This window comes from Georgenia sp. Z1344 (assembly GCF_057652375.1).
Map to the genome: position 1 here is coordinate 2392027 of NZ_CM172728.1, position 55371 is coordinate 2447397.

The window sequence follows — 55371 nt, forward strand, 5'->3', positions numbered from 1 at the left end:
CTTCGCGGCCTGGTTGACCGCGTTGTCGACCTCCTGGCGGTCGACCTTGGACACGATGTCGAACGAGGAGTCGGCCATGTGAGCCTCCGATGAGGAACGGGTCCCGTCGCGGACGGGACGGATGGGTGACGCAGGACTCGCCCTGACGGCTTCGGACCGGCGCCCGGATGTTGATATCGTGCCATCCGCACCCGCGAGGGTGCCGAGGCGAGTTGCCCGAGCGGCCAAAGGGAGCTGACTGTAAATCAGCCGCGCAAGCTTCGCAGGTTCGAATCCTGCACTCGCCACCGAGAGGCCGGACCCGCAGCGCGGGTCCGGCCCTCGTCGTTCCGGGGGTGGGCAGGGCCCTGTGAGCACACTCACCGCGGGAGGAGGCCTCTGTGGTTGGCCCGGCCCCGTCGCCGCGTTGTAGGCTCGTCCGCGCTGCCTCGGTGAGCTGACCGAGGCACGCCCCGATAGCTCAGTCGGCAGAGCGTCTCCATGGTAAGGAGAAGGTCAAGGGTTCGATTCCCTTTCGGGGCTCGGTTCACGAGCATCACCGCCTGCGCCCACGCGTGGACGCACTCGTGGACGCGTGGCGGGGTAGCTCAGCTGGTCAGAGCGCACGACTCATAATCGTGAGGTCGGGGGTTCGAGCCCCCCTCCCGCTACCGCGCCCGCACCGCACATCGGCGGTGATGGGCTCAGCGACAGGAACGAGGACATCATGGCCACCAAGTCGGCGGACATCCGCCCGAAGATCACCCTGGCCTGCGAGACGTGCAAGGGCCGGAACTACATCACCAAGAAGAACAAGCGGAACACCCCGGACCGCCTCGAGCTGCAGAAGTTCTGCCCCCGCTGCAACGCGAAGACCGGTCACCGCGAGACCCGCTGACCACTCGGAGCACGCCGTCGTCGCCCGCGGCTAGCCTGGGCCGATGACCGAGACTCCACCGCGCCCCGCCGGCGTCGACACGACGCTCGCGGGGCGCACCTATGCCCCCACCGAGACGTACGTCGTCTCCGCCGCGAAGATCGCCGAGATGGCGGTGGCCACCGGCGCGACCCACCCCCTCCACACCGACGCGGAGGCGGCACGGGCCGCCGGCTACCCCGGCGTGGTCGCCCCGCCCACCTTCGCCGTGATCCTCGCGCAGCGCGCCGAGCAGGCGTACGTCGCCTCGCCGGAGTCGGGCATCGACTTCTCCCGCGTCGTCCACGCCGACGAGCGGCTCTCGCACCACCGGCCCATCGTCGACGGCGACCGGCTGCGCACCACCGTCGTCGTCGAGCGGATCCTCGCCCGCGGCGCCCTCACGCTCGTCACCACCCGCGCGGACATCGCGGAGGAGGGCACGGGCGACCCGGTCGCCACCGTCACCTCCACGCTCGCCGTCAGGGGGGACGCATGACCGCCGCGCCGCGCCCCGTCCCCGAGGTGGGCGAGGAGCTCCTGCGCGAGACGGTGCCCGTCACGCGCACGTCCCTCGTCCGGTACGCCGGCGCGTCGGGCGACTTCAACCCCATCCACCACGACGACGCCGTCGCGGCGTCGGTCGACCTGCCCGGCGTCATCGCGCACGGCATGGCCACGCTCGGCATCGCCGCGGCCCTCGTCGAGACGTGGGCGGGCGGCCCGGCGGCCGTCCTCGACGTCCAGACCCGGTTCGCCCGCCCCGTCGTCGTCCCCGCCGGCGAGGGCACCAGCCTCGAGGTCGTCGGTGTGGCCGGCCAGGTCGAGGGGACCACGGTCCGGGTCGACGTCGACGTCCGGCACGAGGGCGTCGCCGTCCTCACCCGCGCCCGGGTGACGGTCGACCTCGCGAGGGCGCTGTGAGCGCCGTGGGAGCACGCACCGCGGCCCCCACGCTCGCCGACCTCACCACGCTGCGCGTCGGCGGGCCGGTCGGCGAGCTCGTCGAGGCCGACAGCGCGGACGAGATCGTCGACGCCGTCCGGGCCGCCGACGACGCCGGCACGCCCGTCCTCGTCCTCGGCGGCGGCTCCAACCTGCTCGCGGCCGACGAGGGGTTCGACGGCGTCGTCGTGCGGGACATGCGGCGCGAGCTCGAGGTCGACAGCGTCGAGGGCTGCGGCGGCGGGCAGTTCACCGCCCCGGCCGGCGCCGTGTGGGACGACGTGGTCGCCCGCGCCGTCGCCGAGGGGGCCTCCGGCTTCGAGGCCCTCTCCGGGATCCCCGGCTCGACGGGAGCGACCCCCGTGCAGAACGTCGGGGCCTACGGGCAGGAGGTCGCCGGCGTGCTCAGCCACGTCCGGGTGTGGGACCGCCTCGCGGGCCGCCCGCGCACGCTCGCGCTCACGGAGCTCGGCCTCGGCTACCGCACGTCGGTCCTCAAGCGCTCGCTGAGCGACGCCGACGCCGGCGGCGGCCGCACGTGGGGACCGACGGGGCGGTGGGTCGTCCTCGACGTCGCCTTCCAGACGCCCCCGACGATCATGTCCGCGCCGATCCGCTACCCGGAGCTCGCCCGGCGGCTCGACGTCGAGGTCGGTGCCCGCGTGCGCTCGAGCGAGGCCCGCGAGGCCGTCCTCGAGCTGCGCCGGGGCAAGGGCATGGTGCTCGACGACGCCGACCACGACACGTGGTCCGCCGGATCGTTCTTCACCAACCCGATCCTCCCGCCCGCGCAGGCGGCGAACCTGCCCGACGACGCCCCCCGGTTCGACGCGCCCGCGCCGGACGGGTCGGGCGAGACCTGGGTGAAGTCCTCGGCGGCCTGGCTCATCGACCAGTCCGGTTTCCACAAGGGGCACGCCATGCCCGGTCCCGCGGCGATCTCGACCAGGCACTCGCTCGCCCTGACGAACAGGGGTGGCGCGCGCGCCGTCGACCTCGTGGCGCTCGCCCGCGAGGTGCGGGACGGCGTGGCGGCGGCCTTCGGGGTCGAGCTCGTCCCGGAGCCGGTGCTCCTCGGCGTCGAGCTGTGACGGGCGTCCTGCGCTGATGGACCGCGACCTCCTCGACGTCGCCCTCACCGGGAGCGACGCGGACCGCCGCGAGGCGGAGCGGCTCGTGGCCGCGAGCCGGCAGGGCGACGCGACGCCGGGACGGGCACGGGCGCTCGTGGGTGCCGCGGAGGCGGCGGCACGGGCCGGCGGCGCGCTCGTCGGCGACCCGGCGGGCGGGTACGACCTCGTGGTGGGGGAGCGGACGTACCGAGCCGGCCGGTTCTCCACGCCGACGATCGGGGAGCTGCGGCGGCGTGCCGTCGACGCCGGCGAGTCCGGCGCGACCGCCCGGTCCGGCGAGCGCGGTTCGTCACCGGTGCTGTCCGTCCTCCACGGCGGCGGCACGACGGCCGACATCGGTGCGCTCCAGGCGTTCGCGGCGGGCGGGACCCTCTTCCAGGTCGCCTCCCAGTTCAACTGCCTCGAGTCGCCCGGCCCGTCCCTCGTACCGGTGGCGGACTACCTCTCCGACCCGACGCAGGGACCGCGGGCCTCGATCGGCGCCTTCCCCGGCACGCTTCTGCGGCACTACGCGGCGCCCGACGGCGCCGGCGGCACGTTCGAGCAGAGGGCGGGGCGGCAGGTCGACCTCCTGGCCGACGCGCTGCCCGCGCACCTCGGCGCCGTGCGGTCCGGGTACCTCAGCGCTCAGTACCTCGCCGACCTCCCCGCGGTCGCCGAGGCGCTCGCCGAGCGCTTCGAGGACATCCGGGTCGGCGTGCAGGACGACGTCGAGGTGGTGCTCGGCGCCGGGTGGCACGGGCGGGTCGACGGGCGCCCCCGCATCGCGCAGGTGCTCACCGCGGCGCTCGCGCACGGCGGCTACGGGGACGGGGCGACCACCGGCGCCCACCTCGACGTCATGCGGCAGCTGCTGCGCGCCGCCTACCTGGGGACGCTGCTCGGGGCGCTCGCCACCGGCCGGGAGCGGGTCGTCCTCACGCTCGTCGGCGGGGGCGTGTTCGGCAACCCGCACGCCCTGGTCGTCGAGTCGCTGCTGTGGGCGCTGGAGGAGCTGGCGCCGCTCGCGCGGGGGCCGCTCGAGGTCGTCGTCAACGCCTTCGACCTCGCCCCGGACGCGCGCCCGGCGCTCGCCCGGGCCGTCGAGCGGACCGGCGGCATCTGGCGCGACACCGCGTGACTGCCCCGAGCGCGGACGCGTGACAGCCTGGGGCGACGTCCCCGGCGTTGTCGAGCTCCCCGACGGGCGGCGCGTGCGCGGGACCGGGGTCCGTCGCCCGCGCGGCGGCGTCGAGCCGCCCGACCTGGCCGTCCATCTCCTCGGGCGCGCGCCGCGGGACGTCGGGTGGCCCCACCGCTGGGTGCGCTGGCGCGACTTCGGCCTGCCCGCCTCGACCGACGACGCGCTCGACGCGCTGCGCGAGGCGCACGCGCGGGCGGTGACCGAACGGGTCGAGGTCGCGTGCGGCGGCGGGACGGGGCGGACCGGCACGGCGCTCCCCGTCCTCGCGGTCCTCAGCGGCCTGCCGCCCGATCGGGCGGTCGACCGGGTGCGCGGGCACTACCGCCGGCGGGCGGTCGAGACGAGGCGCCAGCGGGAGTGGGTCATGGAGGTCGCGCGGCGGCTCGGGTGACTCAGGAGGCTCACCTGGTCCTACCTGTCCTGCCCGCCCTGAGCGTCCGCCGCGAGCAGGCGGACGTGCGCCACCACCAGGGCGTGCACCGCGGGTGAGCCGAGCGGGCGGAAGTGTCCGCGCTCGCGCAGCCGCACGTTGCGCGCGCCCGGCAGGAACGAGCCGCCCGGGATGTGCGGGTCCCACGCGGGCGCGAGCGAGACGATGCGGGAGTCCACGTCGGTCCGCCCCGCCAGCCGGACGAGGTCCGGCCCACGCGGGCTGAGGGCGCCCACCGCCGATCGCGGCGGGAAGGCTCGCGCCCACACCGAGCCGCGCCACGGCGTCGCGACCGCCACGAGGCCCGCCACCCGGTGCCCCTCGGGCCCGAGCATCGTCGCCTTGCCGACCAGCCCGCCCTTGGAGTGGGCGACGAGGACGACCCCGCGCAGGCCGAGCCGCGCGAGGTGGTCGGCGGTGCGCCGCGCCCCGTCGGCCACCGGACGCCCGTTGAGGCCGAGGTCGGGGACGACGCCGACCGGATGGCCCGCATCGACGATCGCCCGGCCGACGCGGGCGAGCATGTGCCACGACTCGTACACGCCGGGGAGCAGAAGGACCGGCGCGGCGGCGGTGTCGGTGCCGGCGGAGGTGCCGGGACGCCAGCGGTCCCGGCGCAGGAGTCCGCCGGCCGAGCGCGCCGCCGTCGCCGCGACCCACGCGTAGTCGAGCCCGTGGGCGAGGGGGCGGGTGAGGAGCTCGGCACCGCGGCGCGCGGCGCGCCGGGCGGAGGCGGCGGGACCCGCGGGGCCGGCAGGACCGGGGGAGGCCGTGCTCACGACTCGTCCGTCAGGCTCCGGCCGTCGTCGGACGCGGAACCCGGGGGGACCGCCGAGCCCGGTCCGCTCCGCTCGTCGACGGCGAGGTGCGCGAGCGCGGCGCGCACCACCGCGGGATGGTCCTCGACGACGACCGAGTGCGCGGCGCCGGGCACGAGCTCGACCTCGCACCGGGTCACCCGGCCCGCGAGGTCCGTCGCCCAGTCCGGCGGGACGAGCCGGTCGTGCTCGCCGTGGAGGATCGACACGGTCGCCTCCGCCGAGGCGAGCGCCAGGCGCTCCTCGATCCGGTAGCCCATCACCTCGGGCAGGATGTCGGCCACCCACCGGGTCGTCGCGGTGAGGTAGGAGCGGGTGGCGAGCAGCCGGAGGCGGTGCGTCTCGTGGACGGCCGACTGGAGGTAGCGCCACAGCTGGGTGAGGGGGTGGCGCTCGGCGGCGTTGACCGGCGGCGCGACGAGCACCGTGCGGTGGTAGGCCTCGGGACGGCGCGCCATCAGCTCGACCGCCACCTGGGCGCCCATCGAGTGCCCGACGAGCACCGGGTCGTGGACGCCGGCGGCCACGAGCACGTCGTCGACGACCTCCGCGAGCCCGTCGATGCCGAGCGTGCGGGCAGGCGGCGGGACGTCGCCGAACCCGGGCAGGTCGACGAGGAGGACCTCCCCGTGGACCGCGAGGTCCTCCGCGAGCGGCAGCAGGTAGACGGACGAGAGCCCGACCCCGTGGAGGAGCACGAACGTCACCCGGCCGTCCCCGGGGACGTCGGGGTTGTGCCGCTCCGCGCCGGCCCCTGGTGCGCCCACACGGTGGACGCGGACGAACGCGCCGTCGAGCAGGCGCATCGAGGTCACCGTGCGCGAGAGCCTGGCGACCGTGCGCCGGGACCCCGGCCGCAGGCGCACCTGCTGCCCGGCGGGCGGGGAGACGAGGTCCGCCGCGGCGACCGTGAGCCGTCGCCACCACCGCAGGCGTCCGCCGCTCATGCGTCGTCCGCGAGCCAGGCGTCCACCTCGGCCGCCCACCGGGCGACGTCCCGCCGGTCGGCCCGCGAGGCGGTGAGCGACCCCTTCGCAAGGGTCGCGATCTCGGCGTCGGACAGCCCGTGGACCTCGCGCGCGGCCGTGTACTGGTCGGCGAGGCGGGAGAGGAACAGCAGCGGGTCGTCGGCGCCGAGCGCGACGGTCGCTCCCGAGTCGATCAGCGTGCGCAGGGGGACGTCCGCGAGGGTGGGGTACACGCCGAGGGAGACGTTGGAGGCCGGGCACACCTCGAGGGCGATCCCGGCGTCGACCACCCGGGCGAGGAGGTCGGGGGCCTCGGCGAGGCGGACACCGTGCCCGAGCCGGTCGGGGCGCAGGTGGGTGACGACGTCGGCCACGTGGTCCGGGCCGAGGAGCTCCCCGCCGTGCGGCATCGCGGCGAGCCCGGCCTGACGGGCGATCCGGAAGGCCGCCGCCCAGTCCGACGTGGTCCCGCGGCGCTCGTCGTTGCTCAGCCCGAAGCCGACGACCTGGCCGGCCCCGTCCCCGGCGTGGCGTGCCGCCAGCCGGGCGAGGGTGCGCGCGTCGAGCGGGTGCCGGGTTCGGGACGCCGCCACGACGACGGCGACCTGGACGCCGGAGGCGCGGGACGCGGCGGCGGCCTCGTCGAGCACGATCTCGAGCGCCGGGGTGATCCCGCCGACGAACGGCGCGTAGCTCGTGGGGTCGACCTGGATCTCGAGCCGGCGGGAGCCCTCGGCGGCGTCGTCGGCGGCGGCCTCGGCGACGATCCGGCGCATGGCGGCCTCGGAGCGCACGACCGCGCGCGCGGCGTCGTAGGCCCGCTGGAACCGGAACCAGCCGCGCTTGTCGGCGGGGACCCGCAGGGCCACGTCGTCCGTGAGGTTCGCGGGCAGGCGGACCCCCTCGGCCTCGGCGAGCTCGAGCAGCGTGGACACGCGCATCGAGCCCGTGAAGTGGAGGTGGAGGTGCGCCTTGGGGAGCAGGCCCAGGTCGCGCATCGGGACATCATGCCAGGACGCGGGCCCGTCGACGCCGAGGGGAGGGCTCCGCGGGGCCCGATGGCGCGTCGGGCGCCGGCGTGTGATCTCATTTGCGTCATGAGCATCTCGGCGGCGGCGATGAGGGAGCCGGCCGACGTCGCCCTGCTGACGGGGCCCGACGCCGGCGACGTCCTCACGTCCGCCCTCGTCCCGGACGACGGCCGCCTCGTGGAGTGGGCCGTCCACACCGTCCACCACCGCCCGGGCGCGGGCGTCACGGTGGGGTACACCGCCACGGTCGAGCGCACCGCGTCCGACGGCTCGCGCAAGCGCACCGAGGAGTACCTGTGCGCCACCACGGCGCGGCTGACCCGGGCCGCCGGTCCGGGCCTCGTCCGGCTCGAGCCGCCGGACGGCCGGGGTCCGGTGGTCCATCTGTGGCGGCACCCGGCGGACCCCGAGCTGCCCGCCCTCGCGACCGCGTGCGACTCGACGAAGATGTCGCAGCGACTCGGCGAGCAGGTCACGCTCGAGCTCGTGGCGTACCGTCCCACGCGCCGCGCGGTCCTGCGCGCGACGGGTGCGTCCGGCCGCGTCCACTACGTCAAGGTCGTCCGCCCGGTCTCGCTCGGCGACCTCGTGGGCCGGCACCGCATGCTCACCTCCGCCGGCGTACCGGCGCCTGCCGTCGTCGCGGAGGAGCCCGCCGGGCTCGCGGTCCTCGCCGAGGGCCAGGGCGAGTCACTCGCCCGCGTGCTCCACCGGGGACCGGGGCACGAGACCGACGCCGTCCTCCATGCCCTCGTCCGCACGCTCGACCAGCTGCCGCCGGCGGCCCTGCAGCTCGCCCGCCGCTCGGCCTGGGCGGAGCGGGCGAGCCACTACGCGCACGCCGCCGCCACCGTGGTCCCCGAGGCGGAGGGGCGCACGAGGGCGCTCGCCGCCGGGATCGACCAGCTGCTGCACTCGGGGCCGCCCCAGCCCGTCGTCCCCGTGCACGGGGACTTCTACGAGGCGAACGTCCTCATGGACCCGCGCGAGGGGATCACCGCGGTCTCCAGCCTCCTCGACGTCGACTCGCTCGGCCCGGGGCACCGCAGCGACGACCTCGCCTGCCTCCTCGGGCACGTCTCGGTCCTCGTCCACCTCGCCCCGGACCGGTACCCGGCGGTGCCGCACGTCCTCGCCCGGTGGACGCAGCTGTGCGAGCAGATGGTCGACCCGGTCCAGGTGTGCACGCGCGCCGCCGGCGTCACGCTCTCGCTCGTGGCGGGGGCGAAGCGGGCGGACGGCCGGTGGCGGGCCGACGCCGAGGGGCGACTCGTCACCGCGGAGGCGTGGCTCGCCCGGGCCCGGGACTTCACCGCCGGGCGCGTGACCGGCCCGTTCGTCGTGCCGCCGCCGGTCGGCTGACCGGGGCTCCGGGGCTGCACGGATGAGAGTCCTCTCATCTCGCGCTGGTCGTGGACTCACGGCCTCCGACGACGATGGACCCGTCGGCGCGGCGCCGGCGTGAGGACGACCTGACCGGGAGGCGGCGGAGGATGCGTTCGAGGGGCTCGTGGATCGCGGTGGGCACGTTGTCGGCGATCGCCGTCGCCGGTGGCACGGTGCTCGCCAGCGCCGACCCCGACGACGAGACGGTGGACTCCGTGACCATCCCCCCGGCGCGTGTCTCGCCCTCGGGCGGGACCGACGAGGCCGAGTCGCCGACGACGGAGGAGCCGACCACCGAGGAGCCCACCACGGAGGAGCCCACGACCGACGAGGCGACGACCGTGCCGCCCGAGCGCAGCGCCGTCACCGCCGCCTCTCCCGAGCCCGCTCCGGCGCCTGCCCCCGCTCCCGCCCCGGCTCCGGCCCCCGCGCCGGCTCCGGCGCCCGTGCCGGCGCCCCGCCCGGCGCCGGTCGAGAGCCCCGACTCGCCGGCCTCCCCGGTGTCCGCCGAGAGCGCCGACTCCGGCGACTGACCCGCTCCGTCGACTGACCCGCTCCGGCGACTGACCCGCTCCGTCGACTCCCGTCCCGGTCGAGAGCGCGGGTGAGCGTGGCCCGTTCCCGTCGAGAGTGCGGGTGAGCGCGATCCCGGTCAGCCGGTGACGAGCCGGTAGCCCATGCGCGGGACCGTCTGGATCCGCTCGGCGCCGATCTTCTTGCGCAGGTAGCGCACGTACACGTCGACGACGTTGGAGCCGGGGTCGAAGTCGTAGCCCCACACGCGCGAGAGGATCTGCTCGCGAGAGAGCACCTGCCCGGGGTGCAGGATGAAGGTCTCCAGCAGGGAGAACTCGCGCGCCGAGAGATCGACGGTCCGCCCCGCCACGGTCGCCTGACGCGTGCGCACGTCGAGCGAGAGGTCGGCGACCTGGAGCTGGGTGGGGTCGGCGCCGGAGCTCGTCTGCTGGGCGGAGCGCAGCCTGAGCCGCACGCGGGCGAGCAGCTCCTCGAACCGGAACGGCTTGGGCATGTAGTCGTCGGCCCCGGAATCGAGCCCGGTCACCGTGTCGTCGACCGAGGACCGCGCCGTCAGCATGATGACCGGCAGCGTGTGCCCCTCGCCGCGCAGCGTCTGCAGGACCTGGAAGCCGTCGATGTCCGGCAGCCCGACGTCGAGGACCACGAGGTCGTACCCGCTCGTGCGGGCGTGGTCGAGGCCCTCCTTGCCCGTGGTGACGGCGGTGGACTGGTGTCCGGCCGCCGTCAGGCCCTTGGTGACGAACGAGGCGATGCCGACCTCGTCCTCGATGATGAGGATCTGTGCCACTACCTGCTCCTGATCTTCTCGTCGTCCGACGCGTCCGCCGGCAGCTCGCCGGGTCCGTCGCCGTCGGGTGCGTCCAGCGGGACGTCGTGGTCCAGCGCGAGCGACCGCGCCGGCAGGTCGAGGAGGAAGATCGAGCCGCGACCGGGCGTGGAGTCGACGTCGACCCGACCGCCGTGCGCCTCGGCGATCGCCGAGACGATCGCCAGGCCGAGGCCGCTGCCCTCCGTGCGCGCCTCGCCGGGCCGGTTCGTCCGCTCGAACCGCTCGAATATCCGCCGCTGGTCCTCCCGCGCGATGCCGCGGCCCTCGTCGCGGACCCACAGGTGCAGCCGTCCCGCCTCGGCGGCGCTCCCGAGCGCGACCGTCGAGCCGTCCTCCGAGAACTTCACGGCGTTCGCGGCGAGCTGGATGAGGGCCTGGGTCAGGCGCTGACCGTCGACGACGGCCTCCGCCTCGAGCCGGGCGTCGACGACGAACCGCCGGTCGCCGAGCTGGCGGACCTGGTCGAGCGCGTTGTCGAGGAGGGGCCCGAGGTCCGTCGGCCCCGGCTGGACGAACGCCGGACCGTCCGCCCTGGCCAGCATGACGAGGTCGTCCGCGAGCCGGTGCATCCGGTCGAGCTCGGAGATCGTCAGCTCGCGGGTCTGCCGTGCGTCGTCGGCGTCCGTGGGATCCATCAGCTCGAGGTGGCCGCGGACGATGGTGATGGGAGTCCGGAGCTCGTGACCGGCGTCGTCGAGGAGGCGGCGCTGGGAGTGGAACGACGCCTCGAGGCGGGCGAGCATCGCGTTGACCGTGCGGGCGAGGTCGGCCACGTCGTCCGAGCCGTGGACCTCGATGCGACCGGACAGGTCGGTCTCCGTGATCCGCTCGGCCGTGGATCGCAGCTCGCGCAGCGGGGCGAGGAGACGGCCCGAGACGACCCAGGCGACGAGGCCGACGACGAGCATCGAGACCACGGACACCACGAGGTAGGTGCGCGCGGACGCCCACACCGGTGCGAGCTCGGCGTCCATGTCGAACGCGATGACCACGGCGCCCGACGTCGGGGCGCCCGACGGGTCCGAGCCGTCGTCGACGGTCACCGGGAGCAGCGCGTAGCGGTAGGTCGACATCGACGTCGTCACCGAGCTGATCGTGCCCTCACCCCGCTCGACCGCCTCGGTGAGCTCCGCGATGAGCTCGGTGTCGGCACCCATGTCGAGCCCGCCGGGTTGCCACCAGCGCGCGTCCGTCCCGACGAAGCCCATCGCGCCCTCGTTGTCGGCGGGGACCTCCGAGGACATCGCGGTCCAGATCGCCCCGGAGATCCCGTCCTCGGCGTCGACGCTCTGTCCGTCGCTCAGCAGGCCGGCCATCTCCTGCGTGGTGCGCGTGAGGGTGGCGTCGACCGAGTCCAGGACGCGGCCACGCTCGAGCCAGACCGCGGTGCTCCCCACGAGCAGGAGCGTGAGCCCGGTGAGCATGAGCACCGTGCGGATGATCGTCGCGCGCACCGTGCTGCGGCGGTACCAGGGTCGGTGGGCCGGGGGAGGCGCGGACGATCCGTCCGGCGTCGTGGTCGTGGCGTCGTCGGGCGTGGGGGCGGAGGCGACCGCGGCACGCGAGGCGGCGTCACGGGCGACGGTGTCGCGCGACGCGGCGACGAACCGCGGGCGGGTGCCGCCCTCGCGTCCACTCACGTCGCGCCTCCTTCGGGGCCGCCCGGCGCGGCCCGCCCCACGGTAGTGTCCGCGACCCGCATGAGGCGGAGATGAGAGTCGGGAGGGGGCGCTCACATGACGGGCGGGCTCCGCGGCCGGCGGCACCGGCCGTCCGTGCGGCGGGCTCCGCGTGCGGGCCGGGACGACGACGGGCCCGGCGCTCGTGCGCCGGGCCCGTCGGGTGCTGCGGGGCGTGGGGTCAGCCGAGCAGCTCGGCCATGCGGCCCACGGCCTCGGTGAGGTTCTCGTCGGACGTGGCGTAGCTCAGGCGCAGGAAGCCCGAGGGACCGAACGCCTCGCCGGGCACGACCGCGACCTCGACCTCCTCGAGGACGAGCGCGGCGAGCTCGGCAGACGTCTGCGGCGTCCGACCGCGGAAGGTCCGGCCGAGAAGGCCCTCGACCGACGGGTAGGCGTAGAACGCGCCCTTCGGCTCGGGCACCTCGACCCCGTCGATCCCGCGCAGGAGGTCCACGACGAGCCGACGGCGACGGTCGAACGCGGTGCGCATGTCCGCGACCGCGGACAGGTCGCCCGAGACGGCGGCGAGCGCGGCGCGCTGGCTCACGTTCGCGACGTTGGAGGTGAGGTGCGACTGGAAGTTCGTCGCGGCCTTGACCACGTCGGTGGGGCCCACGAGCCAGCCCACCCGCCAGCCGGTCATCGCGTAGGTCTTGGCGACACCGTTGAGGACGATGGTGGTGTCGGCCAGCTCGGGGACCACGCGCAGGACGGGCGTGAACTCGGCGTCGCCGTAGACGAGGTGCTCGTAGATCTCGTCGGTGACCACCCAGATGCCGTGCTCGAGCGCCCAGCGGCCGATCCGCTCGGTCTCCTCCGGCGTGTAGACGGCACCCGTCGGGTTCGACGGCGAGCACAGGACGAGGACCTTCGTGCGGTTCGACCGCGCGGCCTCGAGGAGGTCGACGTCCACCTTGTAGCCGCGCTCGGCCCCGGCGAACACCGCGACCGGGACGCCCCCGGCGAGGGTGATGGCCTCGGGGTACGTGGTCCAGTACGGCGAGGGAAGGAGCACCTCGTCGCCCGGGTCGACGATCGACGCGAACGCCTGGAAGACGGCCTGCTTGCCGCCGTTCGTCACGAGGACACTGCCGGGCGAGATCTCGTAGCCGGAGTCGCGCAGCGTCTTGGCCGCGATCGCCTCCTTGAGGACGGGCAGGCCGCCGGCGGGGGAGTAGCGGTGGTTGACCGGGTCCTGGGCGGCGGCGACGGCCGCGTCGACGATGTAGCTCGGCGTCGGGAAGTCGGGTTCGCCGGCGCCCAGGCCGATGACGGGCCGGCCGGCGGCCTTGAGCGCCTTGGCCTTGGCGTCGACGGCGAGCGTCGCGGACTCGGCGATGCCGGCGAGTCGGGCGGAGATGCGGGGACGGGTCTCGGCTGTCTCGGTCACGACGACCATCGTGGCACGAGGCGTGCGCCGCGTCTCGTGCCGGCCCACGTCCCGGGACCGGTCCGGTCGTGCACGGTGTGACGCGTGACCTTCCGCACCTCGGTCGACCCCACCCCTCGCGGTGCGTACTATGGTCCATCGGCGGTGACGAACCGCAGACTCACCCGTGCCCGCACGGCTGCAGTCTCCGCCGAAGGGCAGTGGCGCAATTGGCAGCGCACCGGTCTCCAAAACCGGCGGTTGAGGGTTCGAGTCCCTCCTGCCCTGCACCTGACGGCGCAGGACGATCACAGCCGTCGGGCCCGACCCACCGATGGTGGGCGTGCCCGCACCCTGCCGGGAGCGGGCCACCGGCGACAGGCGAGGGACAGGTAGACGTGAGCGAGACGACGGCCGCCGAGGGCGGCTCCGGGCGCAAGTCGGAGGTCGAGCCCCGCAGGGGGCTGTTCGCCCGCATCGCGCGCTTCATCCGGCAGGTCTTCGCCGAGCTGCGCAAGGTGGTGCGCCCCACCCGTCGCGAGCTCATCACGTACTTCTTCGTCGTCGTGCTCTTCGTCCTCGTGATGATGGCGATCGTCGGCGTGCTGGACCTCGTGTTCGGCCAGCTCGCGCTGTGGACGTTCGGCTGAGCCGATCGCCGGGCCCCCGGGCCGTGAATCTCGCGTGACCGACCGGTCGCGCGACCGACACATCCAAGGAGGATGTTCCCTCGTGTCTGTGGACTTCCAGGGCGACGACAGCACGTCGACCGACGACCTCGGCGTCACCGCCGAGGCTGCCGGGTCGACCCCTGACGGCGCCGACCCGGGCGCCGAGGCGGACACCGCCGTCGACCAGGAGGCGACCCCCGCCGACGAGCGGGGCGAGCCCGACGACGCCGGGACGGACGCACCCGGGGCGGGCGCCCCGGACGCCGAGGCCGACGCCCCTGAGGCCGACGCCCCTGAGGCCGACCCCGAGGCCGCGTACCGCCTCGAGATGCGGATGCTCCCGGGCGACTGGTACGTCGTGCACACCTACGCGGGCTTCGAGAAGCGCGTGAAGGCCAACCTCGAGCACCGCATCACGACCCAGAACATGGAGGACCACATCTTCCAGGTCGAGGTGCCGACCGAGGACGTGGCCGAGATCAAGAACGGCCAGCGCAAGATGGTCAACCGCGTGCGGATCCCCGGCTACACGCTGGTCCGCATGGAGCTGACCGACGAGTCGTGGGGCGTCGTCCGTCACACGCCGGGCGTCACCGGTTTCGTGGGCAACGCGCACGACCCGATGCCGCTCACCCTCGACGAGGCGATCTCCATGCTCAACGTCTCCTTCGCGCAGCCCGCCGCGGGCGCCGTCGAGACCCCCGGCGAGACCGCCACGCCCCAGGGCGAGGCCGTCCCCGTCCTCGTCGACTACGAGATCGGCGAGACGGTCACCGTCACCGACGGTCCGTTCGAGACCCTGCCGGCCACCATCTCCGAGATCCACGTGGAGAGCCGGAAGCTGCAGGTGCTCGTCAGCATCTTCGGCCGGGAGACCCCGGTCGAGCTCTCGTTCTCCCAGGTCACCAAGGCCTAGGGGACGGCCCGCGGTCGCCGCCGCGGGCGTGGAACCACACACCGAAGGACCCGAATGCCTCCCAAGAAGAAGATCTCCGGCTACATCAAGCTCCAGATCCAGGCCGGAGCAGCCACCCCCGCGCCGCCGATCGGACCCGCCCTGGGTCAGCACGGCGTCAACATCATGGAGTTCTGCAAGGCGTACAACGCCGCGACCGAGTCGCAGCGCGGCAACGTCGTGCCCGTCGAGATCACCGTGTACGAGGACCGCTCGTTCACGTTCATCACGAAGACGCCGCCCGCCGCGGAGCTCATCAAGAAGGCCGCCGGCGTGCAGAAGGGGTCCTCGACCCCGCACACCGACAAGGTCGCGTCGATCTCCCGCGAGCAGGTCCAGGAGATCGCCCGCACCAAGGCGGAGGACCTCAACGCGAACGACATCGAGGCCGCCGAGAAGATCATCGCGGGCACGGCCCGCTCCATGGGGATCACCGTCGACGGCTGACCCCGCAGACGCCGCGACCGCGGCGTAGTGGCAGGGCCCGGCGTGGGCCCGACCGACCACGACTGCTCACGTACCAGCACAGGAGAAGCAGCATGACCACGCGCAGCAAGAACTACCGCAAGGCAGCCGAGAAGATCCACGACGGCGAGCTCTACGCCCCGCTCCAGGCCGTGCGCCTGGCCAAGGAGGGTGCGAGCACCGGCTTCGACCAGACCGTCGAGGTCGTCTTCCGCCTCGGTGTCGACCCCCGCAAGGCGGACCAGATGGTCCGCGGCACCGTCAACCTCCCGCACGGAACCGGCAAGACCGCCCGGGTCCTGGTCTTCGCCGTCGGCGACCGTGCGCAGCAGGCCATCGATGCCGGGGCCGACGAGGTCGGCGGCGACGAGCTCATCGAGAAGGTCGCCGGCGGGTACACCGACTTCGACTCGGCGATCGCCACCCCGGACCTCATGGGCAAGGTCGGCCGCCTCGGCCGCGTGCTCGGTCCCCGTGGCCTCATGCCGAACCCGAAGACCGGCACGGTCACGATGGACGTGGCCAAGGCCGTCAACGACATCAAGGGCGGTCGGATCGAGTTCCGCGTCGACAAGCACGCGAACCTGCACTTCGTCATCGGCAAGGCGTCCTTCGACGAGACCAAGCTGGTCGAGAACTACGCCGCCGCCCAGGAGGAGGTCCTCCGCCTCAAGCCGGGCAGCTCGAAGGGCCGCTACATCACCAAGGCCACGATGAGCACGACGATGGGCCCGGGCATCCCGCTCGACGCCACCAAGACGCGCAACCTCACCTCCGAGGACGCCTCCTGACGTCACGCTGACCGCTTCGCGGGCCCGGTCCCCCCGTGGGGGCCGGGCCCGCGGCGTCGTCAGGAGCACGCGGCGCAGCGTGCCCCGGGGCGGGCGGCACCGCACGACCGCAGGCCGCCCGCCCACCCGGCCGCCTGCGGGCCGGGAGGTGAGCAGGCCCACGCCGGGCGGGGGGTCCGCCGGCCCCCGCCTGCCGCTACCATGGACGACGCCACAGACCGTCGGTCATGCGGGGTACCTGCCCCGGATCGAAGTCCACCCAGGTGGAGCCGGCGCAGGCGAGCTACGAAGCCGAAGCATCCCGTGATGCCCCCGAGCCCCGTGCCGTCTGCGCGCGGGGCTCTTTCCATGTGCGGACACCCGACGGTCCCATATCGGAAGGAGGGCTCATGGCAAGGCCGGACAAGACCGAGGCCATCGCCGAGCTCGAGCAGGGCTTCCGCGAGGCTCAGGCGGTGCTGCTCACCGAGTACCGCGGCATGTCGGTCGCCCAGCTCAAGGAGCTGCGCCGCTCGCTCGCGGGCTCGGCACGCTACGTCGTCGCGAAGAACACCCTCGCGGCGATCGCCGCGAAGCAGGCCGGCGTCGAGATCGACCGTGAGTCCCTCACGGGCCCGACGGCGATCACGTTCGTCCACGGCGAGGTCTCGGAGACCGCGAAGGCGCTGCGCGACTTCGCCAAGGACAACGAGCAGCTCGTCATCAAGGGCGGTGTCCTCGACGGCAACCAGCTGTCCGCGGACGACGTCACCACGCTCGCGAGCCTCGAGTCCCGCGAGGTCCTCCTGGGCAAGGCGGCGGGTGCCTTCAAGGCCGCGCTGTTCCAGGCGGCCTACATGTTCACCGCGCCGGCCACCCAGGCCGCCCGCACCATCGACGCCCTGCGCGAGAAGCAGGCAGCAGCCGAGGCCTGAGAGCCCCGGCAGTACACCCCACCTCTGCTCGCGTAGCAGGACCGAAACGGAAGGAAAGCCACCATGGCCAAGCTCACCACCGACGAGCTCATCGAGGCGTTCAAGGAGCTCACGCTCATCGAGCTCTCGGAGTTCGTCAAGCAGTTCGAGGAGACCTTCGACGTCGTCGCGGCCGCGCCGGTCGCCGTCGCGGGTGCCGCCCCCGCCGCTGCCGGCGGCGACGCCGGCGCGGACGCCGCCGCCGAGCAGGACTCGTTCGACGTCGTCCTCGAGTCCGTCGGCGACAAGAAGGTTGCGGTCATCAAGGAGGTGCGCGCGCTCACGTCGCTGGGCCTCAAGGAGGCCAAGGACCTGGTCGACGCCGCCCCCAAGGCCATCCTCGAGGGTGTCGACAAGGAGGCCGCCGAGAAGGCCAAGGAGCAGGTCGAGTCGGCCGGCGCCACCGTCACCATCAAGTGATCGTCGCCCCCTGAGGGGGCGCCCCGATCCACCGGCCCGAGGCCGGGACCCGTACGGGTCCCGGCCTCGAGCCGTTCCTGCGTCGGGACACGCCGGGCGCTCGGGCCGCAGGTCTGGCGCGACGCGTGCACGCGTGCCCTACACTGGTCGCGGTCGCCCACGGGTGGCCGGTCCGGCCGGGCAAGGACGCCCGACGGGTCTCACGGGCTCACGTCGGTGAGTGCGGGATCACGGGCACCCTCGGGTGCGCGCGTCTGGACGGGACACGGAGCCGTGTGTAAGGTGGACACTTGCGTTAGCCGACGCCTGCCCTGCCTCCACCCATCCGAGCACCGATGTGCCCTGGTCACCCCGAGCCGCGCCACCAGGCGCGTCACTCCGGAGGCATGACACGGAAGTCGACGCGCGCCGCGTGCACACCTCTCCGCAGGGAAGGACCCCCTTTGGCTGCCTCGCGCACCTCTGCCGCCCCGTCCGCCGACCTCGTCGCGAAGCGCCTCGCGTCGCCCAGGCTGTCGTTCGCCAAGATCTACGAGCCGATGCAGGCGCCAGACCTGCTCGGCCTGCAGACCGAGAGCTTCGACTGGCTCCTGGGCAACGACGCCTGGAGCGCCCGGCTCGAGGCGAACCCCGACGGGTCGACCCACACCATCTCGGGCCTGGAGGAGATCTTCGAGGAGATCTCGCCCATCGAGGACTTCTCGGAGTCCATGTCGCTGTCGTTCCGCGACCACCGCTTCGAGCCCGCGAAGTACACCGCCGAGGAGTGCAAGGAGAAGGACCTCACCTACGCCGCTCCGCTCTTCGTCACGGCGGAGTTCATGAACAACACGACCGGCGAGATCAAGTCGCAGACGGTCTTCATGGGCGACTTCCCGCTCATGACCGACCGCGGCACGTTCATCATCAACGGCACCGAGCGCGTCGTCGTCAGCCAGCTCGTCCGCTCGCCGGGCGTCTACTTCGAGCGCACCCCCGACAAGACGTCGGACAAGGATATCTTCACGGCGAAGGTCATCCCCTCCCGCGGTGCCTGGCTCGAGTTCGAGATCGACAAGCGTGACGCCATCGGCGTGCGCATCGACCGCAAGCGCAAGCAGTCGGTCACGGTCTTCCTGCGCGCGCTCGGCCTCACCGAGTCCGAGATCCGCGGCCACTTCGAGGACTACCCGGTCCTGCTCGAGTCGCTCGAGAAGGACACGGTCAAGACCCAGGACGAGGCGCTCCTCGACATCTACCGCAAGATCCGTCCGGGCGAGCCGCCCACGGTCGAGGCCGGCCGCAACCTGCTCGACTCCTACTACTTCGCGCACAAGCGCTACGACCTCGCGAAGGTCGGTCGGTACAAGATCAACAAGAAGCTCGGCATGACGACCCCGCCGGGGGAGTCCCTCCTGCGCGTGCAGGACATCGTGTCGACGATCCGGTTCATCCTCGCCCTGCACAAGGGTGTCGAGACGCTGCCGGGCACCCGCGAGGGCGAGAAGGTCGACGTCCGCGTCGAGACGGACGACATCGACCACTTCGGCAACCGTCGCATCCGCGCCGTCGGCGAACTCATCCAGAACCAGGTCCGCACCGGCCTGTCGCGGATGGAGCGCGTCGTGCGCGAGCGGATGACCACGCAGGACGTCGAGGCCATCACGCCGCAGACGCTCATCAACATCCGGCCGGTCGTCGCCTCCATCAAGGAGTTCTTCGGCACCAGCCAGCTGTCGCAGTTCATGGACCAGAACAACCCCCTGTCGGGCCTCACCCACAAGCGCCGGCTCTCGGCGCTGGGCCCCGGAGGTCTGTCGCGCGACCGCGCCGGCATGGAGGTCCGTGACGTCCACCCCTCGCACTACGGCCGCATGTGCCCGATCGAGACCCCTGAGGGCCCGAACATCGGCCTCATCGGCTCGCTCGCGACCTTCGCGCGCATCAACCCCTTCGGCTTCGTCGAGACCCCGTACCGCCAGGTCAAGGACGGTCGCGTCACCGGCGAGATCGAGTACGTCACGGCGGACGACGAGGACCGGCACACGATCGCCCAGGCGTCGGCCCCGCTGAACGAGGACGGCACGTTCGTCGAGGAGCGCGTCCTGTGCCGCACCCCGGGCGGCGAGCCGGCGCTCGTCGAGCCCGCGGAGATCGCGTTCATGGACGTGTCCGCGCGCCAGATGGTCTCCGTCGGCACGGCGATGATCCCGTTCCTCGAGCACGACGACGCCAACCGCGCGCTCATGGGCGCCAACATGCAGCGTCAGGCGGTCCCGCTCATCCGCGCCGAGGCGCCGCTGGTGGGCACCGGCATGGAGCGTCGGGCCGCGGTCGACGCGGGCGACGTCGTCACCTCGCAGGTCGCGGGCGTCGTCACCGAGGTCTCCGCCGACTCGGTGGTCGTGCTTGCCGACGACGGCTCGAGCTTCACGCACCGGATCATGAAGTTCAACCGGTCGAACCAGGGCAACTCCTACAACCAGCGTGTGCTGGTGAACGAGGGGGAGCGGGTCGAGATCGGCTCCGTCCTCGCGGACGGCCCGTCGACCGACGACGGCGAGCTGGCTCTCGGGCGCAACCTCCTCGTCGCGTTCATGTCGTGGGAGGGCTACAACTACGAGGACGCGATCATCATGTCGCAGCGTGTCGTCACGGACGACATGCTCACCTCGATCCACATCGAGGAGCACGAGGTCGACGCCCGCGAGACGAAGCTCGGCGCGGAGGAGATCACCCGTGACCTCCCCAACGTCTCCGAGGAGATCCTCGCGGACCTCGACGAGCGCGGCATCATCCGCATCGGCGCCGAGGTCAGCGCCGGCGACGTCCTCGTCGGCAAGGTCACGCCCAAGGGTGAGACCGAGCTGACGTCGGAGGAACGCCTCCTCCGCGCGATCTTCGGCGAGAAGGCGCGCGAGGTGCGCGACACCTCGCTCAAGGTGCCCCACGGCGAGTCGGGCATCGTCATCGGCGTCCGCGAGTTCACGGAGGACGACGACGAGCTGCCCCCGGGCGTCAAGCAGCAGGTGCGCGTCTACATCGCGCAGCGCCGCAAGATCACGGACGGCGACAAGCTCGCCGGCCGCCACGGCAACAAGGGCGTCATCTCGAAGATCCTCCCCGTCGAGGACATGCCCTTCCTGCCGGACGGCACGCCGGTCGACGTCATCCTCAACCCGCTCGGTGTCCCCGGCCGCATGAACGTCGGCCAGGTCCTCGAGCTGCACCTGGGCTGGGCGGCCGCGAACGGCTGGGACATCTCCGAGGCGGTCAAGGCCGCGGAGGAGTGGACGAAGAGCCTGCCCGAGCACGTGCACCGTGCCGAGCCCGGCTCGACCGTGGCGACCCCGGTGTTCGACGGGCTCCAGCAGGAGGAGCTCCAGGGGCTGCTCGCACACACGCTGCCCAACCGGGACGGCGAGCGCGTCGTCGCCCCGAACGGGAAGGCGCGCCTGTTCGACGGGCGCTCCGGCGAGCCGTTCCCCGAGCCCATCTCGGTCGGCTACATGTACATCCTCAAGCTGCACCACCTGGTCGACGACAAGATCCACGCGCGCTCGACGGGCCCCTACTCGATGATCACGCAGCAGCCCCTGGGCGGTAAGGCCCAGTTCGGTGGCCAGCGGTTCGGCGAGATGGAGGTGTGGGCGCTCGAGGCGTACGGCGCCGCGCACGCCCTGCAGGAGCTGCTGACGATCAAGTCGGACGACGTCACAGGACGCGTCAAGGTCTACGAGGCCATCGTCAAGGGCGAGAACATCCCCGAGCCGGGCATCCCGGAGTCCTTCCGCGTGCTCATCCAGGAGATGCGCTCGCTGTGCCTGAACGTCGAGGCGCTGGACTCGTCCGGCTCGCTCATCGACCTCAAGGACTCCGACGACGAGGTGTACCGCGCGGCCGAGGAGCTCGGCATCGACCTCTCCCGCCGCCCCGACGCCTCGAGCGTCGACGAGCTCTGACCCGCCGCGCAGCGGCATCCGCACGAGCGCTACCTGAACTGAAGGAAGTAGGACACGTTGCTCGACGTCAATCTGTTTGACCAGCTCCACATCTCCCTGGCCACCGCCGGCGATGTGCGCGAGTGGTCGCACGGCGAGGTCAAGAAGCCGGAGACGATCAACTACCGCACGCTCAAGCCGGAGAAGGACGGCCTGTTCTGCGAGAAGATCTTCGGTCCCACCCGGGACTGGGAGTGCAACTGCGGCAAGTACAAGCGGGTGCGCTACAAGGGCATCATCTGCGAGCGCTGCGGCGTCGAGGTCACCCGCTCCAAGGTCCGCCGCGAGCGGATGGGCCACATCGAGCTGGCGGCCCCCGTCACGCACATCTGGTACTTCAAGGGCGTCCCGTCGCGCCTCGGCTACCTGCTCGACCTCGCCCCGAAGGACCTCGAGAAGGTCATCTACTTCGCGGCGTACATGATCACGGAGGTCGACGAGGACGGTCGTCACGAGGACCAGACGACCCTGCAGAACGAGGTCGACCTCGAGAAGTCCGAGCTGACCAAGGCTCGTGACCTCGCGGTCGAGCAGCGCCTGCAGAAGCTCGAGGCCGACCTCGCCGAGCTCGAGGCCGCGGGCACCGAGTCCTCCGCGCGGGACAAGGTCCGCAAGTCCGCCGAGCGCGAGGCGAACCAGATCCGGCGCAAGGGCGACGGCGAGATCGAGCGCCTGGAGAAGGTCTGGGACCGCTTCAAGTCGCTCAAGGTCGGTGACCTCGAGGGCGACGAGTCGCTCTACCGCGAGATGAACGCCCGCTTCGGCATCTACTTCAAGGGCTCGATGGGCGCCACGGCGATCCAGAAGCGCCTGGAGACGTTCGACCTCGAGGCCGAGGCCGAGTCGCTGCGCGAGACCATCGCCGGCGGCACCGGTCAGCGCAAGACCCGCGCCCTCAAGCGCCTCAAGGTCGTCAACGCGTTCCTCACGACCGGCAACTCGCCGCTCGGCATGGTCCTCGACTGCGTCCCGGTCATCCCGCCGGACCTGCGGCCGATGGTCCAGCTCGACGGTGGCCGGTTCGCGACCTCGGACCTCAACGACCTCTACCGCCGCGTCATCAACCGGAACAACCGCCTCAAGCGGCTGCTCGACCTCGGTGCGCCGGAGATCATCGTCAACAACGAGAAGCGCATGCTCCAGGAGTCGGTGGACGCGCTCTTCGACAACGGTCGTCGTGGCCGCCCGGTCACGGGCCCCGGCAACCGGGCGCTCAAGTCGATCTCGGACATGCTCAAGGGCAAGCAGGGCCGGTTCCGTCAGAACCTGCTCGGCAAGCGCGTGGACTACTCGGGCCGAAGCGTCATCGTCGTGGGCCCGACCCTCAAGCTCCACCAGTGCGGCCTGCCCAAGCAGATGGCGCTCGAGCTGTTCAAGCCGTTCGTCATGAAGCGTCTGGTCGAGCTCAACCACGCCCAGAACATCAAGGCCGCCAAGCGCATGGTCGAGCGCCAGCGCACGCAGGTGTGGGACGTCCTCGACGAGGTCATCCGCGAGCACCCCGTGCTGCTCAACCGCGCGCCCACGCTGCACCGGCTCGGCATCCAGGCGTTCGAGCCGCAGCTCGTCGAGGGCAAGGCCATCCAGCTGCACCCGCTCGTCTGCGGCGCGTTCAACGCCGACTTCGACGGTGACCAGATGGCGGTCCACCTGCCCCTGTCGGCGGAGTCGCAGGCCGAGGCCCGCATCCTCATGCTGTCGAGCAACAACATCCTCAAGCCGAGCGACGGCCGTCCGGTGACCATGCCCAGCCAGGACATGATCATCGGCCTGTTCCACCTGACGACCGAGCTCGACGAGGGCACGGGCGCCGGCCGGTACTTCTCCTCGGTGGCCGAGGCGATCCTCGCGATGGACAACGGTGAGCTCGAGCTCGGCGCCCAGGTGTCGATCCGCTTCACCGACCTCGTCCTGCCCGAGGGGCACGAGCAGGCCGCGGCCGCGGCGGCGGGCGAGCCCGTCGTGCTGCGCACCACGCTCGGCCGCACGCTCTTCAACGAGCTGCTGCCGGTGGACTACCCGTTCATCGACGAGGTCGTGGACAAGAAGCGGCTCGGCCGCCTCGTCAACGACCTGGCGGAGCGCTACCCCAAGGTCGACGTCGCGGCGAGCCTCGACGCGCTCAAGGAGGCCGGCTTCCGCTGGGCGTCCCGCTCGGGCGTGACCATCGCGATCTCCGACGTCGTAGCCCCCGAGGCCAAGGCGGGGATCCTCGAGGAGCACGAGGCGAAGGCCGAGGCGATCCAGGACCAGTACGACATGGGTCTGATCACCGACGACGAGCGCCGCCAGGAGCTCATCGACATCTGGGGCGACGCGACCGACGCGGTCGCGGACGCGATGCGCGCGAACTTCCCGAAGGACAACACCGTGTTCCGCATGGTGTCCTCCGGCGCGCGAGGCAACTGGATGCAGGTGCGCCAGATCGCCGGCATGCGTGGCCTCGTGGCCGACCCGAAGGGCGAGATCATCCCGCGCCCGATCAAGTCGAACTACCGCGAGGGCCTGTCGGTCCTCGAGTACTTCATCGCCACGCACGGCGCCCGCAAGGGTCTCGCGGACACCGCCCTGCGGACCGCGGACTCCGGCTACCTCACCCGTCGGCTCGTCGACGTGTCGCAGGACGTCATCGTCCGCGAGGCCGACTGCGGCACCCGCGGCGGCCTCCCCGTGACGATCGGCGTGCCGTCCGCCTCCGGCGAGGGCCTCGTCCTCGACGACACCGTCGAGACCTCGGCCTACGCGCGGTCGCTCGCCGCGGACGTCACCGCGGAGGACGGCACCGTCCTCGCGAGCGCGGGCGACGACGTCGGCGACGTTCTCATCGGGCAGCTGGTCGAGGCCGGCGTCACCGAGGTCAAGGTCCGGTCGGTGCTCACGTGCGAGTCCCGCGTCGGCACCTGCCAGAAGTGCTACGGCCGTTCGCTGGCCACCGGCAAGCTCGTCGACATCGGCGAGGCCGTGGGCATCATCGCCGCCCAGTCGATCGGCGAGCCCGGCACGCAGCTGACCATGCGGACCTTCCACACCGGTGGTGCGGCCTCGGCCGACGACATCACCCAGGGTCTGCCCCGTGTCCAGGAGCTCTTCGAGGCCCGCACGCCCAAGGGCGAGGCCCCGATCTCCGAGGCCGCCGGTCGGGTGACGATCGAGGACACGGACAAGGGCCGCTCGATCCGGGTGACCCGCGACGACGGCCAGGAGGACGTGGTCTACCCGGTCTCCAAGCGGTCGCGCCTGCTCGTCGAGGACGGCCAGCACATCGCCGTCGGCGACCAGATCGTGTTCGGCGCCGTCGACCCCAAGGCCGTGCTGCGCATCCTCGGTCCCAGGCGGACCCAGGAGCACCTCGTCGCGCAGGTCCAGGAGGTCTACCGCTCGCAGGGCGTGGACATCCACGACAAGCACATCGAGGTCATCGTGCGGCAGATGCTGCGTCGCGTGACCGTGCTCGACTCGGGCGAGACCCGGCTCCTGCCGGGCGAGCTCATCGACCGGGCCGCGTTCAACGACGAGAACCGTCGCGTGGTGTCCGAGGGCGGGAAGCCGGCCGCCGGCCGGCCCGAGCTCATGGGCATCACCAAGGCGTCGCTCGCCACCGACTCGTGGCTCTCGGCGGCCTCCTTCCAGGAGACCACCAAGGTGCTGACCGAGGCGGCCATGAGCGGTCGGCGCGACCCGCTGCTGGGCCTCAAGGAGAACGTCATCCTCGGTAAGCTCATCCCCGCGGGGACGGGCCTGCCGCGCTACCACGACGTGGTCGTGGAGCCCACGGAGGAGGCGCGCCAGATGGCCTTCACCGAGCTGGGGTACTCCGAGCTCGACTTCGTCGGGAGCCGTGCGGGCGAGCCCGTCCTGCTCGACGAGATCGACTTCTCCGCCTACGGCGGCGAGACCTACCCCGAGTTCCGCTGAGGACCGCGGGGGAGCGACGCTCTCCCGCGCCCCCTGCCACCCGGCGCCGGCCCCGACGAGCAGATCGTCGGGGCCGGCGCCACCCCCGCCGACGTCGACGTGTCTCATCACACCACTTCGGCGACCCCGGTCCTTTGACGCCGGAAACTGGCGGCCGCTACTCTGGACGGCGGTGCCCGGACCGATCGGGCTCCCGCGCGCACGTCACCTGCCCGGTCCACGACCAGCGGCCGGCGACGCAGGACCTTCAGGCGGACCGCCCGGAGACGTCACCACGGCCTCGTTCGGCCGGTCGGCGTCACCCTGGTGCGCCACGCCCGAGCGCGAGGTGCCGAGCAACAGATCGACCCGAGGCAGTCGCAACGATTGCAGCAACGAGACGGAGAAGTAGTGCCCACGATCCAGCAGCTGGTCCGCAAGGGCCGGTCGGTCAAGTCGAGCTCCTCGAGCACGCCGGCCCTCAAGGGGAGCCCGCAGCGCCGTGGCGTGTGCACCCGCGTGTACACGACCACCCCGAAGAAGCCGAACTCGGCCCTGCGGAAGGTGGCGCGCGTCCGCCTCTCGAGCGGCATCGAGGTCACCGCCTACATCCCGGGCGTGGGGCACAACCTCCAGGAGCACTCGATGGTGCTCGTCCGCGGCGGTCGTGTGAAGGACCTCCCCGGCGTCCGCTACAAGATCGTGCGCGGCGCGCTCGACACGCAGGGCGTGAAGAACCGCAAGCAGGCCCGGAGCCGCTACGGCGCCAAGAAGGAGAAGAAGTAATGCCTCGTAAGGGCCCTGCCCCGAAGCGTCCCGTCGTCGTCGACCCGGTCTACGGCTCGACCATCGTCACGCAGCTCGTCAACCGCGTGCTCCTCGACGGCAAGAAGTCCACCGCCGAGCGGATCGTCTACGGCGCCCTCGAGGGCGTCCGCGGCAAGACCGAGGGCGACCCCACGGCCGTGCTCAAGCGCGCCATGGACAACGTGCGCCCCTCGCTCGAGGTGCGCTCGCGGCGCGTGGGTGGCTCCACCTACCAGGTGCCGGTCGAGGTTCGCCCCTCCCGGTCCACCACGCTGGCCCTGCGCTGGCTCGTCGACTACGCCCGCGCCCGCCGCGAGAAGACGATGACCGAGCGCCTGATGAACGAGATCCTCGACGCCTCCAACGGGCTCGGTGCGGCGGTCAAGCGTCGCGAGGACATCCACAAGATGGCCGAGGCCAACCGCGCCTTCGCGCACTACCGCTGGTGACCGAGCGCGGCCGGGGCGACCCGGCCGCGTTCGCCGACCGACCGACACCGAACCTCACGAGGAGAACGCGACGTGGCAACTGACGTCATGACCGACCTGACCAAGGTCCGCAACATCGGCATCATGGCGCACATCGACGCCGGCAAGACGACGACGACCGAGCGGATCCTCTTCTACACGGGCGTCAACCACAAGCTCGGTGAGACCCACGACGGCGCGTCGACGACCGACTGGATGGAGCAGGAGCAGGAGCGCGGCATCACCATCACGTCCGCCGCGGTCACGTGCTTCTGGGACACCAACCAGATCAACATCATCGACACGCCCGGCCACGTCGACTTCACGGTCGAGGTCGAGCGCTCGCTGCGCGTGCTCGACGGCGCGGTCGCGGTCTTCGACGGCAAGGAGGGCGTGGAGCCCCAGTCGGAGACGGTGTGGCGCCAGGCGGACAAGTACGACGTCCCCCGCATCTGCTTCGTCAACAAGATGGACAAGCTCGGCGCGGACTTCTACTTCACCGTCGACACGATCGTCAACCGGCTCGGCGCCAAGCCGCTCGTCCTCCAGCTCCCGATCGGCGCGGAGAACGACTTCATCGGCGTCGTCGACCTGCTCCAGATGAAGGCCCTCGTGTGGCCGGCGGACTCCAAGGGCGACACCACGCTCGGTGCGAGCTACGAGACCCAGGAGATCCCGGCCGACCTCCGCGAGAAGGCGGAGCAGTACCGCGCCGAGCTCGTCGAGGCCGTCGCGGAGTCGGACGAGACCCTCATGGAGAAGTTCTTCGAGGGCGAGGAGCTGACGATCGAGGAGCTCAAGGCGGGCATCCGCAAGCTCACGGTCAACTCCGAGGTCTACCCGGTCCTGTGCGGCTCGGCGTTCAAGAACCGCGGCGTGCAGCCGATGCTCGACGCGGTCGTGGACTACCTGCCCAGCCCGCTCGACGTCCCCGCGATCCCGGGCACCGACCCGAAGGACGAGGAGAAGGTCATCGAGCGGCACGCCGACACGTCGGAGCCGTTCGCCGCGCTCGCGTTCAAGATCGCCGTGCACCCGTTCTTCGGCCGGCTGACCTACATCCGCGTGTACTCCGGGACGATCAAGTCCGGTTCGCCCGTCCTCAACTCGACCAAGGGCAAGAAGGAGCGCATCGGGAAGATCTTCCAGATGCACGCCAACAAGGAGAACCCGGTCGAGGAGATCGGCGCCGGGCACATCTACGCGGTCATCGGCCTCAAGGACACCGCGACGGGCGACACGCTCTCCGACGTCAACGACCCGGTCGTGCTCGAGTCGATGACTTTCCCGGAGCCGGTCATCCACGTCGCGATCGAGCCCAAGACCAAGGGCGACCAGGAGAAGCTCGGCACGGCGATCCAGAAGCTCGCCGAGGAGGACCCGACGTTCACGGTCCGCCTCGACGACGAGACCGGTCAGACGGTCATCGGCGGCATGGGCGAGCTCCACCTCGACGTCCTCGTCGACCGCATGAAGCGTGAGTTCCGCGTCGAGGCCAACGTCGGTGCGCCGATGGTCGCCTACCGCGAGACGATCCGCCGCACGGTCGACAAGGTCGACTACACGCACAAGAAGCAGACCGGTGGCTCCGGCCAGTTCGCGAAGGTCCAGGTCTCGTTCGAGCCGCTGGACACCGAGGACGGCGAGCTCTACGAGTTCGCCAACGCGGTCACCGGTGGTCGCGTCCCGCGGGAGTACATCCCGTCGGTCGACGCCGGTATCCAGGACGCCATGCAGGGCGGCGTCGTCGCGGGCTACCCGCTCGTGGGCATCAAGGCCACCCTGCTCGACGGCGCGTACCACGACGTCGACTCCTCGGAGATGGCCTTCAAGATCGCCGGCTCGATGGCCCTCAAGGAGGGCGTGAAGAAGGCGGACCCCGTCCTTCTCGAGCCGACGATGGACGTCGAGGTGCGTACGCCCGCCGAGTACATGGGCGACGTCGTCGGCGACATCAACTCGCGGCGTGGCATGATCCAGTCGATGGAGGACGCCACCGGCGTCAAGGTCGTCCGGGCGCTCGTGCCGCTGTCCGAGATGTTCGGGTACGTCGGGGACCTGCGGTCGAAGACCCAGGGTCGCGCGGTGTACTCGATGCAGTTCCACAGCTACGCCGAGGTTCCTCGGAACGTCGCTGAGGAGATCGTCAAGAAGACCCGGGGCGAGTAGGTCCCACGGGCCGCACCCCAGCACCACACCCGACCGACCCGTAGGATCCATCTGCCCCTGGCGTGGGCATCCGGTTCTCGCCAGACAGACAACTACCCGAGTCCCAGGAGGACACCACAGTGGCTAAGGCCAAGTTCGAGCGGACCAAGCCGCACGTCAACATCGGCACGATCGGTCACGTCGACCACGGTAAGACGACGCTGACCGCGGCGATCTCGAAGGTTCTGGCGGACCAGTACCCGGACCTCAACGACTTCACGCCGTTCGATCAGGTCGACAACGCTCCCGAGGAGCGTCAGCGCGGCATCACGATCAACGTCTCGCACGTCGAGTACCAGACGGAGAAGCGCCACTACGCGCACGTCGACGCCCCTGGTCACGCCGACTACGTGAAGAACATGATCACCGGTGCGGCGCAGATGGACGGCGCGATCCTCGTGGTCGCGGCGACCGACGGCCCGATGGCCCAGACGCGTGAGCACGTGCTGCTCGCCCGTCAGGTCGGTGTGCCCTACCTCCTCGTGGCGCTCAACAAGTCCGACATGGTCGACGACGAGGACCTCCTCGAGCTCGTCGAGATGGAGGTCCGTGAGCTCCTCTCGGACCAGGAGTTCCCCGGCGACGACGCCCCCGTCGTGCGCGTCTCGGCGCTCAAGGCGCTCGAGGGCGACGAGCAGTGGGTCAAGTCGGTCCAGGACCTCATGGCCGCCGTCGACGAGAACGTCCCGGACCCGGTCCGCGACATCGAGAAGCCGTTCCTCATGCCCATCGAGGACGTCTTCACGATCACCGGTCGTGGCACGGTCGTCACCGGCCGTGTCGAGCGTGGTCAGCTCAAGGTCAACGAGGACGTCGAGATCGTCGGCATCCAGGAGAACAAGCAGACCACCACGGTCACGGGCATCGAGATGTTCCGCAAGCTGCTCGACACCGCGGACGCCGGCGAGAACGTCGGTCTCCTCCTGCGCGGCACCAAGCGCGAGGACGTCGAGCGCGGCCAGGTCGTCTGCAAGCCCGGGTCGATCACGCCGCACACGCAGTTCGAGGCGCAGGTCTACATCCTCGGCAAGGACGAGGGTGGCCGCCACAACCCGTTCTACTCGAACTACCGCCCGCAGTTCTACTTCCGCACCACGGACGTCACCGGCGTCATCCAGCTGCCCGAGGGCACCGAGATGGTCATGCCGGGCGACAACACCGAGATGACGGTCGACCTCATCCAGCCCATCGCGATGGAGGAGGGCCTCGGCTTCGCCATCCGCGAGGGTGGCCGCACCGTCGGCTCCGGCCGCGTCGTCAAGATCCTCAAGTGATCTGAGCCGGCTCCGGCCGGCGCACCGTGAGGGCCCGGTCTCCCGCGAGGGAGGCCGGGCCCTCACGCATGTCCGACGTCGGGGGAGCGGCCGGTGACCTGGTGCGGAGCCTCACACGGCGAGCGGTCCACCCGGGGTTCCGGCCGTGGTCGTGCGCTGGTAACGTTGTCGGTCGGACACGGGTGCGCGCCCAGGCGTGCACCGACCGTCGCAGGCACTCCAACCTACGACGGGCAGACGTTGCGGAGACCGGGTACGCCCGGCATGCCGCAGGCCGGCACGCACGGACCGAGGTCCGGGAGTGCGGGGCGTGGGCGCGAGGCCCGCGACGGTAAGCATCCAACGGTCAGGCCCACACGGGTCGCTCGGGCCGGACGTGCGCGAAGTGCGACACGCCCGGGCGCGGGGGTCGGCCGACGCAAGGGTACGAGAGAGGTATGACGACGCCATGGCGGGACAGAAGATCCGCATCCGGCTCAAGTCCTACGACCACGAGGTCATCGACAGCTCGGCGCGCAAGATCGTCGACACGGTGACGCGCGCTGGTGCGACGGTCGTGGGCCCGGTGCCGCTGCCGACGGAGAAGAACGTCTTCGTCGTCATCCGGTCGCCCCACAAGTACAAGGACAGCCGCGAGCACTTCGAGATGCGCACGCACAAGCGGCTCATCGACATCATCGACCCGACGCCGAAGGCCGTCGACTCGCTCATGCGGCTCGACCTGCCGGCGGACGTCAACATCGAGATCAAGCTCTGAGGAACGACGCCATGACCACCACTTCCCAGCAGACAGCCGGGGCCACCGTCAAGGGTCTCCTCGGCACCAAGCTCGGCATGACCCAGGTGTGGGACGAGGACGGGCTCCTCGTCCCCGTGACCGCCGTCAAGGTGGACACCAACGTCGTGACCCAGATCCGCACGGTCGAGCGCGACGGCTACACCGCCGTCCAGATCGCCTACGGCGAGATCGACCCGCGACGCGTGACCCAGCCGCTGCGCAAGCGCTTCGACGCCGCCGGGGTCACCCCTCGCCGGCACGTCACCGAGCTGCGCACCGCCGACGCCGAGGAGTACTCGGTCGGCCAGGAGCTCGACGGCTCCACCTTCGAGACCGGCCAGCGCGTCGACGTCGTCGGCACGACCAAGGGCAAGGGTCTCGCGGGCGTCATGAAGCGGCACGGCTTCGCCGGTGTCTCCGCCTCGCACGGTGCGCACCGCAACCACCGCAAGCCCGGGTCGATCGGCGGCGCCGCGACCCCCGGCCGCGTGTTCCGCGGCCAGAAGATGGCCGGCCGCATGGGCGTCGCCCGGCGCACGGTCCAGAACCTCACCGTCCACGCCGTGGACCTCGAGCACGGCGTTCTGCTGATCGCCGGCGCGGTCCCCGGTCCCAAGGGCGGCCTCGTCGTCGTCCGCTCCGCCGCGAAGGGGGCCTGACCATGACCGCCATCGACGTCATCGACGCCACCGGCAAGAAGACCGGCACCGCGGACCTCCCCGCCGAGGTCTTCGACGTGCAGGCCAACACGGCCCTCATGCACCAGGTCGTCGTCGCGCAGCTCGCGGCGGCCCGCCAGGGCACCCACGCCACCAAGACCCGCGGCGACGTCCGCGGCGGTGGCAAGAAGCCGTACAAGCAGAAGGGCACGGGCCGTGCCCGTCAGGGTTCGACCCGCGCCCCGCAGTTCGCCGGCGGTGGCGTGGTCCACGGACCGCAGCCGCGCGACTACAGCCAGCGCACCCCGAAGAAGATGAAGGCCGCCGCCCTGCGTGGCGCCCTGTCCGACCGGGCCCGCGCCGGCCGCGTCCACGTGGTCTCCTCGCTCGTCGAGGGTGACACCCCGTCGACGCGCGCCGCCCGCGCGACGCTCACGAGCCTCGCCGGCTCGCGCCGCGCGCTCGTGGTGCTCACGCGCACCGACGAGGTGGCCGCACTCTCCGTGCGCAACCTCGCCGAGGTCCACGTCCTGTGGGTCGACCAGCTCAACACGTACGACGTCCTCGTCAACGACGACGTCGTGTTCACCTCCGCGGCGCTCGACGCTCTCGTCGGCACGCGCGCGGACGAGGAGGAGTCGAAGTGAGCCTCGAGGCCGTGAAGAACCCCCGCGACGTCATCGTCCGACCCATCGTGTCGGAGAAGAGCTACAACCTCATCGACCAGGGCAAGTACACCTTCGAGGTGGACCCCCGATCGAACAAGACCGAGATCAAGCAGGCGATCGAGCAGATCTTCGACGTGAAGGTCTCGTCCGTCAACACGATCAACCGGGCGGGCAAGACCCGTCGCACGCGCAACGGCATGGGCAAGCGCAAGGACACCAAGCGCGCCATCGTCACCCTGCGCTCCGGGACCATCGACATCTTCGGTGAGGTGGCCGGCTGACCGCCGGTCGGATTGGGATCGAGGGAACCAGAACATGGGAATCCGTAAGTACAAGCCGACCACCCCGGGCCGTCGCGGCTCGAGCGTGGCCGACTTCGTCGAGATCACGCGCTCCACGCCGGAGAAGTCGCTCGTCCGCCCGCTCAGCAAGTCCGGGGGCCGCAACTCCTCCGGTCGGATCACCACCCGGCACAAGGGTGGCGGCCACAAGCGCGCGTACCGCGTCATCGACTTCCGTCGTCACGACAAGGACGGGGTGCCGGCCACGGTCGCGCACATCGAGTACGACCCGAACCGCACCGCGCGCATCGCGCTGCTGCACTACGCCGACGGCGAGAAGCGCTACATCCTCGCGCCGACGCGGCTGAGCCAGGGCGACACGGTCGAGGCCGGCCCGGGCGCGGACATCAAGCCGGGCAACTCGCTCCAGCTCCGCAACATCCCTGTCGGTACGACCGTGCACGCGATCGAGCTCCGCCCCGGTGGCGGCGCGAAGATCGCCCGCTCGGCCGGCTCGTCGGTCCAGCTCCTCGCGAAGGAGGGGATCTACGCCGCCCTGCGCATGCCGTCGGGCGAGATCCGTCGGGTGGACGCGCGTTGCCGCGCCACGATCGGCGAGGTCGGCAACGCCGAGCAGTCGAACATCAGCTGGGGCAAGGCCGGCCGCATGCGGTGGAAGGGCAAGCGCCCGACCGTCCGCGGCGTCGTGATGAACCCGGTCGACCACCCGCACGGCGGTGGTGAGGGCAAGACCTCCGGCGGTCGCCACCCGGTGAGCCCGTGGGGGCAGCCCGAGGGCCGTACCCGCCGTCCGAACAAGCCCAGCGACAAGCTGATCGTGCGTCGTCGCCGGACCGGCAAGAAGCGCTGAGCCAAGGAGCACTGACGAGATGCCACGCAGCCTGAAGAAGGGCCCCTTCGTCGACGACCACCTGCAGAAGAAGGTGGACGTCGCCAACGAGAAGGGCTCGAAGAACGTCATCAAGACCTGGTCCCGCCGGTCGGTCATCACCCCCGACTTCCTGGGCCACACCTTCGCCGTGCACGACGGCCGCAAGCACGTCCCGGTGTTCGTCACCGAGGCGATGGTTGGTCACAAGCTCGGGGAGTTCGCCCCGACGCGTACCTACCGCGGGCACGACAAGGACGACCGGAAGGGCCGCCGCCGCTGAGGCGCGCGCCCGACGACCAGCAGAGGTAAGGCAGAGACATGGAAGCCAAGGCGCAGGCGCGATTCGTTCGCGTGACGCCCATGAAGGCACGCCGCATCGTGGACGTGGTCCGCGGCAAGCGCGCCGAGGAGGCCGTGGACGTGCTCCGGTTCGCCCCCCAGGCGGCGGCGGAGACCGTCCGCAAGGTGCTCGAGTCGGCGATCGCCAACGCACGTGTGGTGGCCGACCGCGACGGCGAGCGCTTCGACGCGGGCGAGCTCCGCGTGCTCGAGGCGTACGTCGACGAGGGTCCGACCATGAAGCGGTTCCGGCCGCGCGCCCAGGGGCGCGCCGCCCGGGTGCTCAAGCGGACGAGCCACATCACCGTCGTCGTCGGCGACGAGTCCGAGGTGCCCGCGGGCGCCGGAAGCAAGGGAGGGACCAACTAGTGGGTCAGAAGGTCAACCCGACCGGTTTCCGGCTCGGCATCACCACCGACCACCGTTCGCGCTGGTTCGCCGACTCGACCAAGGAGGGGCAGCGCTACCGCGACTACGTCCGCGAGGACGTCGAGGTGCGCAAGCTGATGTCCCGCGGCCTCGAGCGCGCCGGCATCTCCAAGGTGGACATCGAGCGCACGCGCGACCGCGTCCGCATCGACCTCCACACCGCGCGACCGGGCATCGTCATCGGCCGCCGCGGCGCCGAGGCCGACCGCCTGCGCGGCGACCTCGAGAAGCTCACGGGCAAGCAGGTCCAGCTCAACATCCTCGAGGTGAAGAACCCCGAGATGGACGCGCAGCTGGTGGCCCAGGGCATCGCCGAGCAGCTCGCCTCGCGCGTCTCGTTCCGCCGCGCCATGCGCAAGGGCATGCAGTCCGCCCAGCGCGCGGGCGCCAAGGGCATCCGTGTGCAGTGCGCCGGCCGCCTCGGCGGTGCGGAGATGTCGCGCTCGGAGTTCTACCGCGAGGGCCGGGTGCCCCTGCACACGCTCCGCGCGAACATCGACTACGGCTTCTTCGAGGCCCGCACGACCTTCGGCCGCATCGGCGTCAAGGTCTGGATCTACAAGGGCGACGTCACCGAGAAGGAGTTCGCCCGCCAGGAGGCCGACGCCGGCTCGCAGCGCGGTCCCCGTCAGGGACGCGGCGGTGGCCGTGGCCCGCGCCGGGACTCGCGGCCCGCCCCGGCCGCCACCGAGGGTGCCCCCGCGGCGCCCGCTACGCCCACGACGGAGGCCTGAGCATGCTCATCCCCAGGCGGACCAAGCACCGCAAGCAGCACCACCCCGGGCGCCGGGGCACCGCGACGGGTGGCACCACCATCTCGTTCGGTGACTACGGCATCCAGGCCCTCGAGCACGCCTACGTGACCAACCGGCAGATCGAGGCCGCCCGTATCGCCATGACCCGTCACGTCAAGCGTGGCGGCAAGGTGTGGGTGAACATCTTCCCGGACCGCCCGCTCACGAAGAAGCCGGCCGAGACCCGCATGGGGTCCGGCAAGGGCTCCGTCGAGTGGTGGGTGTCCAACGTCAAGCCGGGCCGAGTGATGTTCGAGCTCGCCGGCGTCCCCGAGGACCTGGCCCGCGAGGCCATGTCCCGTGCGCAGCACAAGCTCCCGATGAAGACGCGATTCGTCGTGCGTGAAGGTGGTGAGGGCTGATGGCCATCGGATCGAAGGGTCTGACGCCGATCGAGCTCGACGAGATGGACGACTCGGTCCTCGCCGAGAAGCTTGCCGAGGCCAAGGCCGAGCTGTTCAACCTGCGGTTCTCCTCGGCCACCGGCCAGCTCGAGGACCACGGCCGGCTCAAGGCCGTCAAGCGGGACATCGCGCGCATCTACACGATCGCGCGTGAGCGCGAGCTCGGGCTGCGCACCGCGCCGGCCCCGGCCGAGACCACGAAGAAGAAGTGAAGGACGACATGAGCGAGAACACGAGCTCCGCCGTCGAGCAGGCGACCGAGGACGAGCGGAACTACCGCAAGTCCCGTCGCGGCTACGTCGTGTCGGACAAGATGGACAAGACCGTCGTCGTCGAGGTCGAGGACCGCGTCAAGCACGCGCTCTACGGCAAGGTCCTGCGCCGCACCGAGCGGGTGAAGGCGCACGACGAGAACAACGAGGTCGGCGTGGGCGACCTGGTCCGGATCATGGAGACCCGGCCGCTGTCCGCCACCAAGCGCTACCGCGTCACCGAGATCATCGAGAAGGCCCGCTGACGCGGGTCTCCCGACCCACCATCACATCCGTTCGGCCAGGCTCGCCCGGCGAGAACCGGCACGACGACAGGAGTAAAGAATGATCCAGCAGGAGTCGCGGCTCAAGGTCGCCGACAACACGGGTGCGAAGGAGATCCTCTGCATCCGTGTGCTCGGTGGCTCCGGCCGACGCTACGCCGGCATCGGCGACGTCATCGTCGCCACCGTCAAGGACGCCATCCCGGGCGGCAACGTCAAGAAGGGCGACGTCGTCAAGGCGGTCATCGTCCGCACCCGCAAGGAGCGTCGTCGTCCCGACGGCAGCTACATCCGTTTCGACGAGAACGCCGCCGTCATCCTCAAGGCCGACGGCGACCCGCGCGGCACCCGCATCTTCGGCCCGGTCGGCCGCGAGCTGCGCGACAAGAAGTACATGCGAATCATTTCCCTGGCGCCGGAGGTGCTGTGATGGCGAAGATCAAGAAGGGCGACCTCGTGGTCGTCATCGCCGGCCGCGACAAGGGCAAGCAGGGCCGTGTCCTCAAGGTCGACGTGGCCAAGGACCGCCTGATCGTCGAGGGCGTCCAGCGCGTCACCCGCCACACGAAGGTCGGCCAGTCCTCGTCGGGCGGCACGTCCGGCGGCATCGAGACCGTCGAGGCGCCGATCCACGTCAGCAACGTCATGCTCGTGGACCCGGAGACGAAGAAGGGCACCCGCGTGGGGTACCGCACCGAGCAGGTGGAGCGCGACGGACGCGAGCGCAACGTGCGCGTCCGCATCGCCAAGCGCTCCGGTAAGGACGTCTGACATGACCGAGACCACCACCGTCGCGTCGCCGCGCCTCAAGGAGCGCTACCGCTCCGAGATCAAGGCCGGCCTGCGCGAGGAGTTCGGCCACGCCAACATCAACCAGGTTCCCGGCCTCGTCAAGGTCGTCGTGAACATGGGTGTCGGTGACGCCGCGCGCGACAGCAAGCTCATCGAGGGCGCGATCCGCGACCTCACCCTCATCACCGGCCAGAAGCCGCAGGTCACGAAGGCCCGGCGCTCCATCGCGCAGTTCAAGCTGCGCGAGGGCATGCCGATCGGCGCGCACGTCACGCTGCGCGGCGACCGCATGTGGGAGTTCCTCGACCGCCTGCTGTCGATCGCCCTGCCGCGCATCCGCGACTTCCGCGGGCTCAGCGCCAAGCAGTTCGACGGCAACGGCAACTACACCTTCGGTCTCAACGAGCAGTCGATGTTCCACGAGATCGACCAGGACGCCATCGACCGGGTCCGCGGCATGGACATCACCGTGGTCACGTCCGCCATCAACGACGACCAGGGGCGCTCGCTGCTCAAGCGCCTCGGCTTCCCCTTCAAGGAGGACTGATCCGTGGCCAAGACCGCTCTCAAGCAGAAGGCCTCGCGCGCCCCGAAGTTCAAGGTGCGCGGCTACACCCGGTGCCAGCGCTGCGGACGTCCGCACTCCGTGTACCGGAAGTTCGGCCTGTGCCGCGTCTGCCTGCGCGAGATGGCCCTGCGCGGCCAGCTCCCCGGCGTCACCAAGTCCAGCTGGTAATTCACTGACGTCGCAGGTCCGAGACGGAAACCGCGACGAGGAAGGGCTGCTGCCCACCATGACCATGACCGATCCCATCGCAGACATGCTGACGCGTCTGCGCAACGCCAACTCGGCCTACCACGAGTCGGTGTCGATGCCCTACTCCAAGCTCAAGGCCGCGATCGCCGAGATCCTGCAGGCCGAGGGCTACATCGCCGGCTCCAGCGTGGAGGACGCCGAGGTCGGCAAGACCCTCGTGCTCGCGCTGAAGTTCGGCCCGAACCGTGAGCGCTCGCTCGCCGGCGTCCGCCGCGTGTCGAAGCCCGGGCTCCGCGTCTACGCGAAGTCCACGAACCTGCCGCGCGTCCTGGGCGGCCTCGGTGTGGCGATCCTGTCCACCTCCTCCGGTCTGCTGACCGACCGTGAGGCCGGCGACAAGGGCGTGGGCGGGGAAGTCCTCGCCTACGTCTGGTGATCGGGAAGGAAGTCACACTATGAGCCGCATCGGAAAGTACCCGGTCTCCGTGCCCTCGGGCGTCGAGGTCACCATCGAGGGTCCCGCCGTGTCCGTCAAGGGCCCCAAGGGCACCCTGTCGCACACGGTCAAGGAGCCCATCACCGTCGCCCGCGACGACGACGGCGCGATCGTCGTCTCGCGTCCGGACGACGAGCGTGAGTCCCGCTCGCTGCACGGCCTCACCCGCACGCTGATCAACAACATGGTCATCGGCGTGACGGACGGCTACACCAAGGGCCTGGAGATCGTCGGCACGGGTTACCGCGTCGTCGCCAAGGGATCGAACCTCGAGTTCGCCCTCGGCTTCTCCCACCCCGTGGTCGTCTCCCCGCCGGAGGGCATCACGTTCACCGTCGAGGGCCCCACCAAGATCAAGGTCTCGGGCATCGACAAGCAGCTCGTGGGCGAGACCGCCGCGAACATCCGCAAGATCCGCAAGCCCGAGCCGTACAAGGGCAAGGGCGTGCGGTACGAGGGCGAGCAGGTCCGCCGCAAGGTCGGAAAGGCTGGTAAGTAACGATGGCGATCACGATCAAGGGCAAGGGGCGCCGCGTCGCCCGCTCCCGTCGCCACTTGCGCGTGCGCAAGCACGTGCACGGCACGGCCACCCGTCCGCGCCTCGTCGTCACCCGCAGCTCGCGCCACATGGTCGCGCAGCTGGTCGACGACACGGCCGGCATCACGCTCGCCTCGGCGTCCACGCTCGAGGCCGACCTCCGCTCCGCCGGTGCGGAGAAGGTCGAGAAGGCCCGCACGGTCGGCCGCCTCGTGGCCGAGCGCGCCAAGGCCAAGGGTGTCACGGCCGCGGTCTTCGACCGCGGCGGCAACAAGTACCACGGCCGCGTGGCCGCCGTCGCCGACGGCGCCCGCGACGCGGGCCTGGAACTCTGACCCCGAGTAGAGAGCTCAAGGAGAGACACATGGCTGCACAGCAGCGAGACCGAAGCTCCGGCTCGGCCACGACCGGCGGGTCCACGGAGGGCCGTGACGACCGCCGCGGCCGCGGCGACCGCCGGGGTGGGCGCGACAACCGTCGCGAGGAGAAGAGCCAGTACATCGAGCGCGTGGTGACCATCAACCGCGTGTCCAAGGTCGTCAAGGGCGGCCGCCGCTTCAGCTTCACCGCGCTGGTCGTGGTGGGCGACGGCGACGGCACCGTGGGCGTCGGCTACGGCAAGGCCAAGGAGGTGCCCGCGGCGATCGCCAAGGGGACCGAGGAGGCCAAGAAGAACTTCTTCAAGGTGCCGCGCGTACGCAACACGATCCCGCACACCGTGCAGGGCGAGGACGCCGCGGGCGTCGTCTTCCTGCGCCCGGCCGCGCCGGGTACCGGAGTCATCGCCGGCGGTCCCGTCCGCGCCGTCCTCGACTGCGCCGGGATCCACGACATCCTCAGCAAGTCGCTCGGCTCCTCGAACGCGATCAACATCGTCCACGCGACGGTGCAGGCGCTGAAGAACCTCGAGCAGCCCGAGTCCGTGGCCGCTCGCCGCGGCCTGCCGCTCGAGCGCGTCGCCCCGGCGGCGATGCTTCGGGCGCGCGCCGAGGGTGAGGCCAAGGAGCGCGACGCGAAGGCCGACGACGCCGCCAAGGCCGAGAACGAGGCCGCCGTGGCGGGGGTGTCCGCGTGATGACCCAGCTCAAGGTGACCCAGACGAAGTCCACCATCGGTGGCAAGCAGTCCCAGAAGGACACGCTGCGGAGCCTCGGCCTGCGCAAGATCGGCCAGTCGGTCGTGCGCGAGGACCGCCCCGAGGTCCGCGGCATGATCAGCACGGTGGCGCACCTCGTCACCGTCGAGGAGGTCGACTGACCATGTCGGAGGAGACGACGGGCGCCTCGCGCCCGATCAAGGTCCACCACCTGCGTCCCGCCCCCGGCTCGAAGACCGCGCGCACGCGGGTCGGCCGTGGTGAGGGTGGCAAGGGCGGCAAGACGGCCGGCCGCGGCACCAAGGGCACCGGCGCGCGCTACCAGGTTCCCGCAGGGTTCGAGGGTGGCCAGACGCCGCTGCACATGCGGCTGCCGAAGATGCGCGGGTTCAAGAACCCGTTCCGCGTCGAGTACCAGGTGGTCAACCTGGACGCGCTCGGCGCCAGCTTCCCCGACGGCGGCACGGTCGGTGTCGAGGAGCTCGTGGCCAAGGGCCTGGTCCGCAAGGGCCGGCCGGTCAAGGTGCTCGGCGACGGCGAGCTGTCCGTCGCGCTCACGCTGAGCGTCGACAAGGCCTCGGCGTCCGCGCGCCAGAAGATCGAGGCGGCGGGCGGCACGGTCACCACCGCGTGACACCGACCCGCACGTGACGAAGGGCGACCCGGCCAGGCCGGGTCGCCCTTCGTCGTCCCCGGACCAGGCCCGACGCGGGGAGGGGGATCTACGTCACGTCCAGCCCCGACCCCGGCGCCCGAGAGGTCCTGGGGCGGCAGGTAGGGTGACCCAGGCGCTCCGTGCGCCGCGGACCGCTCGCTCACCGCGCAGCCGGTCGACGACCATGATCAGGAGACGAACTAGGTGCTGAGCGCATTCCTCCAGGCGTTCCGGACTCCGGACCTTCGGCGCAAGCTGCTGTTCACGCTGGGGATCATCGCGATCTACCGGATCGGGGCGTTCGTCCCCGCCGTGGGCGTGAGCTACCCGAACGTCCAGCAGTGCCTCGGCGCCGCGCAGCAGAACGACCTCATGGGGATGATCAACCTCTTCTCCGGCGGGGCGCTGCTCCAGCTCTCGGTCTTCGCCCTCGGTGTCATGCCCTACATCACCGCCAGCATCATCACGCAGCTCATGCGCGTGGTCATCCCGCGGTTCGAGGAGCTCCACAAGGAGGGCTCCTCCGGGCAGGCCAAGCTCACGCAGTACACCCGGTACCTCACGGTCGGCCTCGCGCTGCTGCAGTCCGCCGTCGTCGTCACCGTCGCGAACAACGGGCTCTTCCCGGGCTGCCCGGTCGACCCGGTCCCCGACACCTCGCCGATCGCGCTGCTGGTCACCGTCATCTCGCTGACCGCGGGCACGGTCCTCATCATGTGGTTCGGCGAGCTCATCACCGAGCGCGGCGTCGGCAACGGCATGTCGCTCCTCATCTTCGTCTCGATCGCCGCCTCGTTCCCGTCGGCCATGCTGACCGTGGGCCGTGGCGACGGCGGCGTCGGCCGCTTCGCGCTCATCGTCGGGCTGCTGCTCGTCATCACCCTCGTCATCGTGTTCGTCGAGCAGAGCCAGCGCCGCATCCCCGTCCAGTACGCCAAGCGGATGGTCGGGCGACGCACCTACGGCGGCTCCTCGACCTACATCCCGCTGAAGATCAACATGGCCAACGTCATCCCGGTCATCTTCGCGTCGTCGATCCTCATGCTGCCGACGATGGCGGCGCAGTTCGGCGACCCCACCGAGGGCTGGGTGCAGTGGGTGCTCGTCAACTTCTCGCCGCAGAGCGCCGGCTACATGATCCTCATGGCCGTGATGATCCTGTTCTTCGCGTTCTTCTACACGTCGATCACGTTCAACCCCGAGGAGATCTCGGACAACATGAAGCGCGCGGGCGGCTTCATCCCCGGCATCCGTGCCGGCCGCCCGACCGCCGAGTACCTGCGGTACGTCACCACGCGCATCACGACCGTCGGCGCCATCTACCTGACGATCGTCGCGCTCATCCCGACGATCGCGCTGGCCGCCATGAACGTCACCCAGCTGCCGTTCGGCGGGACGTCGATCATCATCGTCGTCGGCGTCGGTCTGCAGACCGTCAAGGAGATCAACTCCCAGCTCCAGCAGCACCACTACGAAGGGTTCCTGCGATGACCTCTCGACTCGTCCTCCTCGGCCCCCCGGGAGCCGGCAAGGGCACCCAGGCCGGCCGGATCTCCGACGCGCTGGGCGTGCCCGCCATCTCGACGGGCGACATCTTCCGGCAGAACGTCGCCCAGCAGACCGAGCTCGGCAGGCGCGCGCAGCGCTACATGGACGCGGGCGAGTACGTGCCCGACGAGGTCACCAACGCGATGGTGCGGGACCGCCTGGCCGAGGAGGACGCCCAGGGCGGCTTCCTCCTCGACGGCTACCCGCGCACGGCCGACCAGGTGGCCGAGCTCGACGGCATGCTCACCGCGGCCGGCACCCAGCTCGACGTGGTCGTCGAGCTGACGGCCGACACCGACGAGGTCGTCACCCGCCTGCTGCAGCGCGCGAAGGAGCAGGGCCGCGCGGACGACACGGAGGTCGTCATCCGACGTCGCCTCGAGGTCTACGCCGAGCAGACCGCGCCCCTGGCCCAGATCTACGCCGACCGGGGCCTGCTCGTGCAGGTCGACGGCATGGGAGACATCGAGTCGGTGACCGAGCGCCTCCTTGCCGCCCTCCCGTCGGCGCGCTGAGGCTGCGGTCGTGCGCGGAAAGATCGAGTACAAGTCCGACGCCGAGATCCGGTCGATGCGGACCCCGGGACTCGTCGTGGCCGCGATCCATGCGGCCGTGCGCGACGCGATCGCGCCCGGGCGCACCCCCGTCGACCTCGACGACGTCGCGGCGGCGGTGCTGCGCGAGCACGGCGCGGAGTCCAACTTCCTCGGCTACCACGGCTTTCCCCGGCACATCTGCGTCTCGGTCAACGACCGGGTCGTCCACGGCATCCCCGACGACCGACCGCTCGTCGAGGGCGACGTCGTGTCGGTCGACGCCGGCGCCGTCGTCGACGGCTGGCACGGCGACGCGGCGTTCACGACCACGGTGGGGGAGCCGAGCGAGCGCGACGCCCACCTCGTCGAGGCCACGCGCCGCGCGATGTGGGCCGGCGTGGCGTCGATCGCCCGCGGCGGGCACGTGACGGACGTGGGCCACGCGGTCCGCGACGAGGTCGAGGCCTACGACGCCGAGCACGGCACGACCCACGACGTCGTGCGCGACTACATCGGGCACGGCATCGGCACCGCGATGCACATGGCGCCCGACGTCGTCAACCACCGCTCCCGCGTCCCGCGCAACCCGGTGCGTCCGGGTCTCGTCGTCTGCGTCGAGCCGCTGCTGACCGTGGGCTCCCAGGACAACACCATCCTCGACGACGAGTGGACCGTGGTCACCCTGGACGGGTCCCGCGCCGCGCACTGGGAGCACACCGTCGCCGTCCACTCGCGGGGCGCGTGGGTGCTGACGGCACCCGACGGCGGGGCCGCGGAGCTCGCCGCGCGTGGCATCGAGGTCGTCCCGCTCGACGCCTGACCGCCGCGTCCACCTCGACCTGCGGCAGTGGCGGGCGAGTACCCGGCGACCGATGCGGATCCGAGATCCGGTGAACGCTTCCCCTGGCGGTGTGAGCGGCGCTACGGTGTGCACACCTCACCCCCGGGAGGTCATGGTTTGCGTGGCTCCATCGCCGTGCAGACCCGCCGGGCCGAGCAACCGAACGCTCAGCCCGGTGGGGCGCTGCCGTGCGCGACCGGGCCGAGTCGGGCCCCTGGTGCCCCCCTACCACTGACAGGAGCCGGTCGATGAGCGGCATGCCCCGCGTATCCGTCGGATACCGGATGCCGCCCGCCGCGGCGGCACAGCTCGACCCGCTCCCGGCGCTCACCCTGGTCCACGCCCCGCGTGGCTGGGGCAAGACCTCACTCATGGCGTCGCGCCTGTCGTCGGCGGGCGGCCATGGCGGCCCCGTGCACTGGGTGGCGGTGGGCGAGGCCCCCGTCAGCGGCAGCGACGTCGAGATCTACCTCGCCCAGCTGCGGGAGGTCGCCACCGACCCGACCGAGCGCCCGACCCTCGTGCTCGACGGGGTCGGTGAGCTCTCCCCGGACGCCGTCGGGGTCCTGCTCGAGACCGCCGAGGCGTGGGACGGGCCGAATCTCGTGCTCATGTCCCGCGACTCGCGCCCGCTGGTCACGCTCGCCCCGCTGGCGCCCGACTCCGTCATCATCACCGGGCAGCACCTGCGGCTCGACGCGGACCGGACCGTGGAGATCGGCCGACGGATGGGGGTGGAGATCAGCACGGAGCACGCCCAGCGCATGGTCGACGACTTCGCCGGCTGGCCCGGGCTCGTCCGCGGCGCCCTCTTCGGGGAGGTCACCGGTGGGTCAGGCGCCGCGAGCTACGACGTCCTCACCCGCCTGTCCGCCCACGTCATGACCGACTTCTCGGCGATGACCTCCGGGGGCTACGCGGGGCTCATGCTGCCCGAACGCATCACGAACTGGGTGACGGACGAGCTGTTCGGCGGGCTCGACGCCTCGTCCGTGGTCCGACGCGTCGAGGGCCTGGGGGTCGTGCGACCGGACGGCGACGCCTTCGTGTTCGCGCCGGGGATCCGCCGGATCGGGATGCGGGCGTTCCGGGAGTCGCACCCCGACCACCTGCGTGGCCTCGCCCGGAAGCTCCTCGAGCGGGCGCGTGCCGAGGGCGACGTGCGCGAGACCCTGCTGCTCGCCACCGAGGCCGGCGACTGGGCGGTGGTCCGCGGCGTCGTCCACGAGCACTGGGAGGCCCTCGTCCGCGACCACTGCGACGCCCTGCACTCGGTCGCCGTGCGTGCGCCGGAGTCGGAGGTGCGCGGGGACCCGAGGCTGCTCGTCGGCCGCGAGCTCCTCGGCCCGGGCCTCCCGCCGAGCTGGATGGGCGAGTTCATGGCCGCCCGGATCCCGGCGAGCCCGCCCGCGGCGTCGATGGGGCCGCTGCCGGCGGCCGGCGAGCGCGGCATCGACCTGCTCGACTGGCGCAAGACCCTCGCCCTCGTCGCGGTGTCGCGCCTGCGGGCCGCCGACGGTGTGACGGCGACGATCGCGGCGCACCAGGCGCTGAAGTTCACCCCCGGGCCCGACGACGAGACGCCCGTCTGGGCGAGCGACCGCGCCGTCGTGGCCGGGCTGTCGCTGGCCCTCACCCTGGTCGGCAACACGACCGCCGCGCTGGAGTGGGTCAGGCGCGTCGAGCGCCCCGGTGACGCGCCGGACGCGGGGGAGGTCGAGGGGGAGGGCCGCGCCCTGGTCGGAGTCGCGGGAGACCCCGCGACCGAGTCCGTCGTCGTCGCCGGCACGCTCGCCCGGATCGCCGACGAGCTCGACCGCCTCGGCCCCGTCGCCGCCGGGACGGGGCGCGGCGCGGAGGAGGGAGCCACGGACCAGGCGGACGTCGTGCGCAGGCTCCTCGACGCGACGACGGACGCCGGGCTGCAGGGCGGGCTCGTGCTCGTCCTCACCGGGATCGCGCTCCTGCGCGGTGAGGCCGCCCCGATGCTCGCGGAGGTCGAGCGCCGCGCGATCGTCGCCCGGTCGGCCACCGAGATCCCCGTCGCCCGCATCCTCATGCACAGCTCGGCTGCCGACCTCTGCCTCGCGCTCGGCCACACGACCGCGGCGGGCTCGTGGATCGACTCCGCCCACGCGGGCGCGTACGCATCGGTCCTGCTCGAGCCCGTCCGGGTCCGGCTGCTCCTCGCGCGCGGGGACGTCGCGGAGGTCCTGCGCCGGACCGAGACGATCGACGAGTCGGTGGCGCCGCGGTACGCGATCGAGCTCTGGCTGGGACGGGCCGCCGCCGCGAAGCGCTCCGGCCTCCTCTACGTCCTGTCCGAGGCGGTGAGGGAGGCGGTCGCGCTCGCCGTCGAGCACCGGATCGTCCGACCGTTCCTCATGCTGCCGGCGGACGTGGCGCCCGACATCGTCGAGCTCGCGGCACCGGCGCTCGGTGACCTCGACGTCCCGCTCCTGCACGAGCACCGCGGGGTCTTCCCGGCCCCCGAGGACGAGGTGCGACTGACGGCGCGCGAGCTGGAGGTCCTCACCGAGCTCGCCAAGGGCGCGACGGTGCCCGCCATCGCGCGGACCTACGTCGTGGCCCCGTCGACGATCCGGACCCACACCTCCGCGCTCTACCGCAAGCTCGGCGTCACGACGCGCGCCGCGGCGATCGAGCGGGCGCAGCGCCTCGGTCTGCTGCCGGGCACGGGCGACGACGCCTGAGCGTGGTGGTCGGCGGCGTCGGACCGGACGCCCCCGGACACCGTCTGGACGCCACCTGGACGCGATCCGGACCCCACTCTCGCACCGGGTCGACCGGAGTCCATGCGCCTCCCCCTCCACCTGCCGGTCGGCGCGGGCTTGACTGTGCGTGGGGCGCCGCAGACACGGTCCCCCGCCGGCCGAGGTCGTGCCGGCGGTTCCACGGCTGCAGGGAAGGGAAGGGCCCGGCAACCGTGCCCGGACGGACGTCTCCGGGCGGCGGGGGCCGTGCCGGACAGCGTCGTCCGAGGGGGTGGGGGCGCCGGGCGCCCCCACCCCCGCCCCGCACGGGTCCCCCGGTCGAGCGCCCCCGCGCCCGGCCGGGCCAGGGAACCCACGGGTCGAGCGCCCCCGCGCCCGGCCGGCCCGGGAACCCACGGGTCGAGCGCCCCCGCGCCCGGCCCGGCGGAGGCACGGCCGGGACCGGCGCCGGACGTGCGCTGGCTCACCGCGACGGGCAGTTCCGCGGCGAGGAGCGATGGCGTAGGATTGCTCGCTGGGCATAGTCGTGTCTCGGCACGGCTGTGCGACCGCGCGGCGCGGTCGTACCACCACCCACGACGTGAGCGGAGCACATGGCGAAGAAGGACGGGGTCATCGAGATCGAGGGAAGCGTCGTCGAGGCGCTCCCGAACGCGATGTTCCGGGTTGAGCTGAGCAACGGGCACAAGGTCCTCGCTCACATCTCGGGCAAGATGCGTCAGCACTACATCCGGATCCTCCCCGAGGACCGGGTCGTGGTCGAGCTCAGCCCGTACGACCTCACCCGCGGCCGCATCGTCTACCGCTACAAGTAACCCATCCACATCTCGAGCGTCGACGCCGCCCGAGCCCGATCCGGGCCGGCGGGCGAGCGACGATGAAGGAAGCGCCATGAAGGTCAAGCCCAGCGTCAAGAAGATCTGCGACAACTGCAAGGTGATCCGTCGCCACGGTCGCGTCATGGTCATCTGCGACAACCTTCGTCACAAGCAGCGCCAGGGCTGATCCCCTGGAAGTCGGCCGTACCCGGCCGGCGACATTCCGACAGCACGCCGCGCGCGTGCCACCCCCGGTCCGGAGGCCGGGGCCCGCAGCAGGCGGGAGGTCGGGGTGATCGGACCTCCGGAACGATCGAGGAGAACTCGAGTGGCACGTCTTTCCGGCGTCGACCTCCCCCGCGAGAAGCGGCTTGAGGTTGCGCTCACCTACATCTACGGCGTCGGCCGTACCCGTGCGGCCAAGGCGCTCGAGGCGACCGGGGTCAGCCCGGACCTGCGCGTCAAGGACATGACGGACGCCGACCTCGTCGCCCTGCGCGACTTCATCGAGGGCAACTACCAGATCGAGGGTGACCTGCGGCGCGAGATCGCCGCGGACATCCGTCGCAAGGTCGAGATCGGGAGCTACCAGGGCATCCGCCACCGTCGCGGCCTTCCTGTCCGCGGGCAGCGCACCAAGACCAACGCGCGCACCCGCAAGGGCCCGAAGAAGACCGTGGCCGGCAAGAAGAAGACCAAGTAGCGACACCCGACGGCGCCCGCCCCGCGGCGTGAGCGCCTCCCCGATCACCCACCCTCGCGAGAACGGAACCACCCATGCCTCCCAAGGCTCGTACCTCGACGGCCGCGCGTCGTCCGCGTCGCAAGGAGCGGAAGAACGTCTCCGCCGGCAACGCCTTCATCAAGTCGACGTTCAACAACACGATCGTCTCCATCACGGACCCGTCCGGCGCGGTCATCGCCTGGGCGTCGTCCGGCCAGGTCGGCTTCAAGGGCTCCCGCAAGTCCACGCCGTTCGCGGCGCAGCTCGCGGCCGAGGCGGCCGCCCGCCGCGCCCAGGAGCACGGCATGAAGAAGGTCGACGTCTTCGTCAAGGGCCCCGGCTCCGGCCGTGAGACCGCGATCCGCTCGCTCACCGCGACGGGTCTCGAGGTCGGCTCGATCCAGGACGTCACCCCGCAGGCGCACAACGGCTGCCGCCCGCCGAAGCGCCGCCGGGTCTGAGACACCGCACCCCGGTGCCGCGGGCGGGGACGAGCGCGCGTCGTTCGTCGTCGTCGGCGGTACCGGGGTCGACCGCCCCCCTGGGGCGGTCTGCCGCACGACCCGCGCGGACGGACCGAGTCCGCGCGGCCCTGCGAGGCGTCATATAGCGGACGCCCGCGCGAAAGGAATGATCGACCGTGCTCATCGCACAGCGCCCCGTTCTCACCGAAGAGGTCGTCGACGACCAGCGTTCGCGCTTCGTCATCGAGCCCCTCGAGCCCGGCTTCGGCTACACGCTCGGCAACTCGATGCGTCGCACCCTGCTCTCCTCCATCCCCGGTGCCGCCGTCACGTCGATCCGCATCGACGGCGTGCTGCACGAGTTCTCGACCGTGCCGGGTGTCAAGGAGGACGTCTCCGAGATCATCCTCAACATCAAGAACCTCGTCGTCTCCTCGGAGAACGACGAGCCCGTCGTCATGTACCTGCGCAAGCAGGGTTCCGGCACGGTGACGGCCGAGGACATCACGCCGCCCGCCGGAGTCGAGGTGCACAACCCCGAGCTGCACATCGCCACGCTCAACGACAAGGGCAAGCTCGAGATCGAGCTCACCGTCGAGCGCGGCCGCGGCTATGTCTCCGCGCAGCAGAACAAGTCGATCGACGCCGAGATCGGCCGCATCCCGGTCGACTCGATCTACTCGCCGGTGCTCAAGGTCAGCTACAAGGTCGAGGCGACCCGTGTCGAGCAGCGCACGGACTTCGACAAGCTCGTGGTCGACGTCGAGACCAAGAGCGCGATCACCCCGCGCGACGCGCTGGCCTCGGCCGGCAAGACGCTGGTCGAGCTGTTCGGCCTCGCGCGCGAGCTCAACGTCGAGGCCGAGGGCATCGAGATCGGCCCGTCGGCGATGGACACCGAGCTCGCCCAGGACATGGCGCTCCCGATCGAGGAGCTCGGCCTGCTGTCGCGCTCCTACAACTGCCTCAAGCGCGAGGGCATCCACTCCGTGGGCGAGCTCGTCGCCCGCTCGGAGGCGGACCTCCTCGACATCCGCAACTTCGGCGCGAAGTCGATCGACGAGATCAAGGAGAAGCTGCAGACGCTCGGCCTCGGTCTCAAGGACAGCCCCGCGGGCTTCGACCTGGCCCAGCACCGCGGCACCGAGGCGGACGACGACTACGGGGACATCCGGTTCTCCGCCGAGAACCCCGCCTGATCCCACCGCCCATCGCGCACCGTATTCACTCAAGGAGTCATCATGCCCAAGCCCGCCAAGGGTCCGCGTCTGGGTGGTAGCCCGTCGCACGAGCGCCACATGCTCGACAACCTCGCGCAGTCCCTGTTCGAGCACGGCAGCATCACGACGACGGTCGTGCGCGCCAAGCGCGTCCAGCCGCTGGCCGAGCGCCTCGTCCAGTTCGCCAAGCGCGGCGACCTGGCCTCGCGCCGCCGGGTGCTGACGCACCTGTCGGACAAGAGCGTCGTGCACACACTGTTCGCGGAGACGGCCCCGAAGATGGCCGACCGCGACGGCGGATACACGCGCATCACGAAGGTCGGCAATCGCAAGGGCGACAACGCCCCCATGGCGGTCATCGAGCTCGTCCTCGAGCCGGTCTCGCCGAAGCAGGCCGTCGTCAAGGAGGCCACGAAGGCTGCGCAGAAGGCGGCCCCGGCCGCCGAGGCGCCGGCTGCCGAGGACACGAGCTCGGGGGACACGAGCTCGGAGGAGACCGCCGTGGAGGTCCCGACCTCCGCCGAGTCGATCGAGGCCGATGCCGGCGACACCGCCGACGTCGAGGCTGTCGAGGCCGATGCGCCCGCAGCCGAGGCGACGGAGGTGGACGCCGACGAGGCGACCGACGGCGAGGCGACCGACGGCGAGGCGGACGCCGACAAGGCCTGACGCTCGGGCTCAGCAGAGACGCCGGAGGGCGGACCACCGATGGGTGGTCCGCCCTCCGGCGTTCGAGCGTCGTGGACCGGCGGGTGTGCCCGCACGACGACGGCCGCGACGCCGGAGCGCCGCGGTCGTCGACCGCCCGTGCCGGCGGAACCCCCTCAGGAACCACCGCTTCCGGCCGGTGGCGACCGGGGACCCCTCAGACCCCGGTCGCGGCACGCGCGTGGCTCGCGGCCACGGGCGTGGTCAGTCGCCCGAGTCGGCGCTCGGGGCCGAGTCGGGGGAGTCCGGGGAGCTCGCGCTCGGGGCGGAGGCCGGGGAGTCGGCCGACCAGCCCGAGTCTGCCGAGACCGGAGCCGGACGCGGCGCGGGGGCAGGCGCGGGAGCCGGTGCCGGGGCGGGCGCGGGACGGGGAGCCGGTGCGGGCGCGGGGGCCTGCTGGCGCGGCGCGGGGGCCGGCGACGGTGCCGACGGCGCGGACTGCGCCGAGGCGGGCGACGGGGCCGGCGCCGGGCTCGCGGCCGAGACGGCCGAGGCCTGGCTGGGAGCGCTGACCGTGCTCACCGCGGTGCGCGTGCTGTAGGCGGACTCGGGCAGCGCGAGGCGGCCCGGGCCGAGCAGCTCGACGCGCGGTGCCGACGGCGCGGACGGTGCCGAGGAGGGCGACGGTGCCGACGGGCCGGACACGGTCTGCCGCTGCGACGCGGGGGTGCGGTCCGCGGGTCGGTCGTCCCGGTCGTCGCGGTCGTCGGCGACGGCGAGCGAGCCGCCCGCGATGATGGCCACGGCGGACAGGGTGCCGGTGGTGATCCACAGCTTCTTGCTCATGATCTCTCTCCTTCGTCGGCCGTCCGGGGGGACGGGGTCTCTCGATGACCTGAACTCTGCCGAAGCGATCGGTGAAGACCGGGAGAGCGATGTGAAGGTCCCCTCATCTCGTGGTGGAGGCGTTCATCCGGCGCCAGAGACCCGTGCGTGGTCGCGCGGGCACGGATGGGTGGGGCGGCCCCCGACTACCCTGCTCGGGTGGAGAGCGAACCCCCCGTCGACCCGGTGCGCGTCCGCCTCGACCTCGCCTACGACGGCACGGACTTCTCCGGCTGGGCGGCGCAACCGGGCCTGCGCACCGTCGAGGGCGAGCTGACGGCGGCACTGACCACGGTGCTGCGCGTGCCGGGTCTGAGGCTCACCGTGGCGGGGCGGACCGACGCCGGCGTGCACGCACACCACCAGGTGGCGCACGTCGACGTCCCTCGCGAGGCCTGGGACGCCGTCCCCGGACGCTCGGGCCGCACCCCGGGCGAGGCCCTCGTCGCGCGCCTCGCCGGTGTCCTCGCCAAGGCGGCGGGCGGACCGCGCGGGAGCAGCGACGTCGTCGTGCGGGGTGCTGCACCGGCCCCCGACGGCTTCGACGCACGCTTCTCGGCCACCTGGCGCAGCTACCGGTACCGCGTGAGCGACGCGGCGGCCACCCGCGACCCCGGGCGGCGCGGCACCGTGCTGTGGCACCCGCGCCCGCTCGACGAGCGAGCGATGGCACGGGCGGCGACCGGCCTCGTCGGCGAGCACGACTTCCTGTCCTACTGCCGCCCCCGGGAGGGCGCGACGACGATCCGCACCCTCGAGTCCGCCGCCGTCGAGCGGGCGGCGAGCGGCGCGGACGCCGGGCTCCTCGTGCTCTCCGTGCGCGCCGACGCGTTCTGCCACTCGATGGTCCGCTCGCTCGCCGGCGCGCTGCTGGCCGTGGGGGAGGGGCGGCGCGACCCGGGGTGGCCCGCGGAGGCGCTCGCGCTGCGGAGCCGGACGGCGGGCGTCGACGTCGCGCCGGCGCACGGGCTCACGCTCGAGGAGGTCGGGTACCCGGACGACAGCCGGCTGGCCGTGAGGGCGGCGGCGGCCCGGCGGGTGCGGACGCTGGAGGAGTAGGCGTGGTGTCCACCGTCACGACCTCTGCGAGGTGCGGGGTCTCCCGCGCCCGGCGCGGGTGGGCTACCCTGGGGAGTCGTCGTACGTCCCTCGTGCGCCCGGTGCCTCCCACTCGCCGGAGCCGCGCCGAGGATGACCGCGGCACGAAGCAACCGACCATTGGTGGTGGCGCCCACGAGCGCCGCACCCGTTCGTCAAGAACGCCGACAGTAGTAGTGAGGCATACGCCCGTGCGCACGTACACACCCAAGCCCGGCGACATCACGCGGCAGTGGCACGTCATCGACGCCACCGACGTGGTCCTGGGCCGTCTGGCCTCCCAGGTCGCCACCCTGCTCCGTGGGAAGCACAAGCCGACCTTCGCCCCGCACGTCGACGGCGGTGACTTCGTCGTCGTCATCAACGCCGACAAGGTCGCGCTGACCGGCGCCAAGCTGGCGGACAAGAAGACCTACACCCACTCGGGCTTCCCGGGCGGGCTCAAGTCGACCACCTACGTCGAGATGCTCGCCAAGCACCCGACGCGCGCCGTCGAGCGCGCCGTGCGCGGGATGCTGCCGAAGACGACCCTGGGTCGTCAGCAGCTCGACAAGCTCAAGATCTACGCGGGCCCCGAGCACCCGCACGCGGCCCAGCAGCCGCAGCCGTTCGTCATTGACCAGGTCGCTCAGCAGCCCGCCAAGGCCTGAGCCCACCACCGAGACCCACGAGGAGAACCGTGGCCGAGCCCACCACCGAGTTCGACGTCGACGCAGACGACGTGCCCGCCAGCTACACGTCCGAGAGCGAGTCCGCCCCCGAGGGTGCCGGCGCGTCGATCACCGCCCCCGGCCAGGCCCTGGGCCGCCGCAAGGAGGCCGTGGCCCGCGTCCGGCTCGTCCCGGGTACGGGGGAGTGGACCATCAACGGTCGCACGCTCGAGGAGTACTTCCCGAACAAGCTCCACCAGCAGCTCGCGCGCTCGCCGTTCACGCTGCTCGACCTCGACGGTCGCTTCGACGTCCACGCGCGCATCGCCGGTGGCGGTACGTCCGGCCAGGCCGGCGCGCTGCGCCTCGGTATCGCCCGCGCGCTCAACGTCATCGACCGCGACGCGAACCGCGCCGAGCTGAAGAAGGCCGGGTTCCTCACGCGTGACGCCCGCGCCATCGAGCGCAAGAAGGCCGGCCTCAAGAAGGCCCGCAAGGCGCCGCAGTACTCCAAGCGCTGATCCATTCGGCCACGGCCCCGTCCCGGTTGGGGACGGGGCCGTCGTCGTCCACCCCCGCGCGCCCCGCTGCGCGCACCCGCCGCCGTCCGGCACGCTGTGCGCGGACGGAGACCACCTCTGGAGGGGACCGCATGGCACGGCTGTTCGGCACGGACGGGGTTCGCGGACTCGCGAACCGGGACATCACCGCGAGCCTCGCGCTCGAGCTCGGCGTGGCCGCCGCGCGCGAGCTCGTCGCCTCGGGGGCCGCGCACGGCGCCGGGGACCGGCCGCGAGCCATCGTCGGCCGTGACACGCGCGTCTCCGGCGAGATGCTGTCGGCCGCGATGTGCGCGGGCCTGGCCTCGGCGGGCGTCGACGTCGACGATGTCGGGGTGCTGCCCACGCCGGGGATCGCCCACCTCACCGCGACCTCCGACGTCGACCTCGGCGTGGTCATCTCCGCCTCGCACAACGCGATGCCGGACAACGGCATCAAGTTCTTCGCCCGCGGCGGCTACAAGCTCGACGACGCGGTCGAGGACCGGCTCGAGTCGCTCCTCGGCACCGACTACGACGCCCCCGTCGGCGACGGCCTCGGCCGCCTCGGGGCCGGCGCCGGCGCTGCCGACGCGACCTACATCCAGCACCTCGTCGGCGCGATCGGGAGCACGCCGCTCAAGGGTCTGCGCGTGGCCGTCGACTGCGCGAACGGCGCGGCCTCGGACATCGCGCCCGCCGCGCTGCGGGAGGCCGGCGCCGACGTCGTCGTCCTCAACGCCTCGCCGGACGGCTACAACATCAACGACGCCTGCGGGTCGACGCACCCCGAGCAGCTCCAGGCCGTGACCGTGGCCGCCGGCGCCGCCTTCGGCGTCGCGTTCGACGGGGACGCCGACCGCTGCCTCGCCGTCGACGCCGCCGGGACGCTGGTCGACGGCGACCAGATCATGGGCATCCTTGCGACCGACCTCAAGGAGCGCGGCGAGCTCGCGCACGACACGCTCGTCGTCACGGTGATGTCCAACCTCGGCCTCCTCAAGGCGATGGAGCGCGAGGGCATCGCGACCGTCCAGACGGGCGTGGGCGACCGCTACGTGCTCGAGGCGATGCGCGCCGGCGGGTTCGTCCTCGGCGGCGAGCAGTCGGGCCACGTCATCGCCGCCTCCCACGCCTCGACCGGGGACGGTGTGCTCACGGCGCTCCTCCTCGCCCAGCGCGTGGTCCAGACCGGGCGCTCGCTCACCGATCTCGCGTCCGTCGTCACCCGCCTCCCGCAGGTGCTGCTCAACGTCAAGGGCGTCGACCGGGCCGGGGCCGCCACGGACGAGGGCGTCGCCGACGCCGTCGCGGCCTCCGAGGGGCGTCTCGGCGGCGGGGGCCGCGTGCTCCTGCGCCCGTCCGGCACCGAGCCGGTCGTGCGCGTGATGGTCGAGGCCGGCACGGAGGACGTGGCCCGCCACGAGGCGGAGACCCTGGCCGCGGTCGTCGCCGACCGGCTCGCCCTGCCCGCCTGACCGACGTGGGAGACGTCCTCGCGCTCGTCGACGCCGTCCAGGACTGGATGGTCGACCTCGCGGCGTCTCCGTGGGTCCTCGTCATCGTCCTCGCGGGCTGCATCGTCGACGGCTTCTTCCCGGCGGCGCCGAGCGAGGGGGTCGTCATCGCGGCCGCCGCGCTCACCGCGCACGGCGAGGGCCCGCACATCTACCTCCTGTGGCCGGCGGCGGCCGTCGGTGCGTTCGTGGGCGACCAGATCGCCTACCGGATCGGCATGGCGATCCCGCTGCACCGCATCCCCGTGCTCAACCGGGGGCGCGGCGCGAAGGTCGTGGCCGGAGCGCGCCGCACGCTCGGCAGGCGCGGGGCCGCGCTCATCCTCGCCGCGCGCTTCATCCCGTTCGGCCGGGTGGCCGTCAACATGACCGCGGGGGCGGTCGACTACCCCCGGACCAGGTTCGTCCTGCTCAGCGGGATCGCGGCGATCGTCTGGGCGACCTACGCGGTGGCGCTCGGGTTCGGCGCGGGCGCGGCGATCAAGGAGCACCCGCTGCTCGGGGTGGTGCTCGGCGTCGTCGGCGGTTTCCTCCTCGGGATCCTCCTCGAGCGGGTGCTCGGCTGGGCGCAGGGCCGCTTCCTCCCGCAGCTCGGGCTGGACGACGAGGAGGAGGACGAGCACGACGACGACGAGCACGACGCCGCCGCCACTGCTGCTCCCGCCGACCGCGTGGGCGGAGCCGACGGCGAGCCGGACACGGACCCGGAGTCCGACTCGGACACCGAGGGCCAGGTCGCGTAGCGCGGCGTCGGCGCTCAGAGCTTGCGCAGCAGCATCCGGTGCATCCGGTGGTCGCCGTCCTTCGTGATGACGAGCTTGGCCCGGCCGCGGGTGGGCAGGATGTTCTGCACGAGGTTGGGGGCGTTGATCGTCTCCCAGATGTGCGCGGCGGTGGCGGCGCCCTCCTCGTCGTCGAGGTCGGCGTAGCGGCGGAAGTAC

General features: G+C 71.9%; 65 protein-coding genes and 4 tRNA genes (2 of these 69 cut by a window edge). 60 read left to right on the top strand and 9 right to left on the bottom strand.

Annotated elements, in window-relative coordinates; genetic code table 11:
• Window positions 1-78, bottom strand: the start of a protein-coding gene (locus AC24FB_RS10840) for a YajQ family cyclic di-GMP-binding protein (RefSeq protein ID WP_425713605.1). It extends 420 nt beyond the left edge of the window; 78 of the gene's 498 nt are visible here — the first part of the coding sequence; the start codon lies at window positions 76-78; its stop codon lies beyond the left edge, outside the window.
• 128 nt (window positions 79-206) lie between these two features.
• Between AC24FB_RS10840 and AC24FB_RS10845 the strand changes: the two genes are divergently transcribed.
• From AC24FB_RS10845 to AC24FB_RS10885, 9 genes are all read left to right on the top strand, one after another.
• Window positions 207-287 (top strand) — tRNA-Tyr (locus AC24FB_RS10845).
• A gap of 162 nt (window positions 288-449) precedes the next feature.
• Window positions 450-522 (top strand) — tRNA-Thr (locus AC24FB_RS10850).
• Between the two features lie 54 nt (window positions 523-576).
• Window positions 577-650: transfer RNA gene (locus tag AC24FB_RS10855), tRNA-Met, on the top strand.
• 56 nt (window positions 651-706) lie between these two features.
• Entirely contained in the window at window positions 707-877 is a 171-nt protein-coding gene (gene rpmG, locus AC24FB_RS10860; protein ID WP_425713604.1) for a 50S ribosomal protein L33, read from the top strand.
• 43 nt (window positions 878-920) lie between these two features.
• Window positions 921-1394 carry an FAS1-like dehydratase domain-containing protein gene (locus tag AC24FB_RS10865; RefSeq protein ID WP_425713603.1) on the top strand — a complete coding sequence of 158 codons (474 nt, stop codon included), beginning with the start codon at window positions 921-923 and terminating at the stop codon, window positions 1392-1394.
• Window positions 1391-1819: a MaoC/PaaZ C-terminal domain-containing protein gene (locus AC24FB_RS10870; protein ID WP_425713602.1), complete on the top strand. Its 429-nt coding sequence runs from the start codon at window positions 1391-1393 to the stop codon at window positions 1817-1819. Before AC24FB_RS10865 ends, AC24FB_RS10870 begins: the two co-directional genes overlap by 4 nt.
• Window positions 1816-2931, top strand: coding sequence for a UDP-N-acetylmuramate dehydrogenase (locus AC24FB_RS10875; protein ID WP_487560219.1), 1116 nt, complete (start codon window positions 1816-1818; stop codon window positions 2929-2931). The genes AC24FB_RS10870 and AC24FB_RS10875 overlap by 4 nt, the downstream gene beginning before the upstream one ends.
• Window positions 2932-2947: 16 nt before the next feature.
• A complete protein-coding gene (locus AC24FB_RS10880) occupies window positions 2948-4093 on the top strand; it encodes a hypothetical protein (protein WP_425713601.1) in 1146 nt (381 codons plus the stop codon).
• Between the two features lie 19 nt (window positions 4094-4112).
• Window positions 4113-4547, top strand: coding sequence for a protein-tyrosine phosphatase family protein (locus tag AC24FB_RS10885; protein ID WP_425713600.1), 435 nt, complete (start codon window positions 4113-4115; stop codon window positions 4545-4547).
• 20 nt (window positions 4548-4567) lie between these two features.
• On the opposite strand, the gene AC24FB_RS10890 is transcribed toward AC24FB_RS10885, so the two are convergent.
• The 3 genes from AC24FB_RS10890 to AC24FB_RS10900 are packed head-to-tail and all read right to left on the bottom strand — an operon-like array spanning window position 4568 to window position 7370.
• Window positions 4568-5365, bottom strand: a complete 798-nt coding sequence (locus tag AC24FB_RS10890) for an esterase/lipase family protein (protein ID WP_425713599.1) — start codon at window positions 5363-5365, stop codon at window positions 4568-4570.
• A complete protein-coding gene (locus AC24FB_RS10895) occupies window positions 5362-6351 on the bottom strand; it encodes an alpha/beta fold hydrolase (RefSeq protein WP_425713598.1) in 990 nt (329 codons plus the stop codon). Before AC24FB_RS10895 ends, AC24FB_RS10890 begins: the two co-directional genes overlap by 4 nt.
• On the bottom strand, window positions 6348-7370 hold the full coding sequence (locus tag AC24FB_RS10900; RefSeq protein ID WP_425713597.1) for an adenosine deaminase: 1023 nt from the start codon (window positions 7368-7370) through the stop codon (window positions 6348-6350). Before AC24FB_RS10900 ends, AC24FB_RS10895 begins: the two co-directional genes overlap by 4 nt.
• A gap of 99 nt (window positions 7371-7469) precedes the next feature.
• Between AC24FB_RS10900 and AC24FB_RS10905 the strand changes: the two genes are divergently transcribed.
• On the top strand, window positions 7470-8765 hold the full coding sequence (locus AC24FB_RS10905; protein ID WP_425713596.1) for a phosphotransferase family protein: 1296 nt from the start codon (window positions 7470-7472) through the stop codon (window positions 8763-8765).
• Window positions 8766-8923: 158 nt separating this feature from the next.
• Entirely contained in the window at window positions 8924-9322 is a 399-nt protein-coding gene (locus AC24FB_RS10910) for a hypothetical protein (protein ID WP_425713595.1), read from the top strand.
• Window positions 9323-9441: 119 nt separating this feature from the next.
• On the opposite strand, the gene AC24FB_RS10915 is transcribed toward AC24FB_RS10910, so the two are convergent.
• The 3 genes from AC24FB_RS10915 to AC24FB_RS10925 form a co-directional block, all read right to left on the bottom strand.
• Window positions 9442-10116: a response regulator transcription factor gene (locus AC24FB_RS10915; protein WP_425713594.1), complete on the bottom strand. Its 675-nt coding sequence runs from the start codon at window positions 10114-10116 to the stop codon at window positions 9442-9444.
• Window positions 10116-11798 carry a sensor histidine kinase gene (locus AC24FB_RS10920; RefSeq protein ID WP_425713593.1) on the bottom strand — a complete coding sequence of 561 codons (1683 nt, stop codon included), beginning with the start codon at window positions 11796-11798 and terminating at the stop codon, window positions 10116-10118. The genes AC24FB_RS10915 and AC24FB_RS10920 overlap by 1 nt, the downstream gene beginning before the upstream one ends.
• Before the next feature lie 220 nt (window positions 11799-12018).
• Window positions 12019-13230, bottom strand: coding sequence for a pyridoxal phosphate-dependent aminotransferase (locus tag AC24FB_RS10925; RefSeq protein WP_425713592.1), 1212 nt, complete (start codon window positions 13228-13230; stop codon window positions 12019-12021).
• A 194-nt stretch (window positions 13231-13424) separates the two neighbouring features.
• Between AC24FB_RS10925 and AC24FB_RS10930 the strand changes: the two genes are divergently transcribed.
• The 44 genes from AC24FB_RS10930 (at window position 13425) to rplQ (ending at window position 49762) form a co-directional block, all read left to right on the top strand.
• A tRNA-Trp gene (locus AC24FB_RS10930) sits at window positions 13425-13497 on the top strand.
• 110 nt (window positions 13498-13607) lie between these two features.
• Window positions 13608-13859, top strand: coding sequence for a preprotein translocase subunit SecE (gene secE / locus AC24FB_RS10935; protein WP_425713591.1), 252 nt, complete (start codon window positions 13608-13610; stop codon window positions 13857-13859).
• An 82-nt stretch (window positions 13860-13941) separates the two neighbouring features.
• Window positions 13942-14796, top strand: coding sequence for a transcription termination/antitermination protein NusG (nusG, locus tag AC24FB_RS10940; RefSeq protein WP_425713590.1), 855 nt, complete (start codon window positions 13942-13944; stop codon window positions 14794-14796).
• Window positions 14797-14850: 54 nt separating this feature from the next.
• The gene (rplK, locus tag AC24FB_RS10945; protein WP_425713589.1) at window positions 14851-15282 is read left to right on the top strand and encodes a 50S ribosomal protein L11; all 432 of its coding nucleotides are present in this window, start codon (window positions 14851-14853) and stop codon (window positions 15280-15282) included.
• Between the two features lie 92 nt (window positions 15283-15374).
• Window positions 15375-16091 (top strand): 50S ribosomal protein L1, encoded by a 717-nt coding sequence (gene rplA, locus AC24FB_RS10950; protein WP_425713588.1) that lies wholly within the window; start codon window positions 15375-15377, stop codon window positions 16089-16091.
• A 389-nt stretch (window positions 16092-16480) separates the two neighbouring features.
• On the top strand, window positions 16481-17005 hold the full coding sequence (rplJ, locus tag AC24FB_RS10955; RefSeq protein WP_425713587.1) for a 50S ribosomal protein L10: 525 nt from the start codon (window positions 16481-16483) through the stop codon (window positions 17003-17005).
• 63 nt (window positions 17006-17068) lie between these two features.
• Entirely contained in the window at window positions 17069-17464 is a 396-nt protein-coding gene (gene rplL, locus AC24FB_RS10960; RefSeq protein WP_425713586.1) for a 50S ribosomal protein L7/L12, read from the top strand.
• A 443-nt stretch (window positions 17465-17907) separates the two neighbouring features.
• On the top strand, window positions 17908-21405 hold the full coding sequence (gene rpoB / locus AC24FB_RS10965) for a DNA-directed RNA polymerase subunit beta (RefSeq protein WP_425713585.1): 3498 nt from the start codon (window positions 17908-17910) through the stop codon (window positions 21403-21405).
• 57 nt (window positions 21406-21462) lie between these two features.
• A complete protein-coding gene (locus tag AC24FB_RS10970) occupies window positions 21463-25359 on the top strand; it encodes a DNA-directed RNA polymerase subunit beta' (RefSeq protein WP_425713584.1) in 3897 nt (1298 codons plus the stop codon).
• Window positions 25360-25749: 390 nt separating this feature from the next.
• The gene (gene rpsL, locus AC24FB_RS10975) at window positions 25750-26124 is read left to right on the top strand and encodes a 30S ribosomal protein S12 (RefSeq protein ID WP_425708342.1); all 375 of its coding nucleotides are present in this window, start codon (window positions 25750-25752) and stop codon (window positions 26122-26124) included.
• Window positions 26124-26594, top strand: coding sequence for a 30S ribosomal protein S7 (gene rpsG / locus AC24FB_RS10980; RefSeq protein ID WP_425713583.1), 471 nt, complete (start codon window positions 26124-26126; stop codon window positions 26592-26594). Before rpsL ends, rpsG begins: the two co-directional genes overlap by 1 nt.
• Window positions 26595-26666: 72 nt before the next feature.
• On the top strand, window positions 26667-28781 hold the full coding sequence (gene fusA / locus AC24FB_RS10985) for an elongation factor G (protein WP_425713582.1): 2115 nt from the start codon (window positions 26667-26669) through the stop codon (window positions 28779-28781).
• 119 nt (window positions 28782-28900) lie between these two features.
• Complete coding sequence (tuf, locus tag AC24FB_RS10990; protein WP_425713581.1) at window positions 28901-30094, top strand: elongation factor Tu; 1194 nt, start codon at window positions 28901-28903, stop codon at window positions 30092-30094.
• A 448-nt stretch (window positions 30095-30542) separates the two neighbouring features.
• Window positions 30543-30851, top strand: a complete 309-nt coding sequence (rpsJ, locus tag AC24FB_RS10995; protein ID WP_019146773.1) for a 30S ribosomal protein S10 — start codon at window positions 30543-30545, stop codon at window positions 30849-30851.
• 11 nt (window positions 30852-30862) lie between these two features.
• A complete protein-coding gene (gene rplC, locus AC24FB_RS11000) occupies window positions 30863-31531 on the top strand; it encodes a 50S ribosomal protein L3 (protein ID WP_425713580.1) in 669 nt (222 codons plus the stop codon).
• 2 nt (window positions 31532-31533) lie between these two features.
• On the top strand, window positions 31534-32178 hold the full coding sequence (rplD, locus tag AC24FB_RS11005) for a 50S ribosomal protein L4 (protein WP_425713579.1): 645 nt from the start codon (window positions 31534-31536) through the stop codon (window positions 32176-32178).
• A complete protein-coding gene (gene rplW, locus AC24FB_RS11010; RefSeq protein ID WP_425713578.1) occupies window positions 32175-32480 on the top strand; it encodes a 50S ribosomal protein L23 in 306 nt (101 codons plus the stop codon). The genes rplD and rplW overlap by 4 nt, the downstream gene beginning before the upstream one ends.
• 34 nt (window positions 32481-32514) lie before the next feature.
• Window positions 32515-33351, top strand: coding sequence for a 50S ribosomal protein L2 (gene rplB, locus AC24FB_RS11015; RefSeq protein ID WP_425713577.1), 837 nt, complete (start codon window positions 32515-32517; stop codon window positions 33349-33351).
• A gap of 19 nt (window positions 33352-33370) precedes the next feature.
• Window positions 33371-33652, top strand: coding sequence for a 30S ribosomal protein S19 (rpsS, locus tag AC24FB_RS11020; RefSeq protein ID WP_425713576.1), 282 nt, complete (start codon window positions 33371-33373; stop codon window positions 33650-33652).
• A 38-nt stretch (window positions 33653-33690) separates the two neighbouring features.
• Window positions 33691-34080: a 50S ribosomal protein L22 gene (gene rplV / locus AC24FB_RS11025; RefSeq protein WP_425713575.1), complete on the top strand. Its 390-nt coding sequence runs from the start codon at window positions 33691-33693 to the stop codon at window positions 34078-34080.
• A complete protein-coding gene (gene rpsC, locus AC24FB_RS11030) occupies window positions 34080-34874 on the top strand; it encodes a 30S ribosomal protein S3 (protein ID WP_425713574.1) in 795 nt (264 codons plus the stop codon). The genes rplV and rpsC overlap by 1 nt, the downstream gene beginning before the upstream one ends.
• A 2-nt stretch (window positions 34875-34876) precedes the next feature.
• A complete protein-coding gene (gene rplP / locus AC24FB_RS11035) occupies window positions 34877-35296 on the top strand; it encodes a 50S ribosomal protein L16 (protein WP_425713573.1) in 420 nt (139 codons plus the stop codon).
• On the top strand, window positions 35296-35550 hold the full coding sequence (gene rpmC / locus AC24FB_RS11040) for a 50S ribosomal protein L29 (RefSeq protein ID WP_425713572.1): 255 nt from the start codon (window positions 35296-35298) through the stop codon (window positions 35548-35550). The genes rplP and rpmC overlap by 1 nt, the downstream gene beginning before the upstream one ends.
• Window positions 35551-35558: 8 nt before the next feature.
• Window positions 35559-35855, top strand: a complete 297-nt coding sequence (gene rpsQ, locus AC24FB_RS11045) for a 30S ribosomal protein S17 (protein ID WP_425713571.1) — start codon at window positions 35559-35561, stop codon at window positions 35853-35855.
• A gap of 79 nt (window positions 35856-35934) precedes the next feature.
• Window positions 35935-36303 (top strand): 50S ribosomal protein L14, encoded by a 369-nt coding sequence (gene rplN, locus AC24FB_RS11050; protein ID WP_425713570.1) that lies wholly within the window; start codon window positions 35935-35937, stop codon window positions 36301-36303.
• Entirely contained in the window at window positions 36303-36644 is a 342-nt protein-coding gene (gene rplX, locus AC24FB_RS11055) for a 50S ribosomal protein L24 (RefSeq protein WP_425713569.1), read from the top strand. Before rplN ends, rplX begins: the two co-directional genes overlap by 1 nt.
• A 1-nt stretch (window position 36645) precedes the next feature.
• Window positions 36646-37212: a 50S ribosomal protein L5 gene (gene rplE / locus AC24FB_RS11060; protein ID WP_425713568.1), complete on the top strand. Its 567-nt coding sequence runs from the start codon at window positions 36646-36648 to the stop codon at window positions 37210-37212.
• Between the two features lie 3 nt (window positions 37213-37215).
• Window positions 37216-37401, top strand: coding sequence for a type Z 30S ribosomal protein S14 (locus tag AC24FB_RS11065; RefSeq protein WP_425713567.1), 186 nt, complete (start codon window positions 37216-37218; stop codon window positions 37399-37401).
• Window positions 37402-37459: 58 nt separating this feature from the next.
• Entirely contained in the window at window positions 37460-37858 is a 399-nt protein-coding gene (gene rpsH / locus AC24FB_RS11070; RefSeq protein WP_425713566.1) for a 30S ribosomal protein S8, read from the top strand.
• A gap of 19 nt (window positions 37859-37877) precedes the next feature.
• Window positions 37878-38417 (top strand): 50S ribosomal protein L6, encoded by a 540-nt coding sequence (gene rplF, locus AC24FB_RS11075; protein WP_425713565.1) that lies wholly within the window; start codon window positions 37878-37880, stop codon window positions 38415-38417.
• 2 nt (window positions 38418-38419) lie between these two features.
• On the top strand, window positions 38420-38791 hold the full coding sequence (gene rplR, locus AC24FB_RS11080; RefSeq protein ID WP_425713564.1) for a 50S ribosomal protein L18: 372 nt from the start codon (window positions 38420-38422) through the stop codon (window positions 38789-38791).
• A 29-nt stretch (window positions 38792-38820) separates the two neighbouring features.
• Complete coding sequence (gene rpsE / locus AC24FB_RS11085; RefSeq protein WP_425713563.1) at window positions 38821-39531, top strand: 30S ribosomal protein S5; 711 nt, start codon at window positions 38821-38823, stop codon at window positions 39529-39531.
• Window positions 39531-39713, top strand: a complete 183-nt coding sequence (gene rpmD / locus AC24FB_RS11090) for a 50S ribosomal protein L30 (protein ID WP_425713782.1) — start codon at window positions 39531-39533, stop codon at window positions 39711-39713. Before rpsE ends, rpmD begins: the two co-directional genes overlap by 1 nt.
• Window positions 39714-39715: 2 nt before the next feature.
• Entirely contained in the window at window positions 39716-40186 is a 471-nt protein-coding gene (gene rplO / locus AC24FB_RS11095) for a 50S ribosomal protein L15 (protein ID WP_425713562.1), read from the top strand.
• Window positions 40187-40411: 225 nt separating this feature from the next.
• A complete protein-coding gene (gene secY, locus AC24FB_RS11100) occupies window positions 40412-41698 on the top strand; it encodes a preprotein translocase subunit SecY (protein ID WP_425713561.1) in 1287 nt (428 codons plus the stop codon).
• On the top strand, window positions 41695-42270 hold the full coding sequence (locus AC24FB_RS11105; protein ID WP_425713560.1) for an adenylate kinase: 576 nt from the start codon (window positions 41695-41697) through the stop codon (window positions 42268-42270). Before secY ends, AC24FB_RS11105 begins: the two co-directional genes overlap by 4 nt.
• A gap of 55 nt (window positions 42271-42325) precedes the next feature.
• Entirely contained in the window at window positions 42326-43111 is a 786-nt protein-coding gene (gene map / locus AC24FB_RS11110) for a type I methionyl aminopeptidase (RefSeq protein WP_487561462.1), read from the top strand.
• Between the two features lie 269 nt (window positions 43112-43380).
• Window positions 43381-45846 carry a LuxR C-terminal-related transcriptional regulator gene (locus tag AC24FB_RS11115; protein WP_425713558.1) on the top strand — a complete coding sequence of 822 codons (2466 nt, stop codon included), beginning with the start codon at window positions 43381-43383 and terminating at the stop codon, window positions 45844-45846.
• A gap of 614 nt (window positions 45847-46460) precedes the next feature.
• Window positions 46461-46682: a translation initiation factor IF-1 gene (infA, locus tag AC24FB_RS11120; RefSeq protein WP_043501486.1), complete on the top strand. Its 222-nt coding sequence runs from the start codon at window positions 46461-46463 to the stop codon at window positions 46680-46682.
• A 76-nt stretch (window positions 46683-46758) separates the two neighbouring features.
• Window positions 46759-46872 (top strand): 50S ribosomal protein L36, encoded by a 114-nt coding sequence (gene rpmJ, locus AC24FB_RS11125; protein WP_100421663.1) that lies wholly within the window; start codon window positions 46759-46761, stop codon window positions 46870-46872.
• 141 nt (window positions 46873-47013) lie between these two features.
• A complete protein-coding gene (gene rpsM, locus AC24FB_RS11130) occupies window positions 47014-47388 on the top strand; it encodes a 30S ribosomal protein S13 (RefSeq protein WP_425713557.1) in 375 nt (124 codons plus the stop codon).
• A gap of 74 nt (window positions 47389-47462) precedes the next feature.
• The gene (rpsK, locus tag AC24FB_RS11135; RefSeq protein ID WP_425708312.1) at window positions 47463-47870 is read left to right on the top strand and encodes a 30S ribosomal protein S11; all 408 of its coding nucleotides are present in this window, start codon (window positions 47463-47465) and stop codon (window positions 47868-47870) included.
• Window positions 47871-48049: 179 nt separating this feature from the next.
• Complete coding sequence (locus tag AC24FB_RS11140) at window positions 48050-49072, top strand: DNA-directed RNA polymerase subunit alpha (RefSeq protein ID WP_425713556.1); 1023 nt, start codon at window positions 48050-48052, stop codon at window positions 49070-49072.
• A 42-nt stretch (window positions 49073-49114) separates the two neighbouring features.
• Complete coding sequence (gene rplQ / locus AC24FB_RS11145) at window positions 49115-49762, top strand: 50S ribosomal protein L17 (protein ID WP_425713555.1); 648 nt, start codon at window positions 49115-49117, stop codon at window positions 49760-49762.
• Window positions 49763-50005: 243 nt separating this feature from the next.
• Here the strand turns inward: rplQ and AC24FB_RS11150 are convergent, their stop codons facing one another.
• A complete protein-coding gene (locus AC24FB_RS11150; RefSeq protein WP_425713554.1) occupies window positions 50006-50587 on the bottom strand; it encodes a hypothetical protein in 582 nt (193 codons plus the stop codon).
• Window positions 50588-50752: 165 nt separating this feature from the next.
• On the opposite strand from AC24FB_RS11150, the gene AC24FB_RS11155 reads away from it, so the two are divergent.
• The 5 genes from AC24FB_RS11155 (at window position 50753) to AC24FB_RS11175 (ending at window position 55173) form a co-directional block, all read left to right on the top strand.
• The gene (locus tag AC24FB_RS11155) at window positions 50753-51685 is read left to right on the top strand and encodes a tRNA pseudouridine synthase A (RefSeq protein WP_425713781.1); all 933 of its coding nucleotides are present in this window, start codon (window positions 50753-50755) and stop codon (window positions 51683-51685) included.
• Between the two features lie 230 nt (window positions 51686-51915).
• Window positions 51916-52374 carry a 50S ribosomal protein L13 gene (gene rplM / locus AC24FB_RS11160; protein ID WP_425713553.1) on the top strand — a complete coding sequence of 153 codons (459 nt, stop codon included), beginning with the start codon at window positions 51916-51918 and terminating at the stop codon, window positions 52372-52374.
• A gap of 29 nt (window positions 52375-52403) precedes the next feature.
• Window positions 52404-52895 (top strand): 30S ribosomal protein S9, encoded by a 492-nt coding sequence (gene rpsI, locus AC24FB_RS11165; RefSeq protein ID WP_425713552.1) that lies wholly within the window; start codon window positions 52404-52406, stop codon window positions 52893-52895.
• 131 nt (window positions 52896-53026) lie between these two features.
• Complete coding sequence (gene glmM / locus AC24FB_RS11170) at window positions 53027-54391, top strand: phosphoglucosamine mutase (RefSeq protein ID WP_425713551.1); 1365 nt, start codon at window positions 53027-53029, stop codon at window positions 54389-54391.
• A 5-nt stretch (window positions 54392-54396) separates the two neighbouring features.
• Entirely contained in the window at window positions 54397-55173 is a 777-nt protein-coding gene (locus tag AC24FB_RS11175) for a DedA family protein (RefSeq protein ID WP_425713550.1), read from the top strand.
• Between the two features lie 14 nt (window positions 55174-55187).
• On the opposite strand, the gene coaA is transcribed toward AC24FB_RS11175, so the two are convergent.
• Window positions 55188-55371, bottom strand: partial view of a type I pantothenate kinase gene (gene coaA / locus AC24FB_RS11180; RefSeq protein WP_425713549.1) — the 3' portion only. 809 nt of this gene lie beyond the right edge of the window; only the last 184 of its 993 coding nucleotides appear in the window; its start codon lies off the right edge, out of view — the gene reads right to left on this strand; it ends in the stop codon at window positions 55188-55190.

Excerpts from the sequence above, each read along its gene's own strand:
- rpmG (WP_425713604.1), top strand. The coding sequence starts at position 707 with ATGGCCACCAAGTCGGCGGACATCCGCCCGAAGATCACCCTGGCCTGC.
- AC24FB_RS10865 (WP_425713603.1), top strand. The coding sequence starts at position 921 with ATGACCGAGACTCCACCGCGCCCCGCCGGCGTCGACACGACGCTCGCG.
- AC24FB_RS10870 (WP_425713602.1), top strand. The coding sequence starts at position 1,391 with ATGACCGCCGCGCCGCGCCCCGTCCCCGAGGTGGGCGAGGAGCTCCTG.
- AC24FB_RS10880 (WP_425713601.1), top strand. The coding sequence starts at position 2,948 with ATGGACCGCGACCTCCTCGACGTCGCCCTCACCGGGAGCGACGCGGAC.
- AC24FB_RS10895 (WP_425713598.1), bottom strand. The coding sequence starts at position 6,351 with ATGAGCGGCGGACGCCTGCGGTGGTGGCGACGGCTCACGGTCGCCGCG.
- AC24FB_RS10900 (WP_425713597.1), bottom strand. The coding sequence starts at position 7,370 with ATGCGCGACCTGGGCCTGCTCCCCAAGGCGCACCTCCACCTCCACTTC.
- AC24FB_RS10905 (WP_425713596.1), top strand. The coding sequence starts at position 7,470 with ATGAGCATCTCGGCGGCGGCGATGAGGGAGCCGGCCGACGTCGCCCTG.
- rplK (WP_425713589.1), top strand. The coding sequence starts at position 14,851 with ATGCCTCCCAAGAAGAAGATCTCCGGCTACATCAAGCTCCAGATCCAG.
- rplA (WP_425713588.1), top strand. The coding sequence starts at position 15,375 with ATGACCACGCGCAGCAAGAACTACCGCAAGGCAGCCGAGAAGATCCAC.
- rplJ (WP_425713587.1), top strand. The coding sequence starts at position 16,481 with ATGGCAAGGCCGGACAAGACCGAGGCCATCGCCGAGCTCGAGCAGGGC.
- rplL (WP_425713586.1), top strand. The coding sequence starts at position 17,069 with ATGGCCAAGCTCACCACCGACGAGCTCATCGAGGCGTTCAAGGAGCTC.
- rpsG (WP_425713583.1), top strand. The coding sequence starts at position 26,124 with ATGCCTCGTAAGGGCCCTGCCCCGAAGCGTCCCGTCGTCGTCGACCCG.
- rpsJ (WP_019146773.1), top strand. The coding sequence starts at position 30,543 with ATGGCGGGACAGAAGATCCGCATCCGGCTCAAGTCCTACGACCACGAG.
- rplC (WP_425713580.1), top strand. The coding sequence starts at position 30,863 with ATGACCACCACTTCCCAGCAGACAGCCGGGGCCACCGTCAAGGGTCTC.
- rplD (WP_425713579.1), top strand. The coding sequence starts at position 31,534 with ATGACCGCCATCGACGTCATCGACGCCACCGGCAAGAAGACCGGCACC.
- rplB (WP_425713577.1), top strand. The coding sequence starts at position 32,515 with ATGGGAATCCGTAAGTACAAGCCGACCACCCCGGGCCGTCGCGGCTCG.
- rpsS (WP_425713576.1), top strand. The coding sequence starts at position 33,371 with ATGCCACGCAGCCTGAAGAAGGGCCCCTTCGTCGACGACCACCTGCAG.
- rplV (WP_425713575.1), top strand. The coding sequence starts at position 33,691 with ATGGAAGCCAAGGCGCAGGCGCGATTCGTTCGCGTGACGCCCATGAAG.
- rplP (WP_425713573.1), top strand. The coding sequence starts at position 34,877 with ATGCTCATCCCCAGGCGGACCAAGCACCGCAAGCAGCACCACCCCGGG.
- rpmC (WP_425713572.1), top strand. The coding sequence starts at position 35,296 with ATGGCCATCGGATCGAAGGGTCTGACGCCGATCGAGCTCGACGAGATG.
- rpsQ (WP_425713571.1), top strand. The coding sequence starts at position 35,559 with ATGAGCGAGAACACGAGCTCCGCCGTCGAGCAGGCGACCGAGGACGAG.
- rplN (WP_425713570.1), top strand. The coding sequence starts at position 35,935 with ATGATCCAGCAGGAGTCGCGGCTCAAGGTCGCCGACAACACGGGTGCG.
- rplX (WP_425713569.1), top strand. The coding sequence starts at position 36,303 with ATGGCGAAGATCAAGAAGGGCGACCTCGTGGTCGTCATCGCCGGCCGC.
- rplE (WP_425713568.1), top strand. The coding sequence starts at position 36,646 with ATGACCGAGACCACCACCGTCGCGTCGCCGCGCCTCAAGGAGCGCTAC.
- rpsH (WP_425713566.1), top strand. The coding sequence starts at position 37,460 with ATGACCATGACCGATCCCATCGCAGACATGCTGACGCGTCTGCGCAAC.
- rplF (WP_425713565.1), top strand. The coding sequence starts at position 37,878 with ATGAGCCGCATCGGAAAGTACCCGGTCTCCGTGCCCTCGGGCGTCGAG.
- rplR (WP_425713564.1), top strand. The coding sequence starts at position 38,420 with ATGGCGATCACGATCAAGGGCAAGGGGCGCCGCGTCGCCCGCTCCCGT.
- rpsE (WP_425713563.1), top strand. The coding sequence starts at position 38,821 with ATGGCTGCACAGCAGCGAGACCGAAGCTCCGGCTCGGCCACGACCGGC.
- rpmD (WP_425713782.1), top strand. The coding sequence starts at position 39,531 with ATGACCCAGCTCAAGGTGACCCAGACGAAGTCCACCATCGGTGGCAAG.
- rplO (WP_425713562.1), top strand. The coding sequence starts at position 39,716 with ATGTCGGAGGAGACGACGGGCGCCTCGCGCCCGATCAAGGTCCACCAC.
- AC24FB_RS11105 (WP_425713560.1), top strand. The coding sequence starts at position 41,695 with ATGACCTCTCGACTCGTCCTCCTCGGCCCCCCGGGAGCCGGCAAGGGC.
- map (WP_487561462.1), top strand. The coding sequence starts at position 42,326 with ATGCGGACCCCGGGACTCGTCGTGGCCGCGATCCATGCGGCCGTGCGC.
- AC24FB_RS11115 (WP_425713558.1), top strand. The coding sequence starts at position 43,381 with ATGAGCGGCATGCCCCGCGTATCCGTCGGATACCGGATGCCGCCCGCC.
- infA (WP_043501486.1), top strand. The coding sequence starts at position 46,461 with ATGGCGAAGAAGGACGGGGTCATCGAGATCGAGGGAAGCGTCGTCGAG.
- rpmJ (WP_100421663.1), top strand. The coding sequence starts at position 46,759 with ATGAAGGTCAAGCCCAGCGTCAAGAAGATCTGCGACAACTGCAAGGTG.
- rpsK (WP_425708312.1), top strand. The coding sequence starts at position 47,463 with ATGCCTCCCAAGGCTCGTACCTCGACGGCCGCGCGTCGTCCGCGTCGC.
- rplQ (WP_425713555.1), top strand. The coding sequence starts at position 49,115 with ATGCCCAAGCCCGCCAAGGGTCCGCGTCTGGGTGGTAGCCCGTCGCAC.
- AC24FB_RS11150 (WP_425713554.1), bottom strand. The coding sequence starts at position 50,587 with ATGAGCAAGAAGCTGTGGATCACCACCGGCACCCTGTCCGCCGTGGCC.
- AC24FB_RS11155 (WP_425713781.1), top strand. The coding sequence starts at position 50,753 with ATGGGTGGGGCGGCCCCCGACTACCCTGCTCGGGTGGAGAGCGAACCC.
- glmM (WP_425713551.1), top strand. The coding sequence starts at position 53,027 with ATGGCACGGCTGTTCGGCACGGACGGGGTTCGCGGACTCGCGAACCGG.